Source organism: Pantoea sp. F_5 (assembly GCF_008631595.1).
GTDB lineage: Bacteria > Pseudomonadota > Gammaproteobacteria > Enterobacterales > Enterobacteriaceae > Pantoea > Pantoea gossypiicola.
On record NZ_VWUO01000001.1, the window covers coordinates 1 to 57,671 of the forward strand.

At 56.0% G+C, this 57,671-nt stretch carries 50 protein-coding genes (1 of these 50 running past the window's edge); 37 read left to right on the forward strand and 13 right to left on the reverse strand.

What is annotated here, in order from left to right; translation table 11 throughout:
• Positions 1-189: 189 nt before the first annotated feature.
• From bamE to nadK, 3 genes are all read right to left on the reverse strand, one after another.
• Positions 190-537: an outer membrane protein assembly factor BamE gene (gene bamE / locus F3I44_RS00005; RefSeq protein WP_098052587.1), complete on the reverse strand. Its 348-nt coding sequence runs from the start codon at positions 535-537 to the stop codon at positions 190-192.
• A gap of 186 nt (positions 538-723) precedes the next feature.
• Positions 724-2,385 carry a DNA repair protein RecN gene (gene recN / locus F3I44_RS00010; RefSeq protein WP_150012659.1) on the reverse strand — a complete coding sequence of 554 codons (1,662 nt, stop codon included), beginning with the start codon at positions 2,383-2,385 and terminating at the stop codon, positions 724-726.
• A gap of 84 nt (positions 2,386-2,469) precedes the next feature.
• A complete protein-coding gene (gene nadK, locus F3I44_RS00015) occupies positions 2,470-3,348 on the reverse strand; it encodes an NAD(+) kinase (RefSeq protein WP_003848582.1) in 879 nt (292 codons plus the stop codon).
• Between the two features lie 122 nt (positions 3,349-3,470).
• Between nadK and grpE the strand changes: the two genes are divergently transcribed.
• Positions 3,471-4,052, forward strand: coding sequence for a nucleotide exchange factor GrpE (grpE, locus tag F3I44_RS00020; RefSeq protein WP_150012657.1), 582 nt, complete (start codon positions 3,471-3,473; stop codon positions 4,050-4,052).
• A 59-nt stretch (positions 4,053-4,111) separates the two neighbouring features.
• On the opposite strand, the gene ung is transcribed toward grpE, so the two are convergent.
• Entirely contained in the window at positions 4,112-4,792 is a 681-nt protein-coding gene (gene ung, locus F3I44_RS00025) for a uracil-DNA glycosylase (protein WP_150012655.1), read from the reverse strand.
• A gap of 242 nt (positions 4,793-5,034) precedes the next feature.
• Here ung and grcA point away from each other — a divergent pair, with 242 nt between their 5' ends.
• On the forward strand, positions 5,035-5,418 hold the full coding sequence (grcA, locus tag F3I44_RS00030) for an autonomous glycyl radical cofactor GrcA (RefSeq protein ID WP_150012653.1): 384 nt from the start codon (positions 5,035-5,037) through the stop codon (positions 5,416-5,418).
• A gap of 218 nt (positions 5,419-5,636) precedes the next feature.
• On the opposite strand, the gene srmB is transcribed toward grcA, so the two are convergent.
• Complete coding sequence (srmB, locus tag F3I44_RS00035; RefSeq protein WP_150019155.1) at positions 5,637-6,965, reverse strand: ATP-dependent RNA helicase SrmB; 1,329 nt, start codon at positions 6,963-6,965, stop codon at positions 5,637-5,639.
• Between the two features lie 164 nt (positions 6,966-7,129).
• On the opposite strand from srmB, the gene F3I44_RS00040 reads away from it, so the two are divergent.
• Positions 7,130-7,879, forward strand: coding sequence for a tRNA1(Val) (adenine(37)-N6)-methyltransferase (locus tag F3I44_RS00040; RefSeq protein WP_150012649.1), 750 nt, complete (start codon positions 7,130-7,132; stop codon positions 7,877-7,879).
• Here the strand turns inward: F3I44_RS00040 and nadB are convergent.
• Positions 7,864-9,483, reverse strand: coding sequence for an L-aspartate oxidase (gene nadB, locus F3I44_RS00045; protein WP_370452829.1), 1,620 nt, complete (start codon positions 9,481-9,483; stop codon positions 7,864-7,866). The two genes, F3I44_RS00040 and nadB, sit on opposite strands and share 16 nt — an antisense overlap.
• A 413-nt stretch (positions 9,484-9,896) precedes the next feature.
• On the opposite strand from nadB, the gene rpoE reads away from it, so the two are divergent.
• The 11 genes from rpoE (at position 9,897) to acpS (ending at position 19,355) form a co-directional block, all read left to right on the forward strand.
• Positions 9,897-10,472 (forward strand): RNA polymerase sigma factor RpoE, encoded by a 576-nt coding sequence (gene rpoE / locus F3I44_RS00050; RefSeq protein ID WP_013358764.1) that lies wholly within the window; start codon positions 9,897-9,899, stop codon positions 10,470-10,472.
• A gap of 30 nt (positions 10,473-10,502) precedes the next feature.
• A complete protein-coding gene (gene rseA / locus F3I44_RS00055; RefSeq protein ID WP_150012647.1) occupies positions 10,503-11,156 on the forward strand; it encodes an anti-sigma-E factor RseA in 654 nt (217 codons plus the stop codon).
• Positions 11,156-12,112, forward strand: a complete 957-nt coding sequence (gene rseB / locus F3I44_RS00060) for a sigma-E factor regulatory protein RseB (RefSeq protein WP_150012645.1) — start codon at positions 11,156-11,158, stop codon at positions 12,110-12,112. The genes rseA and rseB overlap by 1 nt, the downstream gene beginning before the upstream one ends.
• Positions 12,109-12,573 (forward strand): SoxR-reducing system protein RseC, encoded by a 465-nt coding sequence (gene rseC / locus F3I44_RS00065; protein ID WP_150019156.1) that lies wholly within the window; start codon positions 12,109-12,111, stop codon positions 12,571-12,573. Before rseB ends, rseC begins: the two co-directional genes overlap by 4 nt.
• Positions 12,574-12,791: 218 nt before the next feature.
• The gene (gene lepA, locus F3I44_RS00070) at positions 12,792-14,591 is read left to right on the forward strand and encodes a translation elongation factor 4 (RefSeq protein WP_150012641.1); all 1,800 of its coding nucleotides are present in this window, start codon (positions 12,792-12,794) and stop codon (positions 14,589-14,591) included.
• Between the two features lie 9 nt (positions 14,592-14,600).
• On the forward strand, positions 14,601-15,575 hold the full coding sequence (gene lepB / locus F3I44_RS00075) for a signal peptidase I (RefSeq protein WP_150012639.1): 975 nt from the start codon (positions 14,601-14,603) through the stop codon (positions 15,573-15,575).
• A gap of 131 nt (positions 15,576-15,706) precedes the next feature.
• Positions 15,707-16,387: a ribonuclease III gene (gene rnc / locus F3I44_RS00080; protein ID WP_010257656.1), complete on the forward strand. Its 681-nt coding sequence runs from the start codon at positions 15,707-15,709 to the stop codon at positions 16,385-16,387.
• A 145-nt stretch (positions 16,388-16,532) separates the two neighbouring features.
• Positions 16,533-17,438 (forward strand): GTPase Era, encoded by a 906-nt coding sequence (era, locus tag F3I44_RS00085; RefSeq protein ID WP_033733549.1) that lies wholly within the window; start codon positions 16,533-16,535, stop codon positions 17,436-17,438.
• 4 nt (positions 17,439-17,442) lie between these two features.
• A complete protein-coding gene (gene recO / locus F3I44_RS00090; RefSeq protein WP_150019283.1) occupies positions 17,443-18,171 on the forward strand; it encodes a DNA repair protein RecO in 729 nt (242 codons plus the stop codon).
• 72 nt (positions 18,172-18,243) lie between these two features.
• The gene (gene pdxJ / locus F3I44_RS00095) at positions 18,244-18,975 is read left to right on the forward strand and encodes a pyridoxine 5'-phosphate synthase (RefSeq protein ID WP_013358756.1); all 732 of its coding nucleotides are present in this window, start codon (positions 18,244-18,246) and stop codon (positions 18,973-18,975) included.
• Positions 18,975-19,355 carry a holo-ACP synthase gene (acpS, locus tag F3I44_RS00100; protein ID WP_013358755.1) on the forward strand — a complete coding sequence of 127 codons (381 nt, stop codon included), beginning with the start codon at positions 18,975-18,977 and terminating at the stop codon, positions 19,353-19,355. Before pdxJ ends, acpS begins: the two co-directional genes overlap by 1 nt.
• Here acpS and F3I44_RS00105 read toward each other — a convergent pair.
• A complete protein-coding gene (locus F3I44_RS00105) occupies positions 19,352-19,600 on the reverse strand; it encodes a YfhL family 4Fe-4S dicluster ferredoxin (protein WP_033733547.1) in 249 nt (82 codons plus the stop codon). The two genes, acpS and F3I44_RS00105, sit on opposite strands and share 4 nt — an antisense overlap.
• 55 nt (positions 19,601-19,655) lie before the next feature.
• Positions 19,656-20,495, reverse strand: coding sequence for a MurR/RpiR family transcriptional regulator (locus tag F3I44_RS00110; RefSeq protein WP_150012637.1), 840 nt, complete (start codon positions 20,493-20,495; stop codon positions 19,656-19,658).
• 155 nt (positions 20,496-20,650) lie between these two features.
• Here F3I44_RS00110 and yfhb point away from each other — a divergent pair, with 155 nt between their 5' ends.
• Entirely contained in the window at positions 20,651-21,289 is a 639-nt protein-coding gene (gene yfhb, locus F3I44_RS00115; protein ID WP_033733545.1) for a phosphatidylglycerophosphatase C, read from the forward strand.
• 63 nt (positions 21,290-21,352) lie between these two features.
• Positions 21,353-21,844 carry a tRNA adenosine(34) deaminase TadA gene (tadA, locus tag F3I44_RS00120; RefSeq protein ID WP_147789540.1) on the forward strand — a complete coding sequence of 164 codons (492 nt, stop codon included), beginning with the start codon at positions 21,353-21,355 and terminating at the stop codon, positions 21,842-21,844.
• On the opposite strand, the gene mltF is transcribed toward tadA, so the two are convergent.
• Positions 21,841-23,298: a membrane-bound lytic murein transglycosylase MltF gene (gene mltF, locus F3I44_RS00125; protein WP_150012635.1), complete on the reverse strand. Its 1,458-nt coding sequence runs from the start codon at positions 23,296-23,298 to the stop codon at positions 21,841-21,843. The genes tadA and mltF overlap by 4 nt on opposite strands.
• Positions 23,299-23,565: 267 nt before the next feature.
• On the opposite strand from mltF, the gene purL reads away from it, so the two are divergent.
• The 5 genes from purL (at position 23,566) to glnB (ending at position 31,972) form a co-directional block, all read left to right on the forward strand.
• Entirely contained in the window at positions 23,566-27,453 is a 3,888-nt protein-coding gene (gene purL / locus F3I44_RS00130; RefSeq protein ID WP_150012633.1) for a phosphoribosylformylglycinamidine synthase, read from the forward strand.
• A 562-nt stretch (positions 27,454-28,015) separates the two neighbouring features.
• Entirely contained in the window at positions 28,016-29,443 is a 1,428-nt protein-coding gene (locus F3I44_RS00135) for a HAMP domain-containing sensor histidine kinase (protein WP_150019157.1), read from the forward strand.
• Positions 29,444-29,446: 3 nt separating this feature from the next.
• On the forward strand, positions 29,447-30,115 hold the full coding sequence (qseG, locus tag F3I44_RS00140) for a two-component system QseEF-associated lipoprotein QseG (RefSeq protein ID WP_150012629.1): 669 nt from the start codon (positions 29,447-29,449) through the stop codon (positions 30,113-30,115).
• Entirely contained in the window at positions 30,115-31,449 is a 1,335-nt protein-coding gene (gene glrR / locus F3I44_RS00145) for a two-component system response regulator GlrR (protein WP_150012676.1), read from the forward strand. Before qseG ends, glrR begins: the two co-directional genes overlap by 1 nt.
• A 184-nt stretch (positions 31,450-31,633) precedes the next feature.
• Complete coding sequence (gene glnB / locus F3I44_RS00150; RefSeq protein WP_003848647.1) at positions 31,634-31,972, forward strand: nitrogen regulatory protein P-II; 339 nt, start codon at positions 31,634-31,636, stop codon at positions 31,970-31,972.
• A gap of 65 nt (positions 31,973-32,037) precedes the next feature.
• Here glnB and hmpA read toward each other — a convergent pair whose 3' ends face one another.
• Positions 32,038-33,222 (reverse strand): NO-inducible flavohemoprotein, encoded by a 1,185-nt coding sequence (gene hmpA / locus F3I44_RS00155; RefSeq protein WP_150012627.1) that lies wholly within the window; start codon positions 33,220-33,222, stop codon positions 32,038-32,040.
• Between the two features lie 326 nt (positions 33,223-33,548).
• Here hmpA and glyA point away from each other — a divergent pair, with 326 nt between their 5' ends.
• On the forward strand, positions 33,549-34,802 hold the full coding sequence (gene glyA / locus F3I44_RS00160) for a serine hydroxymethyltransferase (RefSeq protein WP_013358744.1): 1,254 nt from the start codon (positions 33,549-33,551) through the stop codon (positions 34,800-34,802).
• Between the two features lie 441 nt (positions 34,803-35,243).
• Positions 35,244-36,392 (forward strand): 3-phenylpropionate MFS transporter, encoded by a 1,149-nt coding sequence (locus tag F3I44_RS00165; protein WP_150012625.1) that lies wholly within the window; start codon positions 35,244-35,246, stop codon positions 36,390-36,392.
• On the opposite strand, the gene csiE is transcribed toward F3I44_RS00165, so the two are convergent.
• Positions 36,374-37,642 carry a stationary phase inducible protein CsiE gene (gene csiE / locus F3I44_RS00170; protein ID WP_150012623.1) on the reverse strand — a complete coding sequence of 423 codons (1,269 nt, stop codon included), beginning with the start codon at positions 37,640-37,642 and terminating at the stop codon, positions 36,374-36,376. The two genes, F3I44_RS00165 and csiE, sit on opposite strands and share 19 nt — an antisense overlap.
• A gap of 155 nt (positions 37,643-37,797) precedes the next feature.
• On the opposite strand from csiE, the gene F3I44_RS00175 reads away from it, so the two are divergent.
• From F3I44_RS00175 to F3I44_RS00185, 3 genes are all read left to right on the forward strand, one after another.
• Positions 37,798-38,424, forward strand: coding sequence for a DUF1007 family protein (locus F3I44_RS00175; RefSeq protein ID WP_150012621.1), 627 nt, complete (start codon positions 37,798-37,800; stop codon positions 38,422-38,424).
• Positions 38,415-39,395, forward strand: coding sequence for a nickel/cobalt transporter (locus tag F3I44_RS00180; protein ID WP_150012619.1), 981 nt, complete (start codon positions 38,415-38,417; stop codon positions 39,393-39,395). The genes F3I44_RS00175 and F3I44_RS00180 overlap by 10 nt, the downstream gene beginning before the upstream one ends.
• A 203-nt stretch (positions 39,396-39,598) precedes the next feature.
• A complete protein-coding gene (locus F3I44_RS00185) occupies positions 39,599-40,612 on the forward strand; it encodes a TIGR04086 family membrane protein (RefSeq protein WP_150012617.1) in 1,014 nt (337 codons plus the stop codon).
• A gap of 63 nt (positions 40,613-40,675) precedes the next feature.
• Here F3I44_RS00185 and suhB read toward each other — a convergent pair whose 3' ends face one another.
• Positions 40,676-41,479 carry an inositol-1-monophosphatase gene (gene suhB / locus F3I44_RS00190; protein ID WP_013358738.1) on the reverse strand — a complete coding sequence of 268 codons (804 nt, stop codon included), beginning with the start codon at positions 41,477-41,479 and terminating at the stop codon, positions 40,676-40,678.
• 132 nt (positions 41,480-41,611) lie between these two features.
• On the opposite strand from suhB, the gene trmJ reads away from it, so the two are divergent.
• The 5 genes from trmJ (at position 41,612) to sseB (ending at position 46,498) form a co-directional block, all read left to right on the forward strand.
• Positions 41,612-42,349, forward strand: coding sequence for a tRNA (cytosine(32)/uridine(32)-2'-O)-methyltransferase TrmJ (trmJ, locus tag F3I44_RS00195; protein ID WP_046102371.1), 738 nt, complete (start codon positions 41,612-41,614; stop codon positions 42,347-42,349).
• Positions 42,350-42,494: 145 nt separating this feature from the next.
• Positions 42,495-42,992 carry a Fe-S cluster assembly transcriptional regulator IscR gene (iscR, locus tag F3I44_RS00200; protein ID WP_150012615.1) on the forward strand — a complete coding sequence of 166 codons (498 nt, stop codon included), beginning with the start codon at positions 42,495-42,497 and terminating at the stop codon, positions 42,990-42,992.
• An 88-nt stretch (positions 42,993-43,080) separates the two neighbouring features.
• Positions 43,081-44,241 carry an IscS subfamily cysteine desulfurase gene (locus F3I44_RS00205; protein ID WP_150012613.1) on the forward strand — a complete coding sequence of 387 codons (1,161 nt, stop codon included), beginning with the start codon at positions 43,081-43,083 and terminating at the stop codon, positions 44,239-44,241.
• 159 nt (positions 44,242-44,400) lie between these two features.
• On the forward strand, positions 44,401-45,687 hold the full coding sequence (gene pepB, locus F3I44_RS00210; protein ID WP_150012611.1) for an aminopeptidase PepB: 1,287 nt from the start codon (positions 44,401-44,403) through the stop codon (positions 45,685-45,687).
• A gap of 46 nt (positions 45,688-45,733) precedes the next feature.
• Positions 45,734-46,498: an enhanced serine sensitivity protein SseB gene (sseB, locus tag F3I44_RS00215; RefSeq protein ID WP_150012609.1), complete on the forward strand. Its 765-nt coding sequence runs from the start codon at positions 45,734-45,736 to the stop codon at positions 46,496-46,498.
• Between the two features lie 39 nt (positions 46,499-46,537).
• Here the strand turns inward: sseB and sseA are convergent, their stop codons facing one another.
• Entirely contained in the window at positions 46,538-47,380 is an 843-nt protein-coding gene (gene sseA, locus F3I44_RS00220; protein WP_150012607.1) for a 3-mercaptopyruvate sulfurtransferase, read from the reverse strand.
• A 146-nt stretch (positions 47,381-47,526) separates the two neighbouring features.
• Between sseA and F3I44_RS00225 the strand changes: the two genes are divergently transcribed.
• From F3I44_RS00225 to rodZ, 6 genes are all read left to right on the forward strand, one after another.
• On the forward strand, positions 47,527-52,416 hold the full coding sequence (locus F3I44_RS00225) for an alpha-2-macroglobulin (protein ID WP_150012605.1): 4,890 nt from the start codon (positions 47,527-47,529) through the stop codon (positions 52,414-52,416).
• Positions 52,417-52,428: 12 nt separating this feature from the next.
• Entirely contained in the window at positions 52,429-54,753 is a 2,325-nt protein-coding gene (pbpC, locus tag F3I44_RS00230; RefSeq protein ID WP_150012603.1) for a peptidoglycan glycosyltransferase PbpC, read from the forward strand.
• 175 nt (positions 54,754-54,928) lie between these two features.
• Positions 54,929-55,360: a nucleoside-diphosphate kinase gene (ndk, locus tag F3I44_RS00235; RefSeq protein ID WP_003848684.1), complete on the forward strand. Its 432-nt coding sequence runs from the start codon at positions 54,929-54,931 to the stop codon at positions 55,358-55,360.
• Between the two features lie 186 nt (positions 55,361-55,546).
• On the forward strand, positions 55,547-56,716 hold the full coding sequence (locus tag F3I44_RS00240; RefSeq protein WP_150012601.1) for a bifunctional tRNA (adenosine(37)-C2)-methyltransferase TrmG/ribosomal RNA large subunit methyltransferase RlmN: 1,170 nt from the start codon (positions 55,547-55,549) through the stop codon (positions 56,714-56,716).
• Between the two features lie 80 nt (positions 56,717-56,796).
• On the forward strand, positions 56,797-57,531 hold the full coding sequence (gene pilW, locus F3I44_RS00245) for a type IV pilus biogenesis/stability protein PilW (protein ID WP_150019158.1): 735 nt from the start codon (positions 56,797-56,799) through the stop codon (positions 57,529-57,531).
• Positions 57,521-57,671: the 5' portion of a cytoskeleton protein RodZ gene (gene rodZ, locus F3I44_RS00250; protein ID WP_150012597.1), read on the forward strand. Its footprint extends 872 nt past the window's final position; only the first 151 of its 1,023 coding nucleotides appear in the window; the start codon lies at positions 57,521-57,523; the stop codon falls past the right edge of the window. The genes pilW and rodZ overlap by 11 nt, the downstream gene beginning before the upstream one ends.

Genomic DNA, 57,671 nt, shown 5'->3' on the forward strand with positions numbered 1-57,671 from the left:
CAACCTGCTCAACGACAGCCAGTTTAAAAGACAGAGAGTAATCGCGTTGTGTACGTTTAACATACTGTTTCATCACATTCTCCTGAAAACACCGGGTAAATGTGTCAACGCTATTCAGGACGGGTCACAGGCATAAAAAAAGGCGCTCAGTGCGCCTTTTTGCTCTCTTTCAAACGGTCTGTTGTGCAATCAGTCGTTGTTTTTTGACAGATTCTGCTTGTTATCGATGTTAGTCAGAACACCGTTGCCATCAAAGGTCAGCGTCAGCGTCTGCTGCTTCACGCGCTCATGACCAGGCTCCTGACGGAAAACGTAATACCAGACGTTGCTGCCAAACGGATCTTTCATCATCGGCGTACCAAGCGTGTAAGCTACCTGCTGCTGTGTCATACCGTTATGGATCTTGGCCACATCGTTGGCAACCAGATAGTTCCCCTGGTTGATATCAGGACGATAGACCACGCGCTCTAAAGTGGAACATCCGGCGGTCATCATCAACATTACCACTGCCGCGGCAGTCAGCGTTTTACAGCGCATCTATACATTCCTTTTCCGGGGCCAAACGCCTTTAACAGGCGGCTTTCTTGCCATCAAAATCTGAACTCTGCCTGCGGCAGGCTTTATTACTCTGGCGACATAAGTGCCGATGATAATAAACCTTTTCGCCGTTGGAAACCTCTACAGAGCAAGCATATGACCACGGTACGTTAAAAAAGTGCGCTGCTATGCGGCTAAAAGTTCTTTTGCGTTGGCCAGGGTATTGCGTGTCACCTCGCTGCCGCCCAGCAGTCGCGCCAGTTCCTGCAGACGCGCCCGCTTGTCCAGCGGCTGCATATGGGTTTCGGTCATCGCGCCATCGGTCTCTTTGCTGACATAGAAGTGCTGATGTCCGCAACCGGCAACCTGCGGCAGGTGAGTGACGCACATAACCTGGGTCGATTCACCCAGCTGACGCAGCAGTTTACCGACGACAGCAGCGGTCGGGCCGCTGATCCCAACATCCACTTCATCGAAAATCATCGCCGGCGTTTCCATTTTCTTCGCGGTGATCACCTGAATCGCCAGTGCGATACGTGACAGCTCACCGCCCGAAGCGACTTTGCCTAACGGCTGCAGAGGCTGACCCGGGTTGGTGGTCACCTGAAAATCGACGCGGCTCGCGCCATCTGCTGTCAGCTGATCCGGATTAAAGGTCAGCGCGATTTTAAACTGACCGTGTGGCATAGAGAGCAGATGCATACTCTGCGTAATCAGCTGCTGCAGTTCATCGGCAAAGTGGCTGCGCTGCTGATGAAGTTGCTCTGCACTTTGCAGTGCCGCCTGGTAATGTTCACCCACCAGCGATTGCAGGCTTTCCTGATCGCTTTCGTGCTGTGACAGCAACTCCGCTTCCGCCAGCAGCTGCTGATGCAGTTCAGGCAGACCTTCTGGCGTGACGTGATGCTTACGCGCCAGCGCAATCTGGCGGGAAATACGCTTTTCCAGTTCGTACAAGCGATTTGGGTCCAGATCAAGGCTGTCGCAATAGTGACGTAGTTCGTCGCTGGCTTCGCTCAGCTGAATCGCCGCCTCTTCCAGCAGGTTATGAACGCCGTTCAGCTTCTCATCCAGCGAGGTCAGTTCTGAAATCATCTCACGTGCGCTATAGAGCAGGCTGTTGAGATTATTGTCATCGCTGTCTGCTAACAGCTGCAGCGCCTGCTGGCTGGTCGACAGCAGCTGTCCGCTGTTGGCAAGGCGCTTGTACTCCTCGTCAATCTGCTCATATTCGCCCTGCTGCGGCGCGAACTCGTTAAGCTCTTTCAACTGATACTGCAACAGCTCGCGGCGTGATTCGCGCTCCTGCGCCTGCTGCTGATGCAGCGCGAGGGTGCGACAGCTCTGGTGCCAGGTCTGATAACTGGCGCGCATTTGTTGCAGGAGATCGTCGTGCCCGGCATAGGCATCCAGCAGATGCTTCTGATGATCGGGTTTGAGCAGAAGCTGATGGGCGTGCTGACCGTGGATCTGGATAAGCAACTGGCCCAGATCGCGCAGTTGAGAAAGCGGCACCGCCGTGCCATTGATAAAGCCACGGGAACGACCATCAGCGCTGATGACACGGCGCAGCAGGCACTCATTGCCGTCATCGAGTTGATTCTCTATCAGCCAGCGCTGAGCAGAAGGGGAGGACTTAAGCTGAAAGCGGGCGCAGAGGTCAGCCCGGCTGGCACCCTGACGCACCATGTCGGCATCGGCACGGCCGCCCAGACATAATCCCAGCGCATCAATCGCGATAGACTTACCGGCACCGGTTTCACCAGTGATTGCTGTCATGCCGCGTTGGAAATCAATGTCGAGCTCACGAACGATAGCGAAATTACTGATGGTCAGTTGGGCCAGCATAGGTTCACCTGTACGAATAAACACATATGGTTTTTCATACAGTATAAACTGGTTTTTTATCCAGTAAAGAGGAGAGGCCGGTTTTCAGAACAATTTTTTTGACCAGCCTAGCTTTGAACTCAGCGTATTGAAATAGCTGTAGTTTTTAGGATGAATTAAATCAAGATGGCCGGCACTACGTCGAATCAGTACATCTTCACCTTCCTGGATTGGCAGCGCAATCTGGCTGTCACAGCTGATTTCCAGGTCGCTGCGGCGTGAAGAAAAGCGCAGACGGATGGTACTGCTGCTGTTGATAACCAGTGGACGCGCTGACAGCGTATGCGGGAACATCGGCACCAGCACAATGGCCTCCAGTGACGGCGTCAGAATCGGACCACCCGCTGAGAGGGAATAGGCGGTAGAGCCGGTGGGTGTTGAAATAATCAGCCCATCAGAGCGCTGGGAAAAGGCGAACACTTCATCAATGTAAACTTCAAATTCGATCATGTGCGCGACTTTACCGGGATGCAGCACCACTTCGTTGATGGCGGAGCCAATACGCGGTGAGCAGTCAGATTTGCACACCTGCGCTTCCAGCAGAAAGCGGCTCTCGACGAAATAGTTACCCTGAAGCACCTCATCCAGCTGTTGCTGCGCATTGTCCGGGTCAAGGTCGGTGAGAAAACCAAGATTACCGCGGTTAATGCCAATCACTTTGATATCATAGCGCGCCAGCACCCGCGCGGCACCCAGCATGTTACCGTCACCGCCCACAACGACCGCTAAATCAGCCTGTTGACCAATCTCCGCCAGCGTGCCGGTCTGCACGTCGTGAAGCGACAGCTCCTGCGCAATCTGCTTCTCAACGATCACTTGATAACCTTTGGCTGTCAGCCAGCGCCAGAGCATCTCATGCGTGGTTAACGCAGTGGGATGGCGCGGATGACCCACGATACCAATGCAGTTAAAGTGTTTGTTCATCTGGTCGGTGTTCCTTATAAGCCAAAACGGCAAGGCAATGTGATAGGTTCCCTTGAATCCGTCATACCAATCCCCATAATAAGCCAACCAGCGAAATGAATGTGCAAAACGCGGAGAAATTCATGAGTAGTAAAGAACAGAACACCCCAAACGAGCAAGTCTCAGACGAAATTCAGCAGGATCAGCAGCAACCTCAGGAAGCGGAGACGGCAGCAGAGGTGGATCCGCGTGATGAGCGTATTGCCCAGCTCGAAGCTGAATTAGCGCAGTCGCAGAACGGTGTACGCGATGCACAGCTGCGTGCGCAGGCTGAGGTTGAAAACATTCGTCGTCGTGCCGAGATGGACGTTGAGAAGGCGCACAAATTTGCGCTTGAGAAGTTTGCCAACGAGCTGCTTCCGGTCATCGACAGCCTGGAACGTGCGCTGGAAGTGGCCAATAAAGAGGACCCACAGCTGGCATCCATGATTGAAGGCATTGAACTGACGCTGAAGGGCCTGCTCGGTGCCGTGCGTAAGTTCGGTGTTGAAGTGGTTGGCGAAACTGGCGTGCCATTCAACCCTGAAGTTCATCAGGCGATGTCGATGATGGAGTCTGAAGAATTTGAACCTAACCATGTCATGCTGGTGATGCAGCGTGGCTATACGCTGAATGGTCGCCTGCTACGCCCGGCGATGGTTGCGGTTTCTAAGGCTAAGAGCTGATTCAACCCCTGAATCCTGTTACACGGCCGCGCACTGACGCGGCCGTGTGCGTTTGGGCGCTATTCCGGTAAGACCGGCGTCCAGTCCACCGGCTTTTTACCGGCAGCGCTCAGCAATTCATTGGTCGCTGAGAAGTGTTTGCAGCCGAAAAATCCACGATGCGCAGAGAGCGGTGAGGGATGGGGCGCCTGCAACACATGATGGCGCTTGCGATCGATAATGCTGCCTTTCTTCTGCGCATGTGAGCCCCACAGCAGGAAAATCACCCCTTCACGGTGCTGGTTAATCGCCGCAATCACGTTGTCCGTAAAGGTCTCCCAGCCGAATCGCGCATGGGAATGGGCTTTACCTGCTTCAACCGTTAATACCGTGTTAAGCAACATCACTCCCTGTTTTGCCCAGCTCTCAAGAAAGCCGTGATCGGGTTTCCGGAAGCCGGGAATATCCTGCACCAGCTCTTTGTAGATATTCTGCAGTGACGGAGGCACCTGAACCCCTGGCAGAACTGAGAAAGCCAGTCCGTGCGCCTGATTCGGCCCGTGATAGGGATCCTGCCCCAGAATCACGACGTTGACGTCACCGAGTTCCGTCAGGCGAAACGCATTAAACACATCTTTCTGCGGCGGATAGACGGTTACACCCGCGGCGCGTTCATCGGCGACCTGCTTCAGCGTCTCAATAAAATAGGGTTTCTCTTTCTCTTCAGCCAGCACGTCGTGCCAGGTCAGCTTTTCAGCCATGTTTAACTCCCTTAACGTTAGTGGAGTAAGCTTAGCCGTTCCTGCCGCTGACCTGAAGGCAAAAATAATTTGAAAAATACAAATTATTTTTAGTTGGCAGACATTTTGAGATCAATGGGTTAGCTGAAAAGCACGCTGAATGGCTGATTAATATTGATACAGGTCAAGGCTGTTGTGAATGAACGATGGTATACCGGGGCCTCAAATTTGATTTATTCACGTATTATCCGGGAGACGCAATCATGATCACTGGTATCCAGATCACTCAAACTAACAATTCACAACTTCTGAACTCCTTCTGGCTGCTGGATGAAGAGAAAGCTGAAGCGCGTTGCCTGTGTGCAAAAGCGGGCTATGAAGAAGATCAGGTTGTCGCCATCAGCGAACTGGGCGAATTCGCTTACCGTGAAGTGCCGGTTGACATTAAACCGCAGGTGCGCGTTGAAGGCGGTCAGCATCTGAACGTCAACGTGCTGCGTCGTGAAACGCTTGAAGATGCGGTTAAACATCCTGAAAATTACCCACAGCTGACTATTCGTGTTTCAGGCTATGCCGTGCGTTTTAACTCACTGACGCCTGAGCAGCAGCGCGATGTAATCACCCGCACCTTTACAGAAAGTCTGTAAACCGCCTGAATTATCGGGGTGCTGAAAATTAGCGCAAAGCGCACACAGCAATTTTTATTTTTATAATGAAGGAGATAAGCAGTTAACTACCCGGCATGCGGATGCCAGTGTTGTGAAGAAAGCGCACTGGCAGAAGAAACATTCTGAAAAGGCCGTAACTGATTATCAGATAAAAAAAATCGCCTCCTGTGAGGCGATTTTTTTATACGTGTGATGTTTTATTCCGCATTCTCGTTAGCTGGCGTAGTGCCGCTTGCCTTGCGGCGTTTGCCAACATTTTTAGCATCACGATGGCGTTTTTTCACGCGCGGTTTTTCCGTTTCGCTGGCTTTCTTCTCTGCACGCTTCGCCAGCACTTTTTTCGACGGTTTACCCGTGGTTTTAGCATCAGGCGCACGCGTTTCAGGGCGCAGTTCATCAATCACGCGCGCTTTGATCGGCTCATTCACATAGCGGGTGATTTTACCCAGCAGGACGTAATCATGCGCTTCAACCAGTGAAATGGCGATGCCTTTACGGCCCGCACGACCGGTACGACCAATGCGGTGCAGATAGGTATCGGCGGTACGCGGCATGTCATAGTTGAAGACGTGGCTGACATCTTCAACATCAATACCACGCGCGGCGATATCCGTCGCAACCAGCACGTTAACGCGTCCTTCACTCAGACGCTTAATCGCTTCGTTACGCTTGGCCTGCACCATTTCACCTTCAAGATAGCTGCTACGAATCCCCGCTTCGTGCAGCCAGCTCACCAGTTCATGCAGACGTTCACGCTTACGCACAAATACAATGCTGCGCGTCACATCCGGCTGCTTCAGCAGATGAATCAGTAATTTGGTTTTATGCTGCAGATCATCAGCGCGGTAGTACCACTGCTGGATCTTTTTGCGCTCGCGACGGCTCGGATCAGCCTCCAGCTCAACCGGTTCGTTGAGCAGACGCTCGGCGAAGTCACGGATATTGTCGCCTTCCAGCGTGGCGGAAAACAGCATGGTTTGCTTGCGCCAGCGCGTTTCAGCCGCGATGGTTTCGATATCCTGAGCAAAGCCCATATCCAGCATGCGGTCCGCTTCATCCAGTATCAGGGTTTCTACGGCGCGGCAGTCAAAGTTCTCTTCTTTGATGTACTGCAACAGACGGCCCGTGGTCGCGACCACAATGTCCTGATTTTCGCTGAAGACTTCGGCATGGTTCATATAAGCCACGCCGCCGGTGATCGTGGCGATGTCCAGATGCGTATGTTTCGCCAGCTCACGCGCATTATCGGCAACCTGCATCGCCAGTTCACGGGTCGGGGTCACAATCAATATGCGCGGCGGCCCGGATTTCTTGCGCGGAAAATCAAGCAGGTGCTGCAGCGCCGGTAACAGATACGCGGCGGTTTTCCCGGTTCCTGTAGGTGCCGAACCCAGAACGTCACGACCCTCCAGCGCGGGCGGAATTGCAGCGGCCTGGATCACTGTTGGGCGCGTAAAGCCTTTTTCCTGCAACGCTTGTAGCAGGCTTTCGTCGAGTTCGAGTTCGGAAAATGTGGTTACTGTCATGGTCTACCTCAGTTTGGGGCGCTGATTATAGACAGATCAGACTGAATCTTCATCTGTTAATCCGTTTCCGCTGCGCCTGGGGTTGTCTGCCGCGTGAATTCCCTCTGTTGCCACGTTACACTCATGCGCTGCCGGACGGCAGGAAAAAACGATGGTAGTAACGAATGATGCAGGATAAGCCGCGTGAACGGCCACAGTTAAATAAAAACGGTTTTACCTTTAAACAATTTTTTGTCGCGCACGATCGCTGTGCGATGAAAGTGGGAACCGATGCCATTCTGCTCGGGGCCTGGGCACCGGTGGCCGGGGTCAGGCGCATTCTGGATATCGGCAGCGGCAGCGGGCTGATTGCCCTGATGCTGGCGCAGCGTACGCCACCGCAGGTCCAAATCGATGCGGTGGAGTTAGAACCGGAAGCCGCACAGCAGGCGCAGGAGAATGTGCAGCAGTCACCATGGTCTGAACGTATTCAGGTTCATCAGCAGGATATCGCCAGCTGGGCTGAGCAGTGTGATAAACGTTACTCGCTGATTGTCAGTAATCCCCCCTATTTCGCGCCGGGCGTAGCCTGCTCTACCGTGGCACGGGACAACGCACGTGCAACGGCCTCGCTCGATCATCAGACGCTGTTACGCAGTGCAGCCTTATTAATTGAAGAGGAGGGGATGTTCTGCGTGGTGCTGCCCGTCGATATTGGGCAGACGTTTATCACCCTGGCGCAGGCCGATGGCTGGCATCTGCGTTTCCGGCTGGACGTGGCAGAATATGCCCATCGTCCGCCACACCGCGTGGTACTGGGTCTGTCGCCGCAGGCTGGGGAAACGCTGCTGGAGCGTCTCGCAATCCGCGCACCAGATACCCGCTATTCCGATGAGTGGTGTAGCCTGACGCAGAACTTTTACCTCTTCATGTAACCTGGCGGGGTCAAAAGGGTCGGCAGCGCTTCTGGCAGTAAATCCGGGTAGTCACGAATATAGTGCAGGCCGCGACTCTCTTTTCGTTCCAGCGCGCAGCGCACCATCAGGTCAGCGACCTGCACCAGATTTCGCAGCTCCAGCAGGTTATTGGAGAGGCGGAAATGGCGGTAATATTCATCGATCTCCTGCTGAAGCAGGTTGATGCGGCGCAACGCCCGTTCCAGCCGCCGGGTGGTGCGGACGATTCCCATATAATCCCACATGAACAGACGCAGCTCGTGCCAGTTATGCTGGATCACGACGCGTTCATCAGCGTCATCAACCTGACTCTCATCCCAGGCGGGGAGGGTAGTGACGGCTTCAATGCCGGGCAGGGTACGCATCAACGCCTCTGACGCGGACCAGCCATACACCAGACACTCCAGCAGCGAATTGGAGGCCATCCGGTTAGCGCCATGCAGGCCGGTATAACTCACTTCACCAATGGCATACAGGCCATTGACGTCGGTCTGACCGTGCCGATCGACGACGACGCCACCGCAGGTGTAGTGCGCGGCGGGTACAATCGGGATCGGCTCTTTGGTCAGGTCAAAGCCAAAGGTCAGTAACTTCTCATAGATCATCGGGAAATGTGCGCGCACAAACTCTTTAGGCTGGTGGCTGATATCCAGATACATACAGTCGACACCCAGCCGTTTCATCTCGTGATCGATAGCGCGGGCAACAATATCGCGGGGGGCCAGTTCGGCGCGCTCATCAAAGTCGGGCATAAAACGACTACCATCGGGACGTAACAGCCAGGCACCTTCTCCGCGTAACGCTTCGGTTAACAGGAAATTCTGCGCCTGCGGATGAAAAAGGCAGGTCGGATGAAACTGGTTAAATTCCAGATTGGCCACCCGACAGCCCGCGCGCCACGCCATCGCGATGCCATCACCGGAAGCAATGTCAGGGTTAGTGGTATATTGATAGACTTTGGCGGCACCGCCTGTTGCAACGACGACGGCCCGCGCCCGACAGGTTTCGACCTGCTCGCGATTACGATTCCAGATCCACGCACCCACCACCCGGCGTGGGCCAGACAGCCCGATTTTATCTGAAAGAATCAGATCGACCGCGTTAGTACGTTCCAGAATCCGGATGTTAGGGTGGCTTAATGCCTGGCTCACCAGCGTGGTTTCAACCGCGTGGCCGGTAGCGTCAGCGCTGTGCAGAATGCGGCGATGACTGTGGCCGCCTTCGCGAGTCAGGTGATAGCGCATGTCACCCGCCGCATGCGGATCGAGATCAAACGCAACGCCGTTGTCGATCAGCCACTGCACGCAATGCCGGGCATTACTGGCAATAAACGACACGGCCTCACGGTCGCATAATCCCGCGCCGGCAATCAGCGTATCCTCGATATGCGACTCGATGCTGTCCGTCTCATCAAATACCGCAGCAATGCCACCCTGCGCATAAAGAGTTGACCCTTCATTGACCTGCGCTTTACTGAGAACGGTTACCTGATACTGTTTTGCCAGCCGTAACGCCAGCGACAGGCCGGCCGCACCGCTGCCCACAATCAACACATCACACTGATAATCCGGATTCGCATTCATCATAATGTTTAATTTACTAAACAAGACCAGGCCTGAGCATAAGCGCAATGGGGTGTTCTGTGAAGTATTTTAAACACACGACGCGAGCGTTCATCTGGCTCTGATGAAAATCCTTATATAATCAATAGGTTAAGAACAGGCTGCTTCAGCCCTGGTTTTTTATAGCAAACTTATTAAACCTAAAGGATTTAATGATGAAAAAGCTGTTGTCATAGGTTACTCTGCCTGCGATTTACGCTCCTGACACTGAACGAAAACGAACAACCTGTGTTATCTCCATCGGAGCGGTAAATATCACGGCGGGAAGTGAACTTCGCACCACATCACAACTCTAAGCGCATGCTTGCTCAGAACATGAGATGTGCTGGCAGTTACTTTATGCATATGAAAAATTTGGGGAGACATTACCTCGGATGAGCGAGCAGTTAACGGATCAGGTCCTTGTCGAGCGGGTACAGAAGGGAGATCAAAAAGCGTTCAACTTACTGGTGATTCGTTACCAGCATAAAGTGGCGAGTTTGGTTTCACGCTATGTTCCCTCGGGCGACGTGCCTGATGTTGTACAGGAATCGTTTATTAAAGCGTATCGCGCACTGGACTCTTTCCGGGGCGATAGCGCGTTTTATACCTGGCTGTACCGCATTGCGGTAAACACAGCGAAAAATTACCTGGTTGCTCAGGGGCGTCGTCCACCATCCAGTGATGTGGATGCTATTGACGCCGAAAATTTCGAAAGTGCGGGTGCATTAAAAGAAATTTCGAACCCTGAGAACTTAATGTTGTCTGACGAATTGAAACAAATTGTCTTTCGTACCATCGAGGCGCTACCCGAGGACTTGCGTATGGCAATTACCCTCAGGGAACTGGACGGTCTGAGTTATGAAGAGATCGCCGTCATTATGGATTGCCCGGTAGGCACTGTTCGATCACGTATCTTTCGTGCGCGAGAGGCCATTGATAACAAAGTTCAACCGCTTATCCAACGTTAGTGATAACGGCTACTGGAAGGGTACATAGGCATGCAGAAAGAAAAACTTTCCGCTTTAATGGATGGTGAGACCTTAGATAACGAGCTGTTTTCCGCCTTGTCTAAGGACGCAGAACTACAGAAAAGCTGGGCGAGCTATCATCTTATTCGCGATACCATGCGCGGTGATGTGGGTGATGTCCTGCATTTTGATATCTCTGCGCGCGTCGCTGCTGCTATCGAAAAAGAACCGTTGCGTACGGTTACCACGCTGATTCCTGAAGCTCAGCCAGAACCTTCCCGCTGGGAAAAAATGCCGTTCTGGAAAAAGGCGCGTCCGTGGGCTGCGCAACTGACTCAGGTGGGTGTGGCTGCCTGTGTGTCACTGGCCGTGATCGTGGGTGTTCAGCACTACAACCAGCCGCAGGGTAGCGCCACGCAGACCTCTGACTCTCCGGTGTTCAATACGCTGCCGATGATGGGTAAAGCCTCCCCGGTTAGCCTGGGCGTGCCGTCTGATGCCTTTGACACGAACAGCGCTAATCAGCAGGTTCAGGATCAGCGTCGTCGCGTGAACGCCATGCTGCAGGATTATGAACTGCAACGCCGTCTGCACGCTGATCAGCTCCAGTTTGAAACCGATGCGCCAAAACAGGCGCAGGTTGATGTTCCCGGAAACCAGTCATTAGGACAGCAGCAGCAGTAATGAAGCCGTTTTGGTACGCTGTTAGCCTGCTGACAGGCAGCCTGTTATGGTCATCTGCCGCCCCGGCGCAAACTACTGCATCCGGGGCGCTATTGCAGCAGATGGAGCAGGCAAGTCAGAACCTCAACTACGAATTTGCCTATATCAACGTCTCACGCATCGGTATTGAATCGCTGCGCTATCGCCATGCTGTGGTCGATAACCGGATATTTGCACAGCTGTTGCAAATGGACGGGCCTCGTCGGGAAGTAATCCAGCGTGGTAACGATATCAGCTACTTCGAACCAGGCCTTGATCCCTTTTCGCTCCCGGGCAATCATATTATCGACGCTTTGCCGTCGGTGATTTTTGCTGACTTCAACAAACTCGCCACTGCCTACGATTTTATTACTGTGGGTCGCTCGCGCATTGCCGATCAGATGTGTGATGTGCTGCGTATCGTGTCTCGCGATGGCACCCGTTACAGCTATGTGGTCTGGCTGGATGTGGATACCAGGCTACCGCTCCGTATCGACCTGCTTGATCGTGACGGTGAAACGCTGGAACAGTTCCGCGTTATCAGCTTTGCGGTGGATGAAGGGGTACGCAATCTGATGCAGGGGCTGGAGAAAGCGAATCTGCCACCGTCGCTTTCCGTGCCAAAAGGGGACGCGGTGACTGTCGCATGGCAGCCAGGCTGGATACCCGCAGGCATGACGCTGGTGTCGCAAAATCGCCGCACGCTGCCGGGGCTGAACAAAAATATTGAGTCGAAGCTTTACAGCGATGGGCTGTTTAGTTTCGCCATCAACGTGACGCCAGCTGATAAAAGTAGCACAACGCAGACATTGCGCACTGGGCGTCGTACGGTCCAGACCGTTGTGCGCCATAATAACGAAATTGCGGTGATCGGCGAACTACCGCCCTCAACCGCAAAACGTATTGCGGACAGCATCGATCTGGGGTCACAAAAATGATGAGAGAATGGGCCACCGTGGTGGCATGGCAGGATGGCATTGCCACACTGCATACCGAAGCAAAAACCTCCTGCAACAGCTGCCAGGCACGCAAAGGTTGCGGCAGCCATATGCTGAATAAACTCGGCCCGAAGAATGCTCATGTGATGCAGATTGTCAGCAGCAAGCCGCTGCAGCCGGGACAGCGCATTGAGTTAGGCATCAAAGAGAGCAGCCTGCTGGGTTCAGCGCTGCTGGTCTACATGACGCCGCTGTTTGGCCTGTTCGTGGTTGCCGGCCTGTTTCAGTCGCTGTTCAGCAGCGACCTGGCGGCCGCCTGCGGTGCGCTGCTGGGTGGCATCGGCGGCTTTATTGTCGCAAAAGGCGTTTCGATGAAATTTGGCGATCGCGAAGCCTTTCAGCCGGTCATTCTGAACATCGCCCTGCCTCCCGATGCGCTGCGTGTTGAAAGCGAAGCGTAATGTACGTCCAGGCCGCGCACCCCGCGGCCTTTGTCCGTTCTGCCTTGCGCAGATATCTGTTTCGCTTCCACCACGTTCCATTCTTTTATGCGCGGCATTAACAGTGTAATATGCGTCGTCATTAATGAGGCTGACAGGATTGTGGGTAAAGAGCGATCTTCCTGAATGTGTCTGTGCTCAGATTTTCAACTGAATTTTAAGCGAAGATATCCCTATAAATGAAGCACATAAGAAATTTCTCCATCATCGCTCATATCGACCATGGTAAATCTACGCTCTCTGACCGCCTTATTCAGATCTGCGGTGGCCTCTCTGACCGTGAAATGGCTGCGCAGGTTCTTGACTCCATGGATCTGGAGCGTGAGCGTGGCATTACTATCAAAGCACAGAGCGTCACACTCGATTACCACGCGAAAGACGGCGAAACTTACCAGCTCAATTTCATCGATACTCCGGGCCACGTAGACTTCTCTTATGAAGTTTCCCGCTCACTGGCTGCCTGCGAAGGTGCATTGCTGGTGGTGGATGCGGGTCAGGGTGTTGAAGCGCAGACACTGGCGAACTGCTACACCGCGATGGAGATGGATCTGGAAGTAGTGCCGGTTCTGAACAAAATTGACCTGCCTGCAGCCGATCCCGATCGCGCTGCGCAGGAGATTGAAGATATCGTCGGCATCGATGCTGCTGATGCGGTGCGCTGCTCCGCTAAAACCGGCGTCGGCGTTCCGGACGTGCTGGAACGCTTAGTGCGCGATATTCCCCCGCCGGAAGGCGATCCGGAAGCTCCGCTGCAGGCGCTGATTATCGATTCCTGGTTTGATAACTATCTGGGCGTTGTTTCGCTGGTGCGTGTGAAAAACGGCACCATGCGTAAAGGTGACAAGATTAAAGTTCTCAGCACCGGTCAGGTTTATAACGCTGACCGCCTGGGCATCTTTACCCCGAAACGTGTCGATCGTAATGAACTGAACTGTGGTGAAGTAGGCTGGCTGGTCTGCGCCATCAAAGATATTCTCGGTGCACCGGTGGGCGATACCCTGACCACCGCACGCAACCCGGCAGACAAAGCGCTGCCAGGCTTTAAAAAAGTGAAGCCGCAGGTTTATGCCGGTCTGTTCCCGATCAGCTCTGACGACTATGAAGCGTTCCGTGATGCGCTCGGCAAGCTGAGCCTGAACGATGCCTCGCTGTTTTATGAGCCAGAAAGCTCAACGGCGCTGGGCTTTGGTTTCCGCTGTGGCTTCCTTGGTCTGCTGCACATGGAGATCATCCAGGAGCGTCTGGAGCGCGAATACGATCTCGATCTGATTACCACTGCACCGACGGTAGTGTATGAAGTCGTCACCACCGGTGGCGAAATTGTTCATGTCGATAGTCCATCCAAGCTGCCGCCACTGAACAACATCGAAGAACTGCGTGAGCCGATCGCGGAATGTCACATGCTGCTGCCACAGGAGTATCTGGGCAACGTCATCACGCTCTGTATTGAGAAGCGTGGCGTGCAGACCAACATGGTTTACCACGGCAATCAGGTTGCACTGACGTATGAAATTCCGATGGCAGAAGTGGTCCTCGACTTCTTTGACCGTCTGAAATCCACCTCGCGCGGCTATGCCTCGCTGGATTACAACTTCAAACGTTTCCAGCCTTCAGACATGGTGCGCGTCGACGTACTGATTAACTCTGAACGTGTGGATGCGCTGGCGCTGATTACCCACCGCGACAATGCGCCTTATCGCGGCCGTGATCTGGTTGAGAAAATGAAAGATCTCATCCCGCGCCAGCAGTTTGATATTGCGATTCAGGCTGCCATCGGTAACCACATTATCGCGCGCTCAACCGTTAAACAGCTGCGTAAAAACGTTCTCGCCAAGTGTTATGGCGGTGACGTCAGCCGTAAGAAGAAACTGTTGCAGAAACAGAAAGAGGGTAAGAAGCGTATGAAGCAGGTTGGTAACGTTGAGCTGCCACAGGAAGCGTTCCTCGCCATTCTGCATGTCGGTAAGGACAGCAAATAAGGATTTCCAATGGCTAATATGTTCGCCCTGATTCTGGCGATAGCGACGCTGATTACTGGCATCGTCTGGGTAATCGATCGTTTCAAATGGGCACCCGAGCGTCGCGCGAAACAGGCGGCGGCGCAGGCCCAGACCGGTAACGCGCTCGACAGCAAAACGCTGGCGAAAGTCTCTTCACAGCCAGGCTGGGTTGAGACGACCGCCTCCGTGTTCCCGGTGCTGGCCGTGGTTTTCATCGTGCGTTCGTTTATTTACGAGCCGTTCCAGATTCCCTCTGGCTCGATGATGCCAACGCTGCTGATTGGCGACTTTATCCTGGTGGAGAAGTTTGCTTACGGCATTAAAGATCCGATTACCCAGACGACGCTGATCCCAACCGGTCAGCCGAAGCGCGGCGACATTGCGGTATTTAAATACCCGAAAGATCCGAGCCTGGATTACATTAAGCGCGTTATTGGCCTGCCAGGCGATAAAGTCATCTATGATCCTTATAGCAAAACGCTGACGGTGAAACCGACCTGTGGTGACGATAAAGCCTGTGACACAGCGTTGGCAGTGACTTACACCGACGTTGAACCAAGCAACTTTATTCAGACCTTTAGCGGCTTTGATGGCAACGAAACCGGCAACGGTTTTTATCAGGTGCCACAGGGCGATACCCTGCGCGGTGGTCTGCGCATGGCAACCCGCAAAGAGACAATCGATAACGTGACCCATGACATTCTGCTGGTTAATGAAGCGCAGAGTCAGGCGGGCATGTATTATCAGCAGCCGGGTCAGCCGCAGGCGAGCTGGGTCGTGCCAAAAGGGCAATACTTCATGATGGGCGACAACCGTGATAACAGCGCCGACAGCCGCTACTGGGGCTTTGTCCCGGAGCGTAATCTGGTTGGTAAAGCGGTCGCTATCTGGATGAGCTTTGAGAAGCAGGAAGGTCAGTGGCCAACCGGCGTGCGATTCAGTCGCATCGGCGGTATCCACTAATAATTTTGTCTGATTAACAGGCAAATCGGGTGGCCTCCTCAGGGAGGCCACTGCACACCAAACGGAACGTGTTGGACTGCCAGCCCCGTTTGGTATGCAGAGTCACAGACGCAACAAAGAACTGGAATCGCATGAACCCCATCCTGATTAACAAGCTTCAGCGCAAACTGGGCTACACTTTTACTCATTCGGAACTGTTACAGCAGGCCCTGACTCACCGCAGCGCCAGCAGTAAGCACAACGAGCGCCTGGAATTTCTGGGCGATTCTATTCTTAGCTATGTGATTGCGAATGCCCTTTATCACCGCTTCCCGCGGGTTGATGAAGGCGACATGAGCCGCATGCGTGCCACGCTGGTGCGCGGCAATACGCTGGCTGAAATGGCACGCGAATTTGATCTTGGCGAGTGCCTGCGCTTAGGGCCGGGTGAGCTGAAAAGCGGCGGTTTCCGTCGCGAATCGATTCTGGCGGATACGGTGGAAGCGCTGATTGGCGGTATCTTCCTCGACAGCAGCATCGAGCGGGTAGAGCAGCTGATCCTCGACTGGTATCAGACGCGCCTGGATGAAATCAGTCCTGGCGACAAACAAAAAGATCCCAAAACACGCCTGCAGGAGTATCTGCAGGGACGTCATCTGCCGCTGCCAAGTTATCTGGTGGTGCAGGTGCGTGGCGAAGCCCACGATCAGGAATTCACCATTCACTGTCAGGTGAGTGGCATGGCCGAGCCGGTCGTCGGCGTCGGCTCCAGCCGTCGTAAAGCCGAGCAGGCAGCGGCTGAACAGGCACTGATAAAATTAGGTCTCGAATAGGTCTGTCGGGGTGACAGTGCCGGAACCGGCGCTAAATCACTCACCCTCTGACAGCACTATCCCGGCGTCAGGAGACGCTGAATGACACATGACTCAAATAGCACTCTTCGGTGCCGCATCAGGCGCTGAACAATTCAGGACTCGAATGAGCGAAAACGTTACTTATTGCGGCTTTGTCGCGATTGTTGGCCGACCGAACGTCGGTAAATCCACCTTACTGAACCAGTTGCTGGGGCAGAAGGTGTCGATCACCTCGCGTAAGCCGCAAACCACGCGCCATCGCATCATGGGCATTCACACCGAGGGCAACTATCAGGCGATCTACGTCGATACCCCCGGACTGCACATGGAAGAGAAGCGCGCCATTAACCGTCTGATGAACCGTGCAGCCAGCAGTTCGATTGGCGACGTAGAGCTGGTGATCTTCGTCGTTGAAGGTACCCGCTGGACGCCAGATGATGAGATGGTGTTAAACAAACTGCGCGACAATAAAGTGCCGGTTGTGCTGGCCGTGAATAAAGTCGACAACATCCAGGATAAAACCATTCTGCTGCCGCATCTGCAGTTCCTGAGCCAGCAGATGAACTTCCTCGACATCGTGCCCATCTCTGCTGAGAGCGGCAAAAACGTCGATACCATTGCGGCCATTACCCGCAAGCATCTGCCGCAGGCCGATCATCACTTCCCGGAAGATTACATCACCGACCGCTCACAGCGTTTCATGGCGTCAGAGATGATCCGTGAAAAACTGATGCGCTTCCTGGGCGCTGAACTGCCTTACTCCGTCACCGTGGAGATTGAGCGCTTCGTGACCAACGAACGCGGCGGTTATGACATTCATGGTCTGATTCTGGTCGAGCGCGAAGGGCAGAAGAAGATGGTGATTGGCAACAAAGGTGCCAAAATCAAAGTCATCGGAACAGAAGCACGCAGGGACATGGAAGAGATGTTCGAAGCGAAAGTGCATCTCGAACTGTGGGTAAAAGTGAAATCCGGCTGGGCAGATGACGAACGAGCGCTGCGTAGCCTGGGTTATACAGACGATCTCTGATTCAATGGAAGGCTGGCAACGCGCCTTTGTGCTGCATAGTCGTCCCTTCAGCGAAACCAGCCTGCTGCTCGACCTGTTCAGCGAAAACGAAGGGCGGGTACGGGTGCTGGCCAAGGGCGCACGCTCGCGGCGCTCTCAGTTGAAAGGTGCGTTACAGCCTTTTACCCCGCTGCTGGTTCGCTGGAGCGGTCGCGGGGAAGTCAAAACCCTGCGTAATGCCGAAGCAGTGTCGCTGGCCTTACCGCTCAGCGGCATTACGCTCTACTGCGGTCTCTACGTCAATGAGCTGGTCTCTCGCGTACTGCAGCCGGAATCGCCCTTCCAGGAACTCTTTTTCGACTATCTCAACTGCCTTCAGGCATTAGCCTCAACGCACGGCAAGCCCGAACCCGCACTGCGCCGTTTTGAACTGGCGCTGCTCGGACACCTGGGCTATGGCGTCGACTTCCTGCATTGCGCCGGTAGCGGCGAGCCGGTTAGCGATGACATGACGTACAGCTACCGTGAAGAGCGCGGTTTTACCGCCAGTCTGGTGGTTAATCAGCGCAGCTTTACCGGTCGTGAGTTGCACGCCCTGTGCGAACGTGAGTTTCCCGACGCCGATACGCTGCGCGCTGCGAAGCGGTTTACCCGTATTGCCCTGAAGCCTTACCTGGGTGGCAAGCCGCTAAAAAGTCAGGAGCTGTTCCGCCAGTTTATCCCGAAGAAAAAGCCCGAACAGGCAGATGAATAGCGCAGGGTGTACCGACGGTTTATAGTTGCGCGGTACACTCAACATCACGATGGAAAAGAAGTGAGGATGGTTATGGCTGAGTTGCTGTTAGGCGTCAATATCGATCACATTGCCACGGTGCGTAATGCCCGTGGGACAAACTATCCCGACCCGGTGCAGGCGGCGTTCATCGCCGAGCAGGCAGGCGCAGACGGTATTACGGTGCACCTGCGTGAAGATCGCCGTCACATTACCGACCGCGACGTGCGTATTCTGCGTGATACCATCCAGACGCGCATGAATCTGGAGATGGCGGTCACCGATGAGATGATCGGCATCGCCTGTGATATCCAGCCCCATTTCTGCTGTCTGGTGCCGGAAAAGCGTCAGGAAGTGACTACGGAAGGCGGACTGGATGTGGCAGGGCAGCAGGAGAAGATGAACGCGGCCGTACGACTGTTGCGTGACGCGGGCATTCTGGTTTCACTGTTTATTGATGCTGACCACCGTCAGATCGAAGCGGCCGTTGCTACCGGTGCGCCTTACATCGAAATTCATACCGGTGCTTATGCCGAGGCTCCCGAGGGACGAGCGCGTGACGCAGAGCTGGCACGCATTCGCCATGCCGCGACCTTTGCCGCCAGCCTGGGGCTGAAGGTGAATGCCGGTCACGGTCTGACCTACCACAACGTGCTGCCGATTGCTGCGCTGCCGGAAATGCATGAGCTGAATATCGGCCATGCGATTATCGGTCGTGCGGTGATGAGTGGCCTGCCGGATGCGGTCAAAGAGATGAAGCAACTGCTGCGTGAAGCCCGCCGCTGATGGCTATTCTGGGACTGGGCAGCGACATCGTTGAGATTGAACGCATCGCCGACGTGATAGCGCGCTCCGGCGACCGGCTGGCGCGTCGGGTGCTGAGTGAAGCCGAATGGCAGCAGTATCAGGCGCACAAACAGCCGGTGCGCTTTCTCGCCAAACGCTTTGCGGTTAAAGAGGCGGCAGCCAAAGCCTTCGGCACCGGCATTCGCGGTGGTCTGGCATTTAATCAGTTCGAAGTTTACAACGATGCGCTGGGTAAACCGGGGTTACGCTTCTTTCAGCAGGCCGCTGACGTGGCAGAGAAGCTGGGCGTTAACCACGTTCACGTAACGCTGGCCGACGAGCGTCACTACGCCTGCGCCACGGTAATCATTGAAAGCTAGCCGTGCAGCAGCACGAACTTATCCCACAGCGCATCGCGTGATTCGGTGTGCTGTGGGTCAGTGATAATGGTGTTGTCGATGGGGCAGACCCGCTGACAGGTTGGCGCTTCGTAATGCCCGACGCATTCCGTGCAGCGGCTGACATCAATCTCATAGATCGCATCGCCCAGTGAAATCGCCTGGTTCGGGCACTCCGGTTCGCACATATCACAGTTAATGCATCTGGACGTAATCAACAGCGCCATTTATCCCACCTGGTAACAACAGAAAAAACGCGGGTATTATACGCGCTGCCACTGATCAGACCAGCTTTTTCACCAGCGCTTCGCTGTGACGAATATGACTCGACGCGCGTTCCGGATCGTTTTGCACCAGCGCCATAAACAGCAGATCGGTCAGGGCCAGTTGCGCCGTAGTCGAAGAGATCGCTGCGCTGCGGGTGCTCTGCTCTTCCGCCACCGTGTAAAGACAGTAGCTGGCACTCTGCTGCAGGGTGTTCGGCGTAAAGCCGGTAAACGCCACCACATCGGCCCCAACCTGAACCGCTTCCTGCGCCGCCAGATTAATCTCGCGCCGTTCCCCGGTGTAGGAGATAGCGAGCAGCACATCGCCTGGCCCCATCGCCTGCACGCTGGCCAGCAGGGCGTGCATGTCCTGTTCCGCCACCGCATTAATGCCAATCTTCATCAGCTTCCAGGAGAAGTCCTTTGCCACCAGGCCCGATGCGCCGATGCCGACCAGTAAAATGCGCCGGGCATTTTTCAGCAGCTGTAACACATCGTTGAGCTTCTCTTCGCTATTAATATCCAGCGTGGCGCGGATCGCCGAGAGTTTTTCAGTCAGCAGCTTTTCACCCACCATTTTAAGCGGGTCGTCACTGAGAATGTGGTTATGCACGGTAATGGCATCCTTGTCCGCCAGTGACTCACTCAGGGCGAGCTTAAGCGCCGGAAAACCTTTATATCCCAGCTTCTGAGCAAACTTCACCACGCTCGACTGGCTGACGCCGGACTCTTCAGCCAGCTTTTGCGAACTCAGGTGACGTGCCTTATCGGGTTGCGACAGTAAAAAATCCGCCAGCCGACGCTCGTTCAATGCCAGACGTGGGTAAAGCTGGCGAATGCGCAGCAATGAACTCATGCCCAATCCTCGTAATTCAGGGATAATCAGTGAAGAATAAACTATTCATCGGACATTGTAGTCATCGGAATTAAAAATGACCGTCATCGCCGTACCGCCTGATGATGGCTACACTACTCTTTATCATCCCGGAATCAGCCGTTAAGGAGAGTTGTTTGACCAGGGGAACACAACGTCGCATCGTATTTTTCGACCTCGATGGCACTTTGCATCAGCAGGACATGTTCGGCACCTTTATGCGCTATCTGCTGCGTCGCCGCCCGCTTAATCTGCTGCTGGTGGTGCCCTTACTGCCGGTGGTGGGCATCGGTCTGCTGTTCAAAGGCCGCGCGGCACGCTGGCCCATGAGCCTGCTGCTCTGGTCAATTACCTTTGGCCGCTCCGAGCAGACATTGCTGCGCCTCGAAGCCGAGTTTGCCCAGTGGTTTCGCCTGCGCGTAAAAGCCTTTCCGGTGGTGCAGCAGCGCCTGACGGATTACCTGGGCAGTGATGACGCTGACGTCTGGCTCATCACCGGATCGCCACAGTCGCTGGTGGAGCAGGTCTATTACGACTCCGCGTTTCTGCCACGCGTGAAGCTGATTGCCAGTCAGATGCGGCGCGGCTGGGGCGGGCGTGTGCTGGCGATGCGCTGCCTCGGGCATGAGAAAGTGGCCCAGCTTGAAGAGAAAATCGGCACGCCGTTACAGCTCTATAGCGGTTACAGCGACAGCAAACAGGACAATCCGCTGCTGTTCTTCTGTCAGCATCGCTGGCGGGTAACCCCGGCGGGTGAACTGCAACAGCTGGAATAAGTTTCGACACGCTCGCAGAGATCGCTATAATGCGCCGCTTTTCAGTCGCCCGGAGTGGTCAGCGTGAAACAACAAGATGAATACTGGATGCGCCACGCGCTGAGCCTGGCGCGCCGCGCCTGGGAGCAGGGCGAAGTGCCGGTGGGTGCGGTGCTGGTTCAGAACGACCGGGTGATTGGCGAAGGCTGGAACCGACCCATCGGCCAGCACGATCCGACCGCGCATGCAGAGATCATGGCGCTGCGGCAGGGCGGTAAAATACTGGAAAACTACCGCCTGCTGGATACTACGCTCTACGTCACGCTTGAGCCGTGTGTGATGTGTGCCGGTGCCATGGTTCACAGCCGCATTAGCCGACTGGTCTATGGTGCGCACGATATTAAAAGTGGGGCGGCGGGGTCGCTGCTGGATGTGCTGGGCCATCCAGGCATGAATCATCAGGTTGAACTGCACAGCGGCGTGCTGGCTGAAGAGTGTGCCGCCATGCTGAGCGACTTCTTCCGTATGCGTCGCGAGCAGAAAAAAGCGCTGCGTCAGGCGCAACGCCAGGGTTAGTTCATGGCGATCTTCGGTTCGACCGCCGGATAGCCCTTCGCCAGTTCGGTCTGGGCTTCAGCCTGCCGCGCCAGACGCTTCTCCTGCTCCTGCAGATAGCCCACGAGGCTTATCTGATACTTGCGGATATTCTCCACGTAGTTATAGGCTTCATGCCCACGGGCATAGCCATAAGCTGTCTGAGTGTAGTAGCGCTTCTGGCTTAACATGGGCAGACGCAGCTTCACATCCGCCCAGCTGTCCGGATTACCGCCCTGGCGTGCCGTCAGCTTGCGGACGTCAAGCATATGGGCATAACCCATGTTATAAGCCGCCAGCGCAAACCAGATGCGCTCATCTTCCGGGATGGTCTGCGGCACCTTCGCCATCATATCCTGCAGATACTGACTGCCGCCGCGAATGCTCTGTTCGGGATCGGTACGGTCGCCCACATCCAGGCTGTCAGCCGTGTTACGCGTCAGCATCATCATGCCGCGCACGCCGGTCGGCGAGGTAGCCTGCGGGTTCCAGTGCGACTCCTGATAGGAGATCGCAGCCAGCAGTCGCCAGTCGATGCTGGTAGCGTACTTCTCAAAAAGCGGCTTGATGTCGGGCAGCGTATTGTCGATGGCGCGCAGGAACGTGCGGGTATCAACATAGTCAAAGGTGCCGACGTGACCGAGATATTTCTCCTCCAGCCGCGCCATCGCGCCTTCTTCGCCCATACCATTAAAGAAGTCGAGCATTGCAGCATTCAGGCTGTCGTCATCGCTGTGCCGCACATACCAGGTTACCGGCTCTTCATCGGTAACATCGAACGCCACCGCCAGCTGCGGATAGATGCGCTGCATCAGGGCAATAGTAACGGAATCACCAATGGTATAGTCGAGCTTGCCGTCGGCGACCGCTTCCAGCAGAGCTTTAGGACTCTGATCGGTGGAGATCGCCCAGTCCAAATCGGGGAACTGACTGGAACGCGCACTCTTCAGCGTTGACAGATAGGCCGATCCTGACGCAACCGTTAGCCGCCCCTTTAAGTCACCGAGGTTTTTAGGGCGTGGCTTATCCACGCGATAGACCAGCTGTTGTGAAACGTTGTAGTAACCTGGCCCGGTCTGATAGCGCGTCAGGCGTTCATTATTGTAGTTCAGGCCAGCGGCCAGCAAATCGGCTTTACCATCGTCAAGGTCATCAAACAGATCGCTCAGGTTAGGACGAACCGTCACCTTCAGTTTGACGCCAAGATAATCGGCGAAGCGTTTTGCCAGCTCATAATCCATACCGGCCGGTAACTGGTTAACTGTGTAGTACGTCAATGGGGAGCTGATAGTACTGACCCGCAGGACTCCCCGTGATTTAATCTGTGAAATCCTGTCCTGCCCACCCCCATACCAGGGAATGGATGGCCACAGCGCTAACGCTAACAGCACGGCAACCAGACCGATAAACAGATAATTAAATTTTAGGCGTTTCAAATAGTTATCTCTCGCTGGCTCTAAGGCCTCTGTCTTTTAAAGGCAGTATTTATCTTCTTTGAACTCCCAGAGCGAGGGGCATTTTGCGCAACAAAATCACACTGAGCAACTTTTATAGCAGCTTTTGCGCAAAATTCAGGCAAATCCGGGTTACCAAAAATTGTGCGCAAACGGTTTCGTCACGAGGTCGCTTTCTCTATAATACGCCCCGTTTTCCCTGTTGCGCCCAATCAAGCGTCGCCCGGCGCCCTGACGAGAGACTTATTAATGGAAATTCTGCGTGGTTCGCCCGCCCTGTCGGCATTTCGTGTAAACAAACTGCTGACCCGCTTTCAGGACGCTCATCTGCCGGTGAGTGATATTTACGCTGAGTACATCCATTTTGCTGATGTCAGTACGCCCTTAACCGCTGACGAACAGAGCCGCCTGCAACGCCTGCTGAAGTATGGTCCCTCTCTCGCTGAACATGCCCCTCAGGGACGTCTGCTGCTGGTGACACCACGTCCCGGCACCATTTCGCCCTGGTCATCTAAGGCCACCGACATTGCTCACAACTGCGGTCTGCCGCAGGTACGTCGTCTGGAACGCGGTCTGGCTTTTTATGTGCAGGCTCCGCAACTGACGGAAGCGCAGTGGCAGACGCTGGGTACACTGCTGCACGATAGGATGATGGAAACGGTCTATAGCGATCTGGCGCAGGCAGAGCAGCTGTTTGCGCACCATACGCCGCAGCCGGTGAAGAGTGTCGATCTGCTCGGTGAGGGCCGTCAGGCGCTGGTTCAGGCAAATATCTCGCTGGGTCTGGCGCTGGCAGATGATGAAATCGACTACCTGGTGGCGGCATTTACCGCGCTGGGCCGCAATCCCAACGACATTGAACTCTATATGTTTGCGCAGGCGAACTCTGAGCACTGTCGTCACAAGATCTTCAACGCCGACTGGATTATCGACGGCGAGAAACAGCCGAAGTCGCTGTTTAAGATGATCAAAAATACCATGGAGCAGACGCCAGACTTCGTACTCTCTGCTTATAAAGATAACGCCGCCGTGATGGAAGGGTCAGAAGTCGGCCGTTTCTTTGCTGATGCCGGTGAGAGCGAATACCGCTGGCATCAGGAAGCCGCGCACATCCTGATGAAGGTGGAAACGCACAACCATCCAACGGCCATCTCGCCGTGGCCGGGCGCAGCGACCGGTTCCGGTGGTGAGATTCGCGATGAGGGCGCAACCGGGCGCGGCTCCAAGCCCAAAGCGGGCCTGGTTGGATTCTCGGTCTCTAATCTGCGCATCCCGGGCTTTGAACAGCCGTGGGAAGAGGACTTCGGCAAACCGGTGCGCATCGTCAGCGCGCTGGAAATCATGACCGACGGGCCTCTGGGCGGCGCTGCGTTTAACAACGAATTTGGTCGTCCGGCACTGAATGGCTACTTCCGTACCTATGAAGAGCAGGTCACCAGCCACAACGGCACCGAGCTGCGCGGCTACCATAAGCCGATTATGCTGGCGGGCGGCATCGGTAACATCCGTGCCGATCACGTGCAGAAAGGTGAAATCACCGTCGGCGCGAAGCTGGTGGTGCTGGGTGGTCCGGCCATGAACATCGGTCTGGGCGGCGGCGCGGCATCATCGATGGCTTCGGGCCAGTCGGATGCCGATCTCGACTTCGCCTCCGTTCAGCGTGACAACCCGGAAATGGAACGCCGTTGTCAGGAAGTGATCGACCGCTGCTGGCAGCTGGGCGATGAGAACCCGATTCTGTTTATTCACGACGTAGGCGCGGGCGGTCTTTCCAACGCCATGCCTGAGCTGGTCAGCGACGGCGATCGTGGTGGCCGGTTTAACCTGCGTGACATCCTGAGTGACGAGCCAGGCATGAGCCCGCTGGAAGTCTGGTGTAACGAATCACAGGAACGTTATGTGATGGCTGTAGCGCCCGATCAGCTCGCACAGTTTGAGGCGATCTGCCAGCGCGAACGTGCCCCGTTCGCGGTGATTGGTGAAGCGACCGAAGAGCTGCACCTGAGCCTGGAAGATAGCCATTTCGATAATAAGCCAATCGACATGCCGCTTGACGTACTGTTGGGCAAAACGCCGAAGATGACGCGTGATGTGGTGACACAGCAGGCACAGGGTACCGAACTGCAGCGCGACAGCATTACGCTGGTCGATGCGGTGAATCGCGTGCTGCATCTGCCTGCCGTAGCGGAGAAAACCTTCCTGATCACCATCGGTGACCGCAGCGTGACCGGCATGGTGGCGCGCGATCAGATGGTCGGTCCGTGGCAAATCCCGGTTGCCAACTGTGCGGTGACCACCGCCAGTCTCGACAGCTACCACGGTGAGGCCTTTGCTCTGGGCGAACGTTCACCGGTTGCGCTGCTGGACTTCGCGGCGTCGGGTCGTCTGGCGGTGGGTGAAGCCCTGACCAACCTGGCGGCAACGCAGATTGGTTCGCTGAAGCGCGTGAAACTCTCGGCTAACTGGATGTCTGCCGCTGGTCATCCGGGCGAAGATGCCGGTTTATATGCGGCGGTGAAAGCGGTCGGCGAAGAGCTTTGTCCGGCGCTGGGGATTACTATCCCGGTCGGTAAAGATTCGATGTCGATGAAAACCCGCTGGCAGGAAGGTACCGAACAGCGTGAGATGACCTCGCCGCTGTCGCTGGTGATTACCGCGTTTGCCCGCGTCGAAGATGTTCGTCGTACCGTCACGCCACAGCTACAGGCCGATCAGGATAACCTGCTGCTGTTGATTGACCTGGGCAACGGCGCGAATACGCTGGGCGCAACCGCGCTGTCGCAGGTCTATCGTCAGCTCGGCGATAAACCTGCCGATGTGCGTGATGCCACACAGCTAGCGGGCTTCTTCAATGCGATTCAGGCGCTGGTGGCTGAGCAGAAACTGCTGGCCTACCACGACCGCTCCGACGGCGGTCTGCTTGTAACCCTGGCCGAGATGGCGTTTGCCGGTCATTGCGGTATTGACGTTGATATCGCCTCGCTGGGCAACGATGCGCTGGCTGCTCTGTTTACCGAAGAGCTGGGCGCGGTGATCCAGATCAATGCCGCCGATCGCGCGGCAGTGGAGCAGATCCTGGCGGATCACGGCCTTGCCGCTTCGACGCATCTGCTGGGCAGCGCGCAGCCGGGCGATCGCTTTGTGATCCGTGCCGGTGACAGCGCGGTTTACAGCGAAAGCCGTACCACGCTGCGCACCTGGTGGGCGGAAACCACCTGGCAGATGCAGCGCCTGCGCGACAACCCGGCGTGTGCCGATCAGGAACATGAAGCGAAGAAGAACGACAGCGATCCGGGCCTGAACGTGACTCTGACCTTTAATCCGCAGGAAGATGTGGCTGCACCGATGATCGCAACGGGCGCACGTCCACGCGTCGCGGTGCTGCGTGAGCAGGGCGTGAACTCACACGTCGAGATGGCCGCCGCCTTTGACAGGGCCGGTTTCACCGCCATTGACGTTCACATGAGCGATCTGCTGGCCGGACGTCGCGGTCTGGAAGAGTTCCAGGCGCTGGTGGCCTGCGGCGGCTTCTCTTACGGTGATGTGCTGGGTGCCGGTGAGGGCTGGGCGAAATCGATTCTGTTCAACCCACGCGTGCGCGACGAGTTCGAAACCTTCTTCCACCGTCCACAAACCCTGGCGCTGGGCGTCTGCAACGGTTGCCAGATGATGTCCAATCTGCGCGAACTGATCCCGGGCAGCGATCTCTGGCCGCGCTTCGTGCGTAACCAGTCTGAGCGCTTTGAAGCACGCTTCAGCCTGGTCGAAGTGGCCGCCAGTCCGTCACTGCTGCTGGATGGTATGGCCGGTTCGCATATGCCTATCGCGGTATCGCACGGTGAAGGCTTTGTCGAAGTCCGTGATGCGACGCATCTGGCAGCGCTGGAGTCGAAAGGGCTGGTGGCACTGCGCTTTGTCGATAACTTTGGCAAGGTGACAGAAACCTATCCGGCTAACCCGAATGGCTCCCCTAATGGCATCACTGCTGTGACCAATGAAAGTGGCCGCGTCACCATTATGATGCCGCATCCGGAGCGTGTGTTCCGTACCGTCAGTAACTCCTGGCATCCGGCCGAGTGGGGCGAAGACAGTCCGTGGATGCGCATTTTCCGCAATGCGCGCAGACAGCTGGGTTAATTTAACCCACTGAAATGAACAGGAGGCCAGCGTGCCTCCTGTTCTTTTTTGCGTTGCTGTTGGCAAATGGCGACAACAGAGTCGTTGCGATGTCGCTGTATGGCGACATTTATCTCATTGATTTTTAATCGCTGCTTCTCAGGCTGGATTTAGTGTCGCCTTACGGAGACAGGCAGCCTGTGCTGATATAAGATTTTTCGCGACAGTCAGCGGGCGGTCCTGCTCAATTTGCTGAAAAATATAATGATTTATTTTATGGCATGGAACTTGCTATAATCATCCAGCTGCTCATTCACCTGTTTATGATTGCCCCGCTTAGCGGATAAGAGCTCATAAAGCCCGAATGACGCACCAAACGGAGCCTGCCGTCCACCTGACCGATAATCGCTTGCGTTATCAAACACCGGACGTAACGTTGAGTAAGGCTCCACCCATTCTTACGCGATGCATCACGCGTCGTGCCAGCGGCAGGCCATTGAGCCTGCCGTTTTCTTTTGTTCCCCTTTCTTCCGCAGACAGAGTCCGCTAGCATCCAGACAGCAAATCTTAAGGAAGCGGCTGCGTGAAAAAATGGCGTTTATTTCCCCGTTCTCTGCGTCAGCTGGTGCTGATGGCGTTTGTTCTGGTGCTGCTGCCCCTGCTGGTACTGGCCTGGCAGGCGTGGGAAAGTCTCTCTGCGTTAAGCGAACAGGCTGCGGACACCAACCGCAATACCTTCACCGATGTGCGCAGAAGTGAGGCGATGGCGCGAACGGCAGTTGAACTGGAGCGTAGCTATCGCCAGTACTGTGTGCTGGATGATGCCTCGCTGGCGCGCCTCTATCAGACTCAGCATACCCGCTACAGTCAGATGCTGAGCTCACACAGCGCCAGCCTGCCCGAACTGCCCGCATTCCAGACCTTACAGGCGACGCTGCCGCTGCTGACGCCACTAAAATGTGACAATGGCAATCCGGTGCCGGTTGCCGCAGAGGCGCTGGATCGCTTTTCTGCGACCAATGCGCAGATGGTGCAGGACACGCGCGAGGTGGTCTTTTCGCGTGGCTTACAGTTGCAGCGCGAAATTGCCGATCGCGGCCAGTTTTTTGGCTGGCAGGCGCTGATTCTGTTTATCATCAGTCTGGCACTGATGATGCTGTTTACCGGCATGATTATCGGTCCGGTTAAGCGCATTGAACGGATGATCAACCGGCTGGGGGAAGGGCGGGAGCTGGGTAACAGCGGGACATTTCGCGGTCCGCGCGAATTGCGCTCGCTGGGACAGCGCATTGTCTGGCTCAGCGAGCGGCTTCAGTGGCTGGAATCGCAGCGTCATGAATTTCTTCGTCATCTCTCTCATGAGCTGAAAACGCCGCTGGCCAGCCTGCGTGAAGGCACGGAACTGCTGGCGGATGAAGTCGCCGGCTCGCTGAATGCCGATCAAAAAGAGGTGGTCACCATCCTCGACAGCAGCAGCCGCCATCTGCAGCAGCTGATTGAACAACTGCTCGATTACAACCGCAAACTGGCGGATGGCCCGATCGCGCTGGAGCCGGTCAGCGTGGCGGAGATTGTGGATGGCGTCGTTAACGCACATGCGCTTTCGGCGCGCGCCAAACTGATGCAGACGGTCGTCGATCTTAAGGTCAGTCACTGCCTCGCAGAACCGATGTTACTGATGCGGGTAATCGACAACCTCTATTCGAACGCCGTGAACTACGGCAGCGAATCCGGTACCATCTGGCTTCGCAGTCAGCAGCAGGGCGATCAGGTCTGGATTGAGGTCGCGAATAGCGGCTTGCCAATCCCGCCGGAAGAGCAGGCGATGATTTTTGAACCGTTCTACCAGGGCAGCCAGCAGCGTAAAGGGCCGGTGAAAGGCAGCGGGCTGGGATTGAGTATCGCCAAAGATTGCCTGCGCCGGATGCAGGGCGACCTGATGCTGGTCTCCTGCGAGCAGGCTGACGTCTGTTTTCGAATTGAACTGAACACCACAGCCGGGAAAGTCTGACTGATGAAATATTTACCCGCTTTGCTGTTGAGCACGCTGACTACGCTGCTCCTCAGCGCATGTACGACCTCCCCGGCCACCTCCTCTTTGCCGTCAGGCCATCAGGTGGCGGAACCCGAGGTCAGAATCGCTGATTACCTGGCGACCCGCTGCAGTGACCTGTGGCCGATAGAAAAGAGCGCGGCGCTGGGCAACACCCTTTACTGGATGCGGGCGATCGACTGTGCTGAGCGTCTGTCTCCCGCGGAGGCCCGTGCCGAAGCCCATCGCTGGCCGGCTGAGAACTGGTCGCGCGCCTTTAAGCAGGGCGTGCTGATGTCCAACGGCAACGTGACGCCTGTTGAACGACGTCGCTATGTGGAAACGCTGGATCGCTACAGCGGCGATTTCCCACAGTCTGTGCGCCCACTGATTCAGCTGTGGCGCAGTAATCAGACCGCGCAGCTTGACCTCAGTGAAGCGCGCACCCGTTATGCCCATCTGCAGCAGAGCAGTGATACGCAGCTTGAGGCGATACGCCAGCAGATGGTGAAACAGCAGCAGCAGCTCAGCGACACGCAGCATAAGCTGGAGCGGCTGACTGACATTGAGCGCCAGCTTTCATCACGCAAAGCCCCGGATGTGTCTGACAGCGGTCATGGCACGGCGTTGCCGCAGGATGAGGAGCAATGATGATGAAACAAGCGGCAAAATTGCTGCTGGTGGATGACGATCCCAGCCTGCTGAAGCTGCTGGGCATGCGTCTTCGCAGCGAAGGATATCAGGTCACCACCGCGGCCAGCGGACCTGAAGCGTTGCGTCTGCTGCAGAAAGAGAAAATTGAGCTGGTGATCAGCGATCTGCGGATGGATGAAATGGACGGTCTGGCGCTGTTTGGCGAAATCCAGAAACGCCATACCAACTTGCCAGTGATTATCCTGACGGCGCACGGCTCTATTCCGGACGCAGTGTCTGCCACCCAGCAGGGCGTCTTCAGCTTCCTGACCAAGCCGGTGGACAAGGATGCGCTCTATAAAGCCATTGATGAGGCGCTGGCACAGCAGGTACCGGTCAGTGATGACCGCTGGCGCGAAGCGATTGTCACCCGCAGCCCGCTGATGTTGAAGCTGCTGGAGCAGGCGCACATGGTGGCGCAGTCCGACGTCAGCGTGCTGATTAACGGTCAGAGCGGTACCGGTAAAGAGATGCTGGCGCAGGCGATTCACGCCGCCAGCCCGCGTAACGGCAAGCCGTTTGTCGCCATTAACTGTGGCGCACTGCCGGAGCAGCTGCTGGAGTCAGAGCTGTTCGGTCATGCTAAAGGGGCGTTTACCGGTGCGGTCAGTGCCCGTGACGGTTTGTTTAAAACCGCTGGCGGCGGCACGCTGTTCCTGGATGAGATTGGCGATATGCCGCAACCGCTGCAGGTTAAATTGCTGCGGGTGCTGCAGGAGCGTAAGGTCAGGCCGCTGGGTAGCGATCACGATATTGAGATCGACGTGCGCATCATTTCAGCTACTCATCGCGATCTGCCAAAGGCGATGGAGAAGAAGGAATTCCGCGAGGATCTCTTCTATCGTCTGAATGTGGTGAATCTGAAGATTCCGGCGCTGCATCAGCGCACCGAAGATATCCCGCTCCTGGCTAATCATCTGTTACGTCAGGCGGCTGAACGCCATAAACCGCAGATTCGCAGTTTTTCCGTCGATGCGATGAAGCGTCTGATTGCGGCCAGCTGGCCGGGCAACGTGCGTCAGCTGGTGAACGTGATTGAGCAGTGTGTGGCACTGAGTTCATCGCCGGTGATTAGCGATGCGCTGGTGGAGCAGGCGTTAAGCGGTGAAAACAGCGCGTTGCCGACCTTTGCGGAGGCGCGCAATCAGTTTGAACTGAACTATCTGCGTAAGCTGTTGCAGATGACCAAAGGCAATGTGACCAATGCCGCACGTCTGGCCGGGCGTAATCGCACGGAGTTCTATAAGCTGCTGTCTCGTCATGAACTGGACGCCAGTGATTTCAAAGAGTAGCGGGGGCGGCGAAGTGATACCGGGACGTTGACTGCTCAGGCCCGACGCAGAATGGATGCAATCAGCACACTCTGACAGCGCTTGCGGCAACCTGAAGAAACCCGGATATTACCGCCCGACAGCGCCAGTAACATTTATACTTGATAAACCCTCTGACCATGGAGGGAGTGAAAAAGGGTCTGACATGAAAAAGATTGATGCGATTATCAAACCATTCAAACTCGATGATGTTCGTGAAGCCTTAGCGGAAGTGGGCATCACCGGGATGACCGTGAGTGAAGTGAAGGGCTTTGGTCGCCAGAAAGGGCACACCGAGCTGTACCGCGGCGCAGAGTATATGGTCGATTTTTTACCTAAAGTGAAAATCGAGATGGTGGTGGGCGACGATATCGTAGATACCTGCGTCGAGACCATTATGCGCACGGCACAGACCGGCAAAATCGGTGACGGTAAGATTTTCGTCTTCGACGTGGCGCGCGTGGTGCGTATCCGTACGGGTGAAGAGGATGAAGAGGCAATCTGATTGTCTTTTTATTAGCTCTTTATCAGCAAAAAAAAGCCCGCGCTGCGGGATTTTTTATGGCTCAATCACATGCCTTTGTGCGGCCCAAACAGCTCGTAATGAATACGAGTATCTGCCACACCGGCATCCCGCAGTTGCGCCACCACATGCTGCATAAAGGGCAGAGGGCCACAGAGATAGAAGTGGGTGTCAGGTGAGGTGAGACGTGCTGAAAGCACGGTGATATCCATCAGACCCTGTGTGTCATAGCGACCGGCATCCTCAGCCTCGGGCTCGCGGTACCAGACATGACTGACGAAATCGGCGAGCTGTGCGCCTGTGGCACGAACTTCCGCGCTAAACGCATGCTGTTTGCCGTTCTCTGCCGCGTGCAGCCAGCTGACCGGCGCGCCGTGCTGACTTGCTGCCAGCACATGGAGCATCGCCAGCATCGGTGTCTGACCCACGCCTGCGGAAATCAGAGCTACCGGTGTGGCAGGATCGACCTCAAGGAAAAAGTCGCCGTGCGGCGCGGCGAGCATCAGCTCATCACCCACCTTGCCATTCTGATGCAGCCAGCCGGAGACGGTGCCCTGCGCTTCACGTTTCACCGCGATGCGATAATCTTTACCGTTGCTGAGATGCGTCAGCGAATACTGACGAATCTGGTGATGTTCGAAGCTGGCAGGCTGCAGGTAGACCGTCAGATACTGACCGGGCTTAAAGGCGGCTATCGGGCCACCATCTACCGGCGTGAAGGTAAAGCTTTTAATCAACTCGCTCTGCTGCGCAATCGCGCTGATGCGAAATGCCCGGGTGCCGCGCCAGCCGCCGGTTTGCTGCTCAGTGGCCTGATAAATTTCCTCTTCGCGATTGATGAATATATCTGCCAGCACGCCGTAGGCCCGGCCCCATGCCGCCAGCGCCTCTTCGCCCGGATCCAACAACTCTTTAAGGGTGGCCAGCAGATTTTCACCGACGATGGCGTACTGCGCAGGCTGAATATTCAGGCTGGTATGTTTCTGCGCAATCTTTTCCACCGCAGGCAGCAGCACGGCCAGATTCTCCAGGTTCGCGCCATAGGCACAGATGGCGTTAAACAGCGCTTCCCGCTGATCGCCATTGCGCTGGTTGTTCATGTTGAAGACGTTTTTAAGTTCCGGATGGTGCGACAGCATGCGGTCATAGAAGTGGGCGGTAAGCTTTGGACCGCAGGTGGCGATGGCTGGCAGAGTCGATTTAACGGTAGCGATGGTGTGTGCATCAAGCATAAAGGCGGCCTCTTATTAAACATGTATTTTAAATGCATCTTATAGCCGCTTCGTCTGCGGTGTAAATAACCCAATGAACTTTCTGGTTGTCTGAGTGGCAACTTTTCAGTGCATCATGAAAAACCTTTGTCACAGCCTGAAGAAAAATCGTGGTGTCTGAACAGGGTCAAAAGGTGTAAAAATGCCATGCCAGCAGCCAGCCAATCGTTTGCGTAAAAAGAGGCTGTTCACCCTACCTTCACCTGTTAAAACGGTTTACACTGTGGGCCTTCGCCCCTGAAGGGGGGTAAATACCGTCAGAAAGTTAGCTGAGTCAGGAGATCCGGATGTTAAAGCGTGATATGAACATTGCCGATTACGATGCCGAGTTGTGGCAGGCGATGGAGCAGGAGACAGTGCGTCAGGAAGAGCACATAGAACTGATTGCTTCTGAAAACTACACCAGCCCGCGTGTTATGCAGGCACAGGGTTCTCAGCTCACCAATAAATACGCTGAAGGCTATCCGGGCAAACGCTACTATGGCGGCTGTGAGTACGTTGATATCGTTGAGCAACTGGCGATCGACCGTGCAAAAGAACTGTTTGGCGCTGATTACGCTAACGTGCAGCCTCACTCTGGGTCACAGGCTAACTTCGCGGTTTACACCGCGCTGCTGCAGCCGGGCGATACCATCCTCGGGATGAACCTGGCGCACGGTGGACACCTGACTCACGGATCACCGGTTAACCTGTCCGGCAAACTCTATAACGTAGTGGCTTACGGTATCGATGAGACCGGTAAAATCGACTACGACGAACTGGCTGAACTGGCGAAAACCCACAAGCCAAAAATGATCGTTGGCGGATTCTCAGCGTACTCCGGCGTCTGCGACTGGGCAAAAATGCGCGAAATCGCGGATAGCGTGGGTGCCTGGCTGTTTGTGGATATGGCACACGTTGCTGGCCTGATTGCCGCAGAAGTCTATCCAAGCCCGATTCCACATGCGCACATCGTGACCTCTACCACCCATAAAACGCTGGCGGGTCCGCGCGGCGGCATCATTCTGGCGAAAAACGGCGACGAAGATTTCTATAAGAAACTGAACTCTGCTGTCTTCCCTGGCGGTCAGGGCGGTCCACTGATGCACGTTATCGCCGGTAAAGCGGTTGCCTTCAAAGAGGCGATGGAGCCGGAGTTCAAAACCTACCAGCAGCAGGTGGCAAAAAACGCCAAAGCGATGGTAGAAGTGCTGATCGAGCGTGGCTATGACATCGTGTCTGGCGGCACCCATAACCATCTGTTCCTGATCGATCTGGTGAGCAAAAATCTGACCGGTAAAGAAGCCGATGCGGCGCTGGGCCGTGCCAACATCACGGTTAACAAAAACAGCGTGCCAAACGATCCGAAAAGCCCGTTTGTGACGTCCGGTATCCGTATCGGTACACCAGCGGTTACCCGTCGTGGCTTCAAAGAGGCAGACGTACGTGAGCTGGCTGGCTGGATCGCCGATGTGCTGGATAACATCAATGACGAAGCAACCATTGAGCGCACCAAAAAGAAAGTGCTGGATATCTGCAGCCGTCTGCCGGTCTACGCTTAATCGCTAACCTGTTGTGAGACAGCATAAAAAGGATGGCATCTGCCATCCTTTTTTATTGCCTAAAAAACGAGTGCGAATTAGCTGTAAGACCTGAGTTGCTCAGGAAACACGGTCAGATCGGAAAGTCGCTAAAGCCAATCCCTGGCCGCTCGGCCCGCGCGATTACACACCTCATCCCTGAGGTGTGCCCGTACCGGGCCAACGCTTTGCGTTGTTCAAAAACGCTCCCGGCATTTTGTCCATGGCGCGGGGCGCTTTCCTCCTCTGACCGTGTTTCCTGCGCGTTAAAACTTAGAGGTAGCGGTAAGAGGCGCTCTGATTTGGACTGGTTAGTGTTCTGAAAGGATAGCAGATGCCATCCTTTTTTATTGCCTGTCCCGCAGGGCTCTGCCAGAGTAGCGCCCACTCATGCTGCGAGGCAGCAAACCTGCTGGAGGGAATATGGCAATCGGCTCCGCCAGATGGCTCGGATTGGGCTACTTCACTTACTTCTTCTGCTACGGCATCTATCTGCCATTCTGGGGGGTGTGGCTGAAAGGCACCGGCCTGGATGCTGAGAAGATTGGCCTGCTGCTCGGCTGTGGTATGGTCGCGCGCTTCGTCGGTAGTCTGCTTATCGCCTCTCAGGTTAAGAATCCTGGCCGGTTGATTACGGCGCTGCGTCTGCTGGCGTTGATGACCTGCCTGTTCGCCGCCGGTTTCTGGGTAGGTGAGCAGTGGATGTGGCTGCTGACTGTGATGATCGGCTTTAACCTCTTCTTCTCGCCGCTGGTGCCGCTCAGCGATGCGCTGGCGGCGACCTGGACACAGCAGATTGGGCTGGCGTACGGGCCGGTGCGGCTGTGGGGATCGCTGGCCTTTGTAATCAGCTCGGCGTTAACCGGCGTGCTGGTCAGTGCTTACTCCTCTCAGGCTATTCTGCTGCTGCTTTCCGTTGGTGTCATCGCCATGCTCGCGGGCATGATGCTGAGACCGGCTACCCAGCCACAGGGTCATGAGCGTCAGAGTGCTGCTGGCGGTGGCTGGCAGGAATGGCGTGATTTGCTGCGTGAAAATGCAGTATGGCGATTTATGCTCTGTGTAACGCTGCTACAGGGCGCGCATGCTGCCTATTACGGCTTCAGCGCTATCTGGTGGCAGGAGAGCGGCTACTCCGCCTCGACAGTGGGTTATCTCTGGTCGCTGGGTGTAGTGGCGGAAATTATCGTGTTCGCTCTGAGCAACCGCCTGTTCCGCCGCTGGAGCGCGCGTGACCTGCTGCTGCTTTCAGGCATCTGCGCGCTCATTCGCTGGGGCCTGCTGGGAGCCAGCACCGCGCTGCCGCTGCTGATTGTGGCGCAAATACTTCACTGTGGCAGTTTCACCGTCTGTCATCTGGCGGCGATGCGCTTTATCGCGGCGCGGCAGGGGGCGGAAGTGATCCGTCTGCAGTCGCTCTATTCCGCGCTGGCGATGGGCGGGGGGATAGCGATAATGACCATGATCTGCGGCGTACTGTTCGCGCATCTGCAGGGGCATCTTTTCTGGGTGATGGCACTGGTAGCCCTGCCCGCACTGTTTCTGCGTCCCGGCTACGACTCCAGTAAATAACGAATGCGCTGCTGATGGTGCAGCGTCAGCGGCAGTTCAGCATGTACCAGTGGCGGTGAGAACAAGGGCAGAGAGGTGGGGTAGGGCGAGATAATGATGTCGGTGTCCCGCGGCGCGCCATCCCGCTGAAACTGCTTCACATCCAGATAAGAAATATTGATCGGCAGCAGCGTGATCTCCCGGATCTGCTGCTCCACATCCTGCTCCAGGTCGGCATCGTCGCCGGTCAGTATCAGGACCTGCTTCTCCTGCAGCGCACTCTCCTGCATCAGCCAGGCACCAAAAATAATGGTGACTAAACCCACCTCTTCCGGCGTAAAAGTAATATTGTAGTGCTGCTCAAAAGCCTGCAGGGCCTGCTGAGTTGTACGCAGCAGGCGAGGATAGAGTCGGCTGACATCCAGTGCCACACTATTGTCGATACCGATAGTAAAGTGAGTGCGATCGAGCGCCTGCGCCAGATGCGGATAAAGCTGGTGCAGCAGTTCGTCACGGTCAGCAAAGGTGATTTCGGCACAGGCTTCAAAGTCATTGATCAGTTGCTGCGTCGCGTTCATCAACTGCTGCTCAGCAGGATGGGCAATCGCGCCCACGACCGGCGTATGAATCTGGCTGAACAGCAGCGTCCAGAAGTCGGTTTCACTGACATGTGGGGCAAGATGGCAGCGTTTTCGCCAGTGATGTATCACATCTTCGGCGGCCTGCCGCTCAGGCTTCTGCTGCAGCCAGAGGGACTGCGCCTCGCTGAACAGCACCGGCTGACGCTGGCACAAGCCATACTTCATAAATATCTGCAGAAAAAGCCGGTCGCGTTCGCTGAAATCACGCTTCAGACGCAGGCTGCAGTGCTGAATCAGCGCCTGTAAATTGGTCTCATCCCATAACGCTTTTTCAATCTTCATGATCTTCAGGCGCTGACGCAGCGGCGTGGCAAAATGTTCGCAGACAAAATCCTGCGATAAACGCAGACTGCGTCGCAGGTTGTGCAACAGACAAAGGCGACGGTCCAACTCTGTACCATGAAGACGAAAGCTGCCATCCACCATCTGATGCAATTCCAGCTGGTGATATCGCTGTATCTCAAGGCCTACATCCGCGATATCCTGTCGGGCAACGGCAGGATCGATGCCATTCAGCTGGCAGATCTTTTCAAGCGTAAGCACGGGTGCGGGCAGAAACAGCAACAATAAAAGATGGCACTGACGCTGTGAACGGGTGAAGAGTGGTGCCAAAGGGGTAGCAGAACTCATCAATCAGATTTCCAGCAGGCTATTTTGAGCTAAGCGTAGTCAACCCGGTCAGCGTCCGCGCGGTTTACGCGGTTTATTTGCCGGAGGTTTAAGGCGGGTCACAAAATTTTGTTACTTATAGATTCTTTTCATCAGGAACGTTACTTTATAACATTATGAAACGCGCACTCTTTGCCTTACTGATGGTATTAAGTCCGGCTCTGCTGGCCCATCCTCACAGCTTCATCGACATGAAAACCGAACTGGTGGTGCAGGGTGACACCTTCACCGGATTAAAGATGATCTGGACCATGGATGAAATCACCTCCGCCGATCTGCTGTATGACGCGGGCGAGGCGAAGCCTGGCAGCGTAGTGTGGAAAAAGCTGGCGGCAGGCGTGATGGCGAACGTACTGGGCCAGCACTACTTTTCTGAAATCTGGCACAACAAACAGCGGGTAAAGTTTTTGAATCTGCCAACGGAATATAATCTGTCGCGTAACGGCCACAAAGCGGTACTGGAATTTGTTCTGCCACTAGCGGAACCTCCGACGCTGGCCGGGCAGCGTTTTGAGATCCTGACCTTCGATCCCACTTACTTCGTCGATATGTTCTATGACAATCCCGGCGCGTTAACGCTGCCGCCGGCGTTGCAGACCCGCTGTAAATTTGCGCTCAACACGCCAAAACCCAATGCTTCTCTGAAGCAGTATGCGCTGTCGCTGGATAAAGCCGATGCGCCTGCGGAGGAGATGGATTTAGGTCGCCAGTTCGCACAAACGGTGGTACTGACATGTCAGTAATCTCCGCCCCCCTGCGGGCTTCCCGGCTCTGGCCTCTATGGTTGCTGGCGGGACTCTTCATCGGCGGCGCGCTGCTGGTCTGGCTTTACTGGTCGCAGATTCTGCTGCAGAGCGTGCTGTTGCAGAAAGATCTGCACCGGCAGATGACCCAGCTGCTACAACAGGTTGCGGATCAGCCCAACAAGGCTGGCCTCTCGCTGGTGATATTCAGCCTGCTGTATGGCGTGCTGCACGCGCTGGGTCCGGGCCACGGGAAAGTCGTGATCGCGACTTTTCTGGCGACCCATCCGAGTCGCGTCAGAACCAGTATCAGGCTGACGCTGCTCGCCTCACTGTTGCAGGGATCAATCGCCATTCTGCTGGTAACGGTGATGCTGGTACTGCTGAAAACCTCGTCGCGTCAGCTGCATCTCAGCAGTTTCTTGCTGGAGAAGGGCAGTTATCTGCTGGTGATCGGGCTGGGCGTGATGATCGGGTATCGGGCGCTGCGTTCGCTGTGGCGGGCATTGCGTCCGCGGCCAGCCCCGCAGTTTCGTGCCTTCCGGCCCAACCATCAGCATGATGAGCATTGCGGCTGCGGACATGCGCATCTGCCGACGCCGCAGCAGATGAGCGGCAACATCAGCTGGAAAACCCAGATGCTGGTTGTGGTATCGATGGGATTACGCCCCTGTTCCGGTGCGATTATGATGCTGCTGTTTGCCAAAGTAATAGGTGTTTATGGCTGGGGCATTCTCTCTGCTGCCGTGATGGCGGTCGGCACGGCACTGACCATTTCGGCGATTGGCCTGCTGGTTCAGCAGGCGCGTTCGGTGGCGCAGCGGCTGGCACAGCCTGGTGCTGCGCCTGGCATCACGCGACTACTGATGCCAACGCTGGCCTTAACCGGTAGCCTGATTTTAATTGTGGCGGGTATCGCATTATGGCAGTCAGCACAGCTGACGCCGGGCGGCGGAATTCGACCTTTCTGACTATAAACGCAGCGGGAATAACATTCCCGCGGTTATCCTTACCTCGCTAATTATCTCTGAATTCATCTCTTTATTTTTTCTCTGGGCAGTTTAGTGGAGAAATAACTATTCCCTGTCTACGCTGTTAATACCAAAACGGCATTCTGCCGTCGGCATGATAAAAGATCAGAACAGCTTTCTGTTTATTGCGAGGAGTATATTTCATGGCTGATACCCGTATTAATAATGGCTATACCGAAACGCTGGCGACCGGGCCGGCAGGACTACCGTTAAAGCGTATTTCCTGGAGCGCGGTGTTTGCCGGTGTTATTTGTGCATTAATCGTTCACATCATCCTGACGTTGCTGGGCACAGCCATTGGTGCTACCACCGTTGATCCGATGAAAGAACAGAATCCGCTGGACGGCCTTGGCACTGGCGCGCTGGTCTGGACGGCCATTGAGATGCTGGTCGCAATGGCGGCGGGTAGCTATGTTGCCGGTCGACTGGCACAGCGTGAAGGCGCACTTCACGGTTTACTGATGTTTGGCCTTAGCACAATTTTCACTATTTACCTGGCTATTGCGCTGGCAACCAGCGTATTAGGTGGCGCGATGAATATTGTGGGTTCAGGCTTCCAGGCGCTGGGTAGTGGTATTTCCGCCGCTGCGCCTTCGGTTACTCAAATGGCAAAAGAAAAGCTGCAGGAAAATAATATTAATTTAGACAATCTGCAGAACGAACTGGAAACTACATTACGCCAGACCGGTAAGCCGGAATTACAGCCAGAGAATCTGAAGCAGGACGCAAATAAAGAAGCGCAGAATGCAGAAAACCAGGCTAACAATACCGCGAACCATCCGCAGACAGCTGATACCGATCTGACCAACTGGGTAAAAGGAGTGATGGATCGTCATTCAGATACTCTGCAGGCAGCCGATCGTGACGCACTGAAAAATATCATTAAAGCGCGTACCGGTAAAAGCGATGAGGAAGTGGATCAGATCGTTGCGAAAACCGAGCAGAGCTATCAGCAGGCTGTCCAGAAGTATAATGAACTGAAACAGCAGGCTGAGCAGAAAGCACGTGAAGCAGGCGAAAAAGCCGCTGCTGCGACCGCTAAAGCGAGCTGGTATGCCCTGATTCTGCTGATCATTGAAGCCGTACTGGCTGGTGTGATGGGTATGGTGGGCCGTCGTACTCAGCCCCGTCAGGTACTGGCACACGAACGTCGTTAATCATCACTGATTAACTGGCAATAAAAAAGGCGGCTTATCAGCCGCCTTTTTCCGTACTGAGACTTAGCGTTTTAACGCTTCGCTCAGCTCATCACGCATGTTTGAGAGCATCGCTTTTACCACGCGCGGGTTACCCGCGACCAGGTTACCTGACAGCAGATAGCCGTGGTTACCGGTGAAGTCAGTAACCAGGCCGCCCGCTTCACGAACCAGCAGTTCACCCGCCGCAAAATCCCAAGGCTTCAGGCCAATCTCAAAATAGCCATCTACGCGACCCGCGGCTACATAGGCCAGATCCAGCGCAGCAGAACCGGTGCGACGGAAGTCAGCGCACTGGGTGAAGAGTTTGGTCAGGATGTTCATGTAAGCTGGCGCGTGCTGCTTCATTTTGAACGGGAAGCCCGTTGCCAGAACGGTGCCATCCAGATCGCGGGCAATGCTGCCACGCAGGCGATAGCCATTCAGCTGAGCGCCCTGGCCACGTGAAGAGGTGAACAGTTCATTGCGCATTGGATCGTAAACGACGGCGACTTCAGTGCGGCCTTTGATGCGCACAGCGATCGAAACAGCAAAGTGGGGCAGACGTTTGATGAAGTTGGAAGTGCCATCCAGCGGATCGATAACCCATTGAACATCCTGATCTTCGCCCGCCAGTTCACCGCTTTCTTCAGTGATGATGGTATGTTTCGGGTAAGATTTACGAATAATTTCGATAATCAGGCGTTCTGCTTCGCGGTCAACATTGGTTACGAAGTCGTTGCTGCCTTTCTGGCTGGCTTCGACGGCGTCCGGGGTTTCATAATATTTGGCAATTAAATTTCCGGCCTTGCGCGCTGCGCGCACGGCAATGTTGAGCATTGGATGCATCGGTATCTCTCGCTGGATGTTAAAGAACGGGGAAAACGGCGCGGAGTATAGCAGCGTGTTCGGTAAATGTCCTGCTTTATGTTACGATTCTCGCCACTGATTTTACTGACCCGTTTCTGAGTATCCCTAATCATGTTGCAAAATATTCGTATCGTACTGGTCGAGACTTCTCACACCGGTAACATGGGCTCCGTTGCGCGCGCCATGAAAACCATGGGCTTAACTAACCTTTATCTGGTTAATCCGCTGGTCAAACCCGACTCACAGGCGATCTCCCTGGCCGCCGGTGCCAGTGACGTTATCGGCGACGCAAAAATCGTCGATTCACTGGATGAGGCAATCGCCGGATGCAGTCTGGTGGTCGGTACCAGCGCACGTTCACGTTCGCTGCCCTGGCCGATGCTGGATGCGCGTGAATGTGGCGTAAAAAGTGTGGAAGAGGGCCAGCAGGCACCGGTCGCACTGGTGTTTGGTCGTGAACGCGTTGGCCTGACCAACGAAGAGTTACAGAAGTGCCACTATCACGTCGCGATTCAGGCCAACCCGGAGTACAGCTCGCTGAACCTGGCGATGGCGGTACAGATTATCGCCTATGAAGTGCGCATGGCATGGTTACAGTCGCAGGAGCAGGCCAGCCCGCCACCGAAGTATGAAGAATCGCCTTATCCGCTGGTCGACGACCTGGAGCGCTTCTATCAGCATATGGAACAGATGATGCTGAACAGCGGCTTTATCCGTGAAGCCAATCCAGGTCAGGTGATGAGCAAACTGCGTCGTCTTTATACCCGCGCGCGTCCGGAACGCGATGAACTCAACATTCTGCGCGGCATGCTTTCCTCCTTTGAAAAGCCAAAAAGCGATAAAAAATAAGGGGTTAATAGTTGACTGAATTACCAGGTTAAATAGTTGAGTGTTTTACCAGGTTAAATAGTTGACCAATTTACTCGGGAATGTCAGACTTCATGGCATCTATTGCTAATCCTCCGATAACCGGACGCTATTGAGGTCGTACGCTATGAGACTGACATCCAAAGGACGTTATGCCGTTACTGCAATGCTGGACGTTGCCCTTCACTCCCATGAAGGTCCGGTCCCGCTGGCTGATATTTCAGAACGTCAGGGCATCTCGCTCTCCTATCTGGAGCAGTTATTCTCCCGACTGCGTAAAAACGACCTGGTTTCCAGCGTTCGTGGTCCGGGTGGCGGTTATCTATTGGGTAAAGCGTCCAACACCATCTCTGTTGGCGAAGTGATTACTGCGGTTGATGAGTCGGTCGATGCCACCAAATGCCAGGGCAAAGAAGGCTGCCAGGGCGGCGAGCGTTGTCTGACTCACGTGCTGTGGCGCGATCTGAGCGTGCGTATCAGTGACTTCCTGAACAATATTACGCTGGCTGAGCTGGTGAATAATCAGGAGATTCTGGATGTGGCCGATCGTCAGAATGCGATCGATAATCGTCGCTTCCAGAGCCCGCGTTCGCAGGAAATTAACGTCAACCAACGCGCCTCGTAATCCCCGCTGTTGCGGCCCTTACTGCTAACGCGGTCAGGGCCGAATCTGCTATAAAGACGTATGATTTTCTATACGGAGCTGTAGCGCAATGAAATTACCGATTTACCTGGATTATGCCGCCACCACGCCGGCCGATCCGCGTGTAGCCAGCAAAATGATGCAGTTTCTGACGCTGGATGGCACGTTCGGTAATCCGGCTTCGCGATCGCACCGTTTTGGCTGGCAGTCTGAAGAAGCGGTCGATGTTGCCCGCAATCAGATTGCCGAACTGGTCAACGCCGATCCGCGCGAAATCGTCTTTACCTCTGGTGCCACCGAATCCGATAACCTCGCGATTAAAGGCGCAGCCCACGTCCATCAGGCGCGCGGCAAACATATCATCACCAGCCAGACGGAACACAAAGCGGTGCTCGACAGCTGTCAGCAGCTGGAGCGCGAGGGCTTTACCGTCACCTATCTGACGCCGGCGGCTAACGGCATCGTCTCGCCTGAACAGCTGCGTGCGGCGCTGCGCGATGACACCATTCTGGTTACTCTCATGCACGTTAATAATGAAACCGGCGTGGTTCAGGATATCGCCGCCTTGGGTGAACTCTGCCGCGAGCGTGAAATTCTGTTTCATGTGGATGCGACCCAGAGCGTGGGTAAGTTGCCCATCGACCTCAGCCAGTTACCGGTCGATTTGATGTCCTTTTCGGCCCACAAACTCTATGGCCCGAAAGGCATCGGTGCACTCTATGTGCGGCGTAAACCGCGCGTGCAGATTGCCGCTCAGATCCACGGTGGCGGGCATGAGCGTGGGATGCGCTCCGGCACCCTGCCGGTGCATCAGATTGTCGGCATGGGCGAGGCCTATCGTATCGCGGCAGAAGAACGCGAAACCGAGATGACGCGTCTGCGGGCGCTGCGCGATCGTCTGTGGCAGGGCATCAGCGTATTGCCGGACGTTACCCTTAATGGCGATCCGCATCAGCGTGCGCCGAACATTCTTAACATCAGTTTCGCTGACGTTGAGGGGGAATCCCTGATCATGGCGCTGAAAGATCTGGCTCTCTCTTCCGGCTCGGCCTGTACCTCTGCCAGCCTGGAGCCTTCCTATGTTTTACGCGCGCTGGGCGTAAGTGAGGAGCTGGCGCACAGTTCGCTGCGCTTCTCGCTGGGACGCTTCACAACCGAGGAAGAGATCGACTACGCGATTGCCCTGGTGCAGAAGTCGGTGACCCGGCTACGGGCGTTAATGAAATCCTGATATCCGGTCATAGTCCGGAAACGGCCCCAAAAGGGGCGCTTCGCTGGCAACGTCCGGCGGAATCTGTTATCAGGTCTCTGCGAAATACATTTAACATCTTATTAAAGCCGTTATAACAATCAGGCTGGATGAAACAGATAACGATTACGGAGCTTTTCGATGACCACACAACCCATGAACATTACGCTTAGCAGCCAGCCCGCCGATGCGCGCTGGGGCGAAAAAGCGATTCTGAGCAGCAACGACAGCGGCATGACGCTGCATCTGACCGGCGCGGATGCGCTGAATACCATTCAGCGTGCGGCGCACAAAATCGACAGCCAGGGGATTCGTCACGTGGCGCTGACCGGTGAAGGCTGGCACCTTGAGCAGTGCTGGGCATTCTGGCAGGGCTTCCGTGGCCCGAAAGGTCAGCGTCAGGTTGAATGGCCAGAACTGGGCGAACATGAGCAGGCGGAGTTTGATCGCCGTCTGAAAATCATCGACTGGGTCCGTAACGTGATTAACCTGCCTGCAGAAGACCTGGGACCGGAACAGCTGGCGCATACCGCAGTCGATCTGATTAGCGAAGTGGGCGGCAGCGCCGTCAGCTATCGCATTACCAAAGGTGACGATCTGCGTGAACAGGGCTATATGGGCCTGCACACGGTGGGACGGGGTTCGAATCGCCCGCCGGTTTATCTGGCGCTCGACTACAACCCGACCGGCGATGAGAATGCACCGGTCTATGCCTGTCTGGTCGGTAAAGGCATCACCTTTGACACCGGCGGCTACAGCCTGAAGCAGAGCAGCTTTATGGACTCAATGAAATCTGACATGGGCGGCGCGGCGACCGTGACCGGCGCACTGGCTATGGCGATTTCGCGCGGTCTGAACAAGCGCGTCAAACTCTACCTCTGCTGTGCCGATAACATGGTCAGCAGCAACGCCTTCAAGCTCGGCGACATCATTCGCTATCGCAACGGCAAATCGGTGGAAGTCATGAACACCGATGCGGAAGGTCGCCTTGTCCTGGCCGACGGTTTAATCGACGCCAGCGAGCAGAATCCGACGCTGATTATCGATGCTGCAACGCTGACCGGCGCGGCCAAGACGGCGCTGGGTAACGATTACCACGCGCTGTTTACCTTTGATGATGTGATGGCGCAATCGCTGATGGGCAGCGCGGTAAGTGAGAACGAGCCGTTCTGGCGTCTGCCGCTGGCTGAATTCCACCGCAGCCATCTGCCGTCTAACTTCGCCGATCTCAATAACATCGCCAGCCCGTCTCATGCGGCAGGCGCCAGCAGTGCGGCAGCGTTCCTGTCCCATTTTGTGAGCAACTATCAGCAGGGCTGGCTGCATATCGACTGTTCCGCCACCTATCGCAAGGGCGCGGTTGATCAATGGGCGGCGGGTGCTACAGGTCTTGGCGTGCGTACCATCGCCAATCTGTTACTGAAATAAGTCAGGCTCAGCGGTGGCGGATGTCGCCGCTGTTCAGAGGGAAACTATGAACCGTCTTGAAGAGGTGCTGAAGCGGGCAGCCACTGAGCCTGCCCATCGGCCCGAATTTTTCCAACTGCTACTGGAGTCTGATGTCTTTGTTCCGGGCGAAAGCACCACGCAACAGCTTGATGCCAGCACGCCCGTTGATCTGCAGCACTGGGAAAAAGAGGATGGCAGCAGCATCATTCCTTTTTTCACGTCAGAAGAGGCGATGAGTGAAGCGGTAAGCGGTGAGCAGTCCTGGCTGCGTCTGCCGGTCCGGACGCTGTTTGAGATTACACGCGGCGAGACGCTGTTTCTCAATCCCAAACTGCCTTCCGGTAAAGAGTTTACTGCAGCCGAGATCACCCATCTGCTGGCTGAGGAGGGCAGTGCGCTAAGCCAGCAAACCGTGCTGGAAGGCGGACAGTCCCTGCTGCTCTCTGAGGTGGCCGAGCCGCCTGCGCAGATGATCGATTCGCTGACGCAGCTGTTCAGTAAGCATAAACAGGTGCGCCGGGCGTTTATCGCCAGCATTCGTGAGCGGGCAGACGAAGCGCCCAATCTGCTGATTGGTATTGAAGCGGACAGCAACATTGAGGCGATCATTCAGGCGGCGGGCAGTGTGGCAACGGATACGCTTCCGGACGATGCACCGATTGATATCTGTGAAGTCACGCTGCAGGACCGTGGCATCAGCCACTTCTTTACCGCCCACATCACGCCATTTTATGAACGTCGCTGGGGCAGTTTCCTGCGTGACTTCAAGGGCAGTGAGCGGATTATCTGACGCACTCAAAAATCAGGCGGCTCATAGGCCGCCTGTTTTTTATTTCGCAATCGGTAAGTCGTCGCGACTGCCCCATTCGCCCCAGGATCCGTCATACAGCGTGACATCCCGAGCGCCCAGCGCCGTCAGCGCCAGAATCAATACCACCGCCGTTACGCCTGAGCCACAGCTGGCGACCACCGGTTGTGTAATATCGACGCCTGCGTCGGCAAACAGCCTGCGCAGCTCCGCTTCCGGCTTAAGTTTTCCCTGCTCAACAAGCGTATTCCACGGCACATTCAGGCTGTTGGGAATATGTCCGCGATGCAGGCCGGGACGCGGTTCGTCCACTTCAGCGTCAAAGCGATTAGCAGCTCGCGCATCAACAATCTGTGCGCCGCCTTCATGACTGATCAGCAGCACGTCCGTCAGGCGTTTAACCCGGCTTTCATCCGCGTGCGCTTCAAACTCACCTTCCGGGAGATTCACGTTGCCGGTTGCGATCGCAAAACCGGCTTCTTTCCAGCCCTGCAAACCACCCGCCAGAATCGACACCTGCGCCACGCCAAAGGTTTTCAGCATCCACCAGGCGCGTGGCGCGGAAAAGAGGTTACCCTCGTCATAGACCACCAGATGCTTATCACTGCTCACGCCCAGCTCGCGCATCGCGACGGCAAAGGTCTCGGCACGCGGCAGCATATGCGGATAAGGGCTGGTGTGATCGGAAAGCGCTTCAATATCAAAGTAAGGGGCGTCGGGTAAATGCCCCGCCAGATATTCAGCCTGGACATTGCGAACCGCTTCCATTCCGGGTGGCAACAGACGTGCATCCAGCACCTGAAGCCGCTCATCGTTGTAGTGCTCTTGTAACCAGTCGGCGGACACAAACAGTGGCGTCGTCATAACAACCTCATCTCAGCAATCTGTCATACCAGTGTCAGGGAATGTGCGCACCATCTCAAGAGAAGCGTTGATTAAATGCGAGCATTGATATGAAATTGCGCGGCGTAATCAAACGACACTCCCTGCGTCCCGGTGAAGGAACTACCATGAAGAAACGCACTCCCCGGCTAATGCTCAGCATGCTGATCGGTGGCTCTCTGCTGTCAGCGACCCTTTTACCTGTTCTGCCTCTTCAGGCGGCGGAGATATCCGCAACCACACAAGTCAGCAAACCGCTGAAGATTATCGATCTCTCGGAACTGCAGATCGACGGTGCCGCTGCGCTGGTCTTAACCTTTAGTCAGCCGCTGGATGACAAACAGGATATCGCGCAAAAAGTCAGGCTGACCGATGATAAACAGGGCCGGGTGGATGGCGGCTGGGAGCTTTCCGCTAACCGCAAAACGTTGCGCTTCCGTCACCCCGAGCCATCCCGTCATTTCACCGTCACGGTCGATGCAGGACTGCGCGCGGCCAGCGGTGAGACACTTGTCGACAACTACAGCCAGAAAATTGCCACCAGTGATATCCAGCCGATGGTGGGCTTTGCCAGTCGCGGATCGCTGCTGCCGCTGCGTATCACGCAGGGACTGCCGGTGCTGGCGCTAAATGTTAACCAGGTTGATGTTGATTTCTTCCGCATTAAGAATGCCGGCCTGGCCCAGTTTCTCTCCCAGTGGAATTACGGCAATAACCTCTCCAGCTGGCAGTCACAGGATCTGCTGAAAAGCAGCCAGCTGGTCTATACCGGACGCTTTGAGCTTAATCCGGCGCGTAACACCCGTGAAAAGTTGCAACTGTCGATGAGTAACATTACCGCACTTCAGCAGCCCGGCGTCTATCTGGCCGTCATGAAGCAGGCCGGGACTTATCACTACAGCCAGCCCGCCACGATCTTCACCCTGAGCGATATTGGCCTGTCACTGCACCGCTTCCCGGCTCAGTTCGAACTGTTCGCCCAGAGTCTGGCAAATGGCCAGCCGCTTTCCGACGTCAGCGTCAGATTACTGGATGATAAAGGGCAGGTGCTGCAGAGCGGCACCAGTGACAGTACCGGTCATCTGCGCCTCAAGGCGGATGAAAAAGGCAAGATCCTGCTGGCCGTGCAGGGTGAGCAGACCTCAATGATCGACCTGACGCGGCCAGCGCTGGATCTCGCTGAGTTTCCGGTTGCAGGACCGCAGGGCTATGACAAACAGCTGTTTGTCTTTGGCCCACGTGATATCTACCGGCCTGGCGAAATCGTCATCGTCAATGCGCTGCTGCGCGATGCCGACGGACGTCCGTTGCCCGCCCAGCCGATTAAAGCAGAACTGGTGCAGCCTGACGGCCAGGTGACGCGGACCTTTGTCTGGCAGCCGGAAGCGGGACTCTACCAGCAGCGGCTGGCACTGCCCGCGTCCGCCATGACCGGCGACTGGATGCTTCGGCTCAATACCGGTGATAATCTCAAGCGCGAGTGGAAATTCCACGTCGAGGATTTCCTGCCCGAGCGCATGGCATTAACTCTGAAAAATGATCCTCAGCCGCAGCCTGCTGATGCCAGCGTTGAGTTCGGCATTGAAGGTCGCTACCTCTATGGCGCGCCCGCAGCGGGCAATACGCTTCAGGGGCAACTCTATCTGCGGCCCGCACGCGAAGCCGTGGCTGCACTGCCAGGCTACCAGTTTGGTGACATCACCGAAGAGGGATTAAAGCGCACGCTGGATGAAGTGGACCTCAAGCTCGATGCCAGCGGTAAAGCGCAGCTCACGGTAGAAAATCAATGGGATCAGCTGCACTCCCCGCTCAACCTGATCCTGCAGGCCAGCCTGCTTGAGACAGGCGGTCGACCGGTCACCCGTCGCGCTACCCAGGCTATCTGGCCCGCTGACGCCCTGCCGGGTATCCGGCCGCTGTTCGGTAATAAAGCCGTTTATGACTACCGCAGTGACCGCTATCACGATGAGCCTACCGTGCCGGAAGAGAGCCTGGCCGAATTCGACATTGTTTATGCCAACAGTCAGGGCAAAAAACTGGCAGCGGACAGGCTGGATGTGCGCCTGATCCGTGAGCGCCGCGATTACTACTGGAGCTTCTCTGACAGCGAAGGCTGGCAGTCGCAGTACGGCGACAAAGATCTGCAGGAAGATGAACGCGCCATCTCAATCCCGGCTGACGGCAGCACTAAAGTCAGCTTCCCGGTCGAGTGGGGCCACTACCGGCTGGAAGTGCAGGCGGGCGAGAAGATCGTCAGCAGCGTGCGGTTCCAGGCGGGTTATGACTGGCAGGACAACACCAACGGCACGGGTGCGTTGCGTCCCGATCAGGTCAGACTGAAGCTGGATAAAGCGGCTTACCAGCCGGGTGACACCGTGCAGCTGCAGGTCGAATCACCGGCTGCCGGTAAAGGCTACCTGATGGTAGAGTCGAGCAGCGGCACGCTCTGGTGGCAGCCGCTGACCGTACCAAAGGGCGGCACCACGGTGGATGTGCCGGTAGCTGAGAGCTGGCGGCGTCACGATCTCTACTTCAGCGCTATTGTGGTGCGTGATGGCGATAAAGTCAGTGGTGCCACACCCAAACGCGCGGTAGGGCTGTTGCACCTGCCGATGGCGACCGAAGCACGTCGCTTAAACCTGACGCTTGCGGCACCTGATAAAATCCGTCCTGAGCAACGCCTGACGGTCAATGTTCACGCCAGTCGTGACGGCGGTTCGCTGCCTGAAAAAGTGAATGTGCTGCTGTCAGCCGTGGATAGCGGTGTACTGAGCGTGACGGATTTTAAAACGCCCGATCCGTGGCAGGCTTTCTTTGGACGTAAACGCTACAACGTCGATCAGTACGACGTTTTCGGTCAGTTGATCGAAGGCGGTGGCCGTGTGGCGGCGCTGCGTTTTGGTGGTGATGGCGAGGATGAATCGATGACGCGCGGTGGTAAAAAACCGGTGACGCACGTCAATATCGTCGCGCAGCAGTTACAGGCGGTGACGCTGGATAAAGAGGGCAACGGATCGATTACGCTGCCGATCCCGGCTTTTAACGGTGAACTCAGGCTGATGGCTCAGGCCTGGAGCGATGACAGCTTCGGTGCCGCAGAGCGCAAACTGGTGGTCGCGGCACCGCTGATCAGCGAGCTGGCGACCCCGCGTTTCCTTGCCAGTGGCGATTCCGCATCCCTGGCACTGGATCTCACTAACCTGACCGATCTGCCGCAAACCCTGAAGGTGGATCTCTCCAGCAGCGGCCTGGTGGATTTGGCCGGTGCTGCCAGCCAGAGCGTGACGCTGGCCAAAGGTGCACGCACCACGTTGCAGATTCCGGTCACGGCGAAAACGGGCTTTGGTGATGGCGAGGTTACCGTGCAGATTTCCGGTCTGAACCTGCCGGGTGAGCAGGTGAAGCCCGGCAGACAGCAGTGGAAAATTGGCGTCAGACCGCCTTATCCGGCGCAGACGCTGAACTTTGATGCCGTGATCAGTCCCGATCGGCCCTGGGAGATCGCGGCGGAGGCGCTGACGGGGTTGGATGCACAAACCCTGAGCGGCCAGCTGACGCTGAGCAATCGTCCGCCGCTGAACATCGCCAGCTATATCAGTGCGCTTTATGCCTATCCCTACGGCTGTCTGGAGCAGACTACCAGCGGGCTCTGGCCTTCGCTCTATACCAGTCATGCTGAGCTGACCGCGATGGGCATTAAAACCAGCAGCGATGAAGCACGACGAGCCGCCGTCGACACCGGCATTGCCCGTCTTGCCGGGATGCAGCGCGCTAACGGCAGCTTCGGGCTGTGGGATAAACAGAGTGAAGAGGAGTTCTGGCTGACACCTTACGTGACGGATTTTCTGCTGCGCGCCAGCGAGGCGGGTTATGCGCTGCCGGATAATGTGGTGGAGCGCGCTAATGCTCGACTGCTGCGTTATCTGCAGGATCCCTCGCAGATTAGCGGCGGTGATAACAACGCCGCGCTGCAGTTCAGCGTACAGGCTTACGCCGGACTGGTGCTGGCGCGTCAGCAACGCGCCCCGCTGGGTGCGCTGCGCGCCTTGTATCAGCAACGTGAGAAGTCCCGCTCCGGCCTGGCGCTGATGCAGCTTGGCGTCGCGCTGAAGCTGATGGGTGACGGGCAGCGTGCACAGCAGGCGATCATGCAGGGAGCTACGCTGACGCGTTCGGACAAAGAGTGGTATGGCGACTACGGCAGCACGGTGCGCGATCAGGGGATGATGATTGCCCTGTTAGCAGAAAATCAGCTGCAGCCGGATGTGCAAAACAGTCTGCTGCTGTCCCTGTCCAAAGAGGTCAACGGCAAACGCTGGTTCTCGACTCAGGAAAATAACGCACTTTATCTGGCAGCACACACTCTGCAACGTGCGCAGGGCAGAAGCTGGCAGGCGCTGCTTTCGGGTAGTTCAGAACCCCTGCAGGGCGATGCGCCGCTGAATAAAGGGCTGGCGGCTGAACGCTTGTTACAGGGCTTAGCCATCCGTAATCCGGGCAGTGCGCCGCTGTATGGTCGTCTGGATATAACAGGCTATCCGCTGACCGCGCCTCAGCCGGAGAGCAATGTGCTCGGGATAAAACGTGAATACTTCACCCTGGATGGCAAAGCCGCCGATCTCAGTAATCTGCGCAGCGGGGAACTGCTGGTGGTGCGTCTGACCGTTTCGTCAAAGCGCAGCATCAGCGATGCGCTGGTGGTGGATCTGCTGCCTGCCGGTCTGGAGCTGGAAAACCAGAATCTGGCCGACAGCAGCGCCAGCCTCGGTGACAGTGCAGATGCGCTGAAGGAGAGCATGGGCGACATGCAGCAGGCGGACATTAAGCACATTGAGTTCCGCGACGATCGCTTTGTCGCGGCGCTGGCGGTGGATACTTATCGTCCCGCAACGCTGGTCTATCTGGCGCGCACGGTCACGCCGGGTCGCTTCCTGGTGCCGCCTCCCCAGGTCGAGTCGATGTATGTGCCAGAGTGGCGCGCCACCGGCAGCACGCCGCCGCAGTTGCATATTCAGTAAGTGACGCGACGCGTGTTAAAACCTCGCACCCTTAAAAAGTGGTGGCTCACGCTGCCGCTTTTTTTTCTGGCGTTATGGCTGGCGACGTGGGGACTGGATCGGCTGTTCCCGCTGCCGCTTAAACAGGTGCAGCCTGCGCGGGTGATCGTTGCCAGCGACGGCACGCCGCTGTGGCGCTTCGCTGACAGCAACGGTATCTGGCGCTATCCGGTCACGCCAGAGGAGGTGGCACCGGCCTATCTGCAGGCGTTGCTCACCTACGAAGATCGCTGGTTCTGGTATCACCCCGGCATCAATCCCCTGGCGCTGCTGCGTGCGGCCTGGCAGGATTTGCGCCATCAGAGCGTGATTTCCGGCGGCAGCACCCTGACTATGCAGGTGGCGCGCCTTATCGACCCGCAACCCCGCACGTTACGGGGCAAGCTGATTCAGGCGTGGCGGGCGTTGCAGCTGGAGTGGCACCTTTCCAAACGAGACATCCTGACGCTCTACCTTAATCGTGCACCCTTTGGCGGCACGCTGGAAGGGGTGGGCGCGGCAAGCTGGAGCTGGCTGGGAAAAGCCCCATCGCAGCTGACACCGGGCGAGGCGGCGCTGCTGGCCGTTTTGCCGCAGGCACCCAGCCGACTGCGGCCCGATCGCTGGCCTGAGCGGGCAGAAGCCGCACGCAATAAAGTGCTGGATCGGCTGGCGGAATACCGCATCTGGTCCGCGGAACAGGTGGCGGAAATCCGTCAGGAGCCGGTATGGCTGCCACCGCGTCAGATGCCGCAGATGGCACCGCTGCTGGCCCGGCGGCTGCTGTCGATCAGCCGCAGCGATAAGATTGTCTCTACGCTCGATCCTTCACTGCAGCGCGAACTGGAGAGCCTGGCGCTGAACGTTAAAAACCAGCTGCCGCCGCGCACCTCAATGGCCATGCTGGTGGTGGATCACACCAACATGGCGGTTCGCGGCTATGTCGGCTCGGCTGACTTTACCGATGACAGCCGTTTTGGTCATGTGGATATGATCGCCAGCGTGCGCTCGCCAGGTTCGGTGTTAAAACCCTTTGTCTACGGCATGGCGCTGGACGAGGGACTGATTCATGCCGAATCGCTGCTGCAGGATGTGCCGCGTCGCTTTGGTGATTACCGGCCCGGCAATTTTGACACCGGCTTTCACGGACCTGTCAGCGCCAGCGATGCGCTGGTGCGCTCCCTGAATCTGCCCGCCGTTCAGCTGCTGGAGGCGCTGGGACCGAAAAACGTCGCGGCGCGTCTGCGCAATGTGGGTCTGAATTTACGTTTTCCGCCTGGCGCTGAACCGAATCTTTCGCTGATTCTCGGCGGCACCGGGGCACGCATGGATGACATTGTCACGGCTTACAGCGCCTTTGCCCGTCACGGCAATGCCGCTCAGCTGCGCTGGATGCCCAATCAACCGTTGCAGCAGCGACCGCTGTTATCAAAGGAATCGGCGTGGATTATCCGGCGTATCCTGGCCGGCGAAGCGCAGCCTGCCGGTAATGGCAGCGTACCCGACGTGGTGCCGCTGGCCTGGAAGACCGGTACCAGCTACGGCTATCGCGACGCCTGGTCGGTGGGTATCAATCCCCGCTATCTGATTGGCGTCTGGGTCGGGCGACCGGATGCCACCCCGGTTGCCGGTCAGTTTGGTTTCGCCTCTGCTGTGCCGATCATGAATCAGATTAACAGCGTGCTGATGAGCCGGCTCGGCAGGCGTGACGTGCCAGGCGATCCGCGTCCGGCCTCGGTCACGGTAGCGGCGATCTGCTGGCCTGGTGGTCAGCCGCTGCCCGCCGGAGACGAAAACTGTCGTCAGCGGCGGCAAAGCTGGGTTGCCTCGGATACGCTGCCGCCAACGCTGCTGGCACCCGGCCAGGAGAGCCTCAGCGGATTACGCCTGAGTTACTGGCAGAATGCGCAGGGGCTGCGCGTTGCCGCTGACTGCTCCGGTGCCACCCGTCACGAACGGCTGGTCTGGCCGCTGCCGCTGGAAGCCTGGCTGCCGCCTCAGGAGCGGCGGACGCAGCGTCTGCCACCTGTTGATACGCGCTGTCCACCGCTACAGCAGGGCAGCAGTGCACCGCTGATCGTCACCGGCGTCATTGAGGGGCAGATCGTTAAGCCGCTGCCGGGCAATAGCGCGCTGACGATCCCGGTCGCGGTGCAGGGAGGGCAGGGCGCGCAGCGGTGGTGGTTCCTGAACGGTGAGCCTCTCATGACGCAAAAAGCTGCAGAGATGTCGCTGCATCTCGATCATCCGGGCGAGTATCAGTTGGTGGTAATGGATGAAGAGGGCCAGCTTGTCTCGGTCACCTTCAGTCGGGGATGATGGTTTTTTATGCTAAATCATAACTGAAGCGAGTCCGCTTCGACTCAGATCAAGAATTTTCAACAAATTAGGGATCTCTGATAGGCAATGCCGGACTCAGCCCCTATAATCTGCGCCGTTTATTAACCGGGGCGAACGCCACCGGTTTCTTCAGAACGTCAAGACAGAGGTCATCATGGCAATCGAACGTACTTTTTCTATCATCAAGCCAAACGCCGTCGCTAAAAATGTGATTGGTGCTATCTACAACCGTTTTGAAAGCGCAGGCTTCAAAATCGTTGGCGCAAAAATGCTGCAGCTGAGCAAAGAGCAGGCTGAAGGCTTTTACGCTGAGCACCAGGGCAAGCCATTCTTCGATGGTCTGGTTGAATTCATGACCTCTGGCCCGGTTGTTGTTTCCGTGCTGGAAGGTGAAAACGCCGTTCAGCGTCACCGTGACCTGATGGGTGCCACTAACCCGGCAAACGCACTGGCTGGCACACTGCGTGCTGACTACGCTGACAGCTTCACCGAAAACGCGACTCACGGTTCCGATTCTGCGGAATCCGCTGCCCGCGAAATCGCTTATTTCTTCGGCGAAAACGAAATCTGCCCACGTACCCGTTAATCGCCCGGCGATAAACGTTACAGCGGCTTTACAAAAATCTGCGTAGGGGAGGTCACTCCCGTCTGTTATCAGGCCGCAGATGTTGTACAATATTGCGCCTTCATTGACATCGCTTAATGAAGGCGCAATTTTTTCACCTATCCCTGAACAGCGCCATAACGTGTAACAACGAGGCCAGAGAATATTATGTCCGAACAGATTGTGACGTCCGCGTCCGCATCCCCTATTGTCGTCTCCCCCAAAAGCCAGAAAATTAACCTGCTGGATCTCAACCGTCAGCAGATGCGCGAATTCTTCCTGTCGCTGGGTGAAAAGCCGTTCCGCGCCGATCAGGTCATGAAGTGGATTTATCACTACTGCTGCGATGATTTCGAGCAGATGACCGACATCAACAAAAAGCTGCGTAACCGGCTGATGGAGCTGGCGGAGATCCGCGCGCCAGAAGTGGCGGAAGAGATGCGCTCTACCGACGGCACCATCAAATGGGCCATTCGTGTCGGTGACCAACTGGTGGAAACGGTCTATATCCCGGAAGGCGACCGCGCTACGCTCTGTGTTTCTTCACAGGTGGGGTGTGCGCTGGAGTGTAAATTCTGTTCGACCGCACAGCAGGGTTTTAACCGTAACCTGCGGGTGTCAGAAATTATTGGTCAGGTGTGGCGTGCGGCGAAAATTGTCGGCGCAGCGAAAATCACCGGCCAGCGTCCTATCACCAACGTGGTGATGATGGGCATGGGTGAGCCGCTGCTCAACCTCAATAACGTGGTCCCGGCGATGGAGATCATGCTGGATGACTTCGGCTTTGGTCTGTCGAAGCGTCGCGTGACCCTCTCTACTTCAGGTGTCGTGCCTGCGCTGGATAAACTGGGCGATATGATTGACGTCGCGCTGGCCATTTCCCTGCATGCACCGAACGATAAGCTGCGCGATGACATCGTGCCGATCAACAAAAAGTACAATATCGAAACCTTCCTGGCGGCGGTGAAACGCTACATTGGTAAATCCAACGCCAATCAGGGACGTGTGACCATTGAGTACGTGTTGCTGGATCATGTCAACGACAGCACCGACGATGCGCATGAACTTGCTGCATTACTGAAAGAAACTCCGTGTAAAATCAACCTGATTCCGTGGAACCCCTTCCCGGGCGCGCCGTATGGCCGTAGCTCAAACAGCCGCATCGATCGTTTCTCCAAGGTGCTGATGGACTATGGTTTTACCACCATCGTGCGTAAAACCCGTGGCGACGATATTGATGCCGCCTGTGGTCAGTTAGCCGGAGAAGTCATCGACCGTACCAAGCGAACGCTGCGTAAAAAAATGGCGGGTGAAGCCATATCTGTGAAGGCTCTCTAGAAGAGTGACAGAGTGCGTTTCCTGAAGTGATGACGCGTGGCAGGCTGCAGCCTGTCAACGTCAACCGGATGGAAATGATAATGCGTAACGGATTACCTGCAGTTTTACTGGCGCTGTTTGTTGTAAGCGGGTGTGTCAGCCAGCCGTACGATCCCGGCGCTGAAGAGGTACGTCTGCAGTTAGGGATGCACTACCTGGCCGGGGGAGACTATGCCGCAGCTGAGCGAAACTTTCTGCGTGCACAGGCCGCCGCGCCCAGGCACTACCGGGTCTCGCTTGCACTGGCACGGCTGGCGCAGCGGCAGGGTAATCAGACAGCGGCGCAGGCACGGTTTATACTGGCACAGCAGCAGGCCCCGGATAATGGTTTTGTTGCTAACAATTACGGTGCGTTTCTCTGCGCTTTAAGGCAGTATGACGAAGCGCATCAACAGTTTAGTCGGGCAGGCGCTGCACCTCAGTTTGATGCACGCAATGACGCGCGTGAACTGGCAGGGTTTTGTTATCTGCAGGCGGGCGATGTTGACGCTGCCCGCAGGGCGTTACGCCAGGCCCTTGAGGCCGACAGACGCAAAGCGGATTCGCTGCTGTCGGAAGCTGAAAAGCTGATGACGGATAACCAGCTGGCAAAGGTGCAGGTTTTGCTCGACGTTTACCAGCAACAGCTGCCCGAAACGGCACGAAGTCTGGCGTTACACTTACGTTTCGCCGCGCTACAGGGAAATGCCGCTGACGTTTCACGTTATGGCGACCAGTTAGCGCGACGTTTTCCGCAATCGATACAGTACCAGCGTTATTTAGCTAATGAATACTGAAGCCACTCAAGAAAACTCTGCATTACATTCAACAGGTGAACGCCTGCGTCTGGCCCGTGAGCAGATGGGGCTGACACAGCAGAACGTCGCTGAGCGCCTGTGCCTGAAACTCACCACCGTGCGTGACATTGAGGAAGACA

Bases quoted from the DNA above. Each gene is read 5' to 3' on its own strand.
- bamE (WP_098052587.1), bottom strand. From the start codon at position 537: ATGCGCTGTAAAACGCTGACTGCCGCGGCAGTGGTAATGTTGATGATG.
- recN (WP_150012659.1), bottom strand. From the start codon at position 2,385: ATGCTGGCCCAACTGACCATCAGTAATTTCGCTATCGTTCGTGAGCTC.
- nadK (WP_003848582.1), bottom strand. From the start codon at position 3,348: ATGAACAAACACTTTAACTGCATTGGTATCGTGGGTCATCCGCGCCAT.
- grpE (WP_150012657.1), top strand. From the start codon at position 3,471: ATGAGTAGTAAAGAACAGAACACCCCAAACGAGCAAGTCTCAGACGAA.
- ung (WP_150012655.1), bottom strand. From the start codon at position 4,792: ATGGCTGAAAAGCTGACCTGGCACGACGTGCTGGCTGAAGAGAAAGAG.
- grcA (WP_150012653.1), top strand. From the start codon at position 5,035: ATGATCACTGGTATCCAGATCACTCAAACTAACAATTCACAACTTCTG.
- srmB (WP_150019155.1), bottom strand. From the start codon at position 6,965: ATGACAGTAACCACATTTTCCGAACTCGAACTCGACGAAAGCCTGCTA.
- F3I44_RS00040 (WP_150012649.1), top strand. From the start codon at position 7,130: ATGATGCAGGATAAGCCGCGTGAACGGCCACAGTTAAATAAAAACGGT.
- nadB (WP_370452829.1), bottom strand. From the start codon at position 9,483: ATGAATGCGAATCCGGATTATCAGTGTGATGTGTTGATTGTGGGCAGC.
- rpoE (WP_013358764.1), top strand. From the start codon at position 9,897: ATGAGCGAGCAGTTAACGGATCAGGTCCTTGTCGAGCGGGTACAGAAG.
- rseA (WP_150012647.1), top strand. From the start codon at position 10,503: ATGCAGAAAGAAAAACTTTCCGCTTTAATGGATGGTGAGACCTTAGAT.
- rseB (WP_150012645.1), top strand. From the start codon at position 11,156: ATGAAGCCGTTTTGGTACGCTGTTAGCCTGCTGACAGGCAGCCTGTTA.
- rseC (WP_150019156.1), top strand. From the start codon at position 12,109: ATGATGAGAGAATGGGCCACCGTGGTGGCATGGCAGGATGGCATTGCC.
- lepA (WP_150012641.1), top strand. From the start codon at position 12,792: ATGAAGCACATAAGAAATTTCTCCATCATCGCTCATATCGACCATGGT.
- lepB (WP_150012639.1), top strand. From the start codon at position 14,601: ATGGCTAATATGTTCGCCCTGATTCTGGCGATAGCGACGCTGATTACT.
- rnc (WP_010257656.1), top strand. From the start codon at position 15,707: ATGAACCCCATCCTGATTAACAAGCTTCAGCGCAAACTGGGCTACACT.
- era (WP_033733549.1), top strand. From the start codon at position 16,533: ATGAGCGAAAACGTTACTTATTGCGGCTTTGTCGCGATTGTTGGCCGA.
- recO (WP_150019283.1), top strand. From the start codon at position 17,443: ATGGAAGGCTGGCAACGCGCCTTTGTGCTGCATAGTCGTCCCTTCAGC.
- pdxJ (WP_013358756.1), top strand. From the start codon at position 18,244: ATGGCTGAGTTGCTGTTAGGCGTCAATATCGATCACATTGCCACGGTG.
- acpS (WP_013358755.1), top strand. From the start codon at position 18,975: ATGGCTATTCTGGGACTGGGCAGCGACATCGTTGAGATTGAACGCATC.
- F3I44_RS00105 (WP_033733547.1), bottom strand. From the start codon at position 19,600: ATGGCGCTGTTGATTACGTCCAGATGCATTAACTGTGATATGTGCGAA.
- F3I44_RS00110 (WP_150012637.1), bottom strand. From the start codon at position 20,495: ATGAGTTCATTGCTGCGCATTCGCCAGCTTTACCCACGTCTGGCATTG.
- purL (WP_150012633.1), top strand. From the start codon at position 23,566: ATGGAAATTCTGCGTGGTTCGCCCGCCCTGTCGGCATTTCGTGTAAAC.
- qseG (WP_150012629.1), top strand. From the start codon at position 29,447: ATGAAATATTTACCCGCTTTGCTGTTGAGCACGCTGACTACGCTGCTC.
- glrR (WP_150012676.1), top strand. From the start codon at position 30,115: ATGATGAAACAAGCGGCAAAATTGCTGCTGGTGGATGACGATCCCAGC.
- glnB (WP_003848647.1), top strand. From the start codon at position 31,634: ATGAAAAAGATTGATGCGATTATCAAACCATTCAAACTCGATGATGTT.
- hmpA (WP_150012627.1), bottom strand. From the start codon at position 33,222: ATGCTTGATGCACACACCATCGCTACCGTTAAATCGACTCTGCCAGCC.
- glyA (WP_013358744.1), top strand. From the start codon at position 33,549: ATGTTAAAGCGTGATATGAACATTGCCGATTACGATGCCGAGTTGTGG.
- F3I44_RS00165 (WP_150012625.1), top strand. From the start codon at position 35,244: ATGGCAATCGGCTCCGCCAGATGGCTCGGATTGGGCTACTTCACTTAC.
- csiE (WP_150012623.1), bottom strand. From the start codon at position 37,642: ATGAGTTCTGCTACCCCTTTGGCACCACTCTTCACCCGTTCACAGCGT.
- F3I44_RS00175 (WP_150012621.1), top strand. From the start codon at position 37,798: ATGAAACGCGCACTCTTTGCCTTACTGATGGTATTAAGTCCGGCTCTG.
- F3I44_RS00180 (WP_150012619.1), top strand. From the start codon at position 38,415: ATGTCAGTAATCTCCGCCCCCCTGCGGGCTTCCCGGCTCTGGCCTCTA.
- F3I44_RS00185 (WP_150012617.1), top strand. From the start codon at position 39,599: ATGGCTGATACCCGTATTAATAATGGCTATACCGAAACGCTGGCGACC.
- suhB (WP_013358738.1), bottom strand. From the start codon at position 41,479: ATGCATCCAATGCTCAACATTGCCGTGCGCGCAGCGCGCAAGGCCGGA.
- trmJ (WP_046102371.1), top strand. From the start codon at position 41,612: ATGTTGCAAAATATTCGTATCGTACTGGTCGAGACTTCTCACACCGGT.
- iscR (WP_150012615.1), top strand. From the start codon at position 42,495: ATGAGACTGACATCCAAAGGACGTTATGCCGTTACTGCAATGCTGGAC.
- F3I44_RS00205 (WP_150012613.1), top strand. From the start codon at position 43,081: ATGAAATTACCGATTTACCTGGATTATGCCGCCACCACGCCGGCCGAT.
- pepB (WP_150012611.1), top strand. From the start codon at position 44,401: ATGACCACACAACCCATGAACATTACGCTTAGCAGCCAGCCCGCCGAT.
- sseB (WP_150012609.1), top strand. From the start codon at position 45,734: ATGAACCGTCTTGAAGAGGTGCTGAAGCGGGCAGCCACTGAGCCTGCC.
- sseA (WP_150012607.1), bottom strand. From the start codon at position 47,380: ATGACGACGCCACTGTTTGTGTCCGCCGACTGGTTACAAGAGCACTAC.
- F3I44_RS00225 (WP_150012605.1), top strand. From the start codon at position 47,527: ATGAAGAAACGCACTCCCCGGCTAATGCTCAGCATGCTGATCGGTGGC.
- ndk (WP_003848684.1), top strand. From the start codon at position 54,929: ATGGCAATCGAACGTACTTTTTCTATCATCAAGCCAAACGCCGTCGCT.
- F3I44_RS00240 (WP_150012601.1), top strand. From the start codon at position 55,547: ATGTCCGAACAGATTGTGACGTCCGCGTCCGCATCCCCTATTGTCGTC.
- pilW (WP_150019158.1), top strand. From the start codon at position 56,797: ATGCGTAACGGATTACCTGCAGTTTTACTGGCGCTGTTTGTTGTAAGC.